This window comes from Williamsia sp. CHRR-6, assembly GCF_018474015.1.
Taxonomy (GTDB): domain Bacteria; phylum Actinomycetota; class Actinomycetes; order Mycobacteriales; family Mycobacteriaceae; genus Williamsia_A.
In genome coordinates this window covers 572,882-630,552 of record NZ_JAHCSG010000002.1, presented here as the reverse complement: position 1 = coordinate 630,552, position 57,671 = coordinate 572,882, and the positions used below count along the sequence as shown (strand labels likewise).

Genomic DNA, 57,671 nt, shown 5'->3' with positions numbered 1-57,671 from the left:
CCACGGCCGCGAGCTGGCGCACCACGTCGATGGCGTCGGCCGCACGGACCGCTGCCGAATCGGGCGGGGCGATCGGGAGCGGGTCGGCCGATCGACCGGCCATCGCGTCGGCCGCCGAGGCGACGAACACCTGACCGTCGGCCACCAGGTGCAGGGTGCACAGCGACAGTGCCGTTCCGCCGTCGGCGAGGTCGATGGCTCGCAACCGCCACTGCCGGCCAGCTCTCGGGTCGAGGCGTACCGCGTACATCTCGTCGGCAGCCCAGCGCAGGACCTGCGACCGCACCACAGATCCGGGATCGAACATCGCTGCGGGCGAGCACGCCGAGTGCGCCCACCGTGGGCGGGCAATCGGCACCGTCGCCTCGTGCACTCTGCGGTGCAGGGGTCCGCGGGCGAGGTCGGCGTTCATCGCCTCGATCGCTGCGGCCGGTATCCGGGTGGGAAACGTCCAGATCAACTGCAACACCACCGACCACCCCAGTCCCCGATCCATGAACCAGTAGGTGAAGTCGGCGGCCTCGAGTCGTCGCATGCGCGAAATCGTAGGCGCCCGAGGCGATACGCACCGGTCCACGCGGCACTGCACGCCCTGCTCGGATGTGCCCTCATGCGGTATACAACCCTGCAAACCGACCCGGACGAGGATGTGATCGTGGACCTGTTGCTGGCGTTCAGCGGAAGCCGCGGCGACGTACAGCCGGGGCTGGTGTTGGGGACAGCGCTGACCCGACGCGGCCACCGGGTGCGCATCGCGGTGCCCCCCAATTTGGTCGAGTTCGCCCGACGTTCCGGCCTACCAGTGCACCCCTGCGGGGTGGACACCTCAACCCTGCTGTCCTCGGATGTCGCTGTGTCACAGGTCAAGTCGTCGAATCCGCGTACCCGGCTCGCAGCGGTGGCAGCCATCGCCTCGGCCGGGGCGATGACCGCCCTGCGCGAGCTGATGGACCTGTCTCACGGTGCCGATGCCATCGTCGGCGGCAGCGTGGGCCAGGAGCGGATGCTGACCGTCGCCGAGGCCCGCGGTATCCCGTACCTGCCGGTGCACCTGTGCCCGATGCGGCCCAACCGCTCTGTGACGTTGCTCTCCGGCATGGGCGTTGCGACCCCACGACCGCTGTATCGGCCGAGCTGGTCGGTGATCGAGCGGGTGCTGTGGTGGAACAGTCGCGCCGCGGAGAACGCTCTGCGTGAGCACCTGGGCTTGTCGGCGGCCCGCTCACCGACCGGTCACCGGATCGACGCGCAACGGGTGGCCGACCGGCCGGTTCCGACCATCGGCGCATACGACCCAGCCCTGTTTCCCGGCCTCGACACCGAATGGGGCCGGCGCCGGCCACTGACCGGGTTCCTGACCCCCGATGCCACCCTGCGTGCGCGGTTGGGCGATGCCGGCGACGACACCGCACTCGAGGACTGGCTGTCCGACGGCGATGCACCGCTGTACGTGGGCTTCGGCAGCATGACCCTGCCCGACCCGGACGCGATGGCCACCGCGGTGCTGCGTACCGCTGCGGCCCTGGGCGTGCGGCTGCTGGTGGCCGCGGGCTGGTCGGGCTTTCTCTCCGATGTCTCCGACGACGACACGGTGATCGTGCGACCCACCGTCGACCACGCCCGGGTGCTGCCGCGTTGCCTGGCCGCCATCCACCACGGTGGGGCGGGTTCCACCGCCGCAACGGTGCGGGCCGGACTACCCACCTTCGCCTACTGGATGGGCGCCGACCAACCGATCTGGGCGCAGGCTCTACGGTCCGCCGGTATCGGGTCCGGGGCGCCGGCGGCGTCGGCGGACCCGACCCGGCTGACCGCCCAGATCCGCACACTGGTCGATGCCGCCACCCGTGATCGGGCCGCATCCGTCGCACGATCGATGGTCGACGAGGCCCAGGCCGCAGCCCGCGCGGTGGCCGTGATCGAGGCCACGATGACCGGCGCACAAGGGAACTGACACTGCCAGTGACCACGGGCGGCCGCCATCACCGAAGTCGGCCGCAGATCCACACCTCACCTACGATTCACCCACACAGTCTCGCCGAGACCGAGGAGCCATGGAATCCAAGTGCCTGTCGGTGGTCATACCGACCTACAACGAAGAAGAGATCGTCGGAGAATGCCTCGGACGGCTCCTGACCCAACTCGACCACATCCGCGAGATCGTGGTGGTGGACAACAACTCCACCGATTCAACCGTCGCCATCGTGACCGGCCTGGCCCGTCAGCACCCCGAGATCCGGGTGATCACCGAGACCGAACAGGGACTGGTGTTCGCACGCAATGCCGGGATGAACGCCGCTACAGGCGATTTCGTTGCACGTATCGATTCCGACTCGCTGGTGCCACCCCACTGGGCGCAGACGATCGTCGAGTTCTTCCTTGCCGACACCGAACAACGCTGGGCGGCACTGTGCGGGCGGGGTGAGGCCTACGGCCTGCCCTATGGCGACGGCATCACACGCCTCAAGAAGCGCCTGCCGGTCAACCCTTTTCGTTCTGCGGCCACCGAGGACAACCCGACGGTGCGATCGGTGCCGGTGCTCTACGGCTCCAACATGGTGCTGCGCGCCACGACGTGGGCGGCCATCCGAGATCGCGTGAGCATGCGACGCGACGTGTTCGAAGACGTCGACATGGGACTCTGCGTCGGCGAGACCGGCGGCCGCAACGCGTTTCTGCCCCACATCACCGTGGGGGTGTCACCGCGCCGAATGGAGACCGGCATGGTGGGATTCGTCCGCTACATGTCGTTTTTGCCCCGCACCCTGCTGCTGCACCAACGGTTCGGTTACGCCTTCGGGGCCATCACCATCTACCTGCCGTGGATCTCGTTCACCCACGCGCTGCGGCTGATCCTCATCCGCAGCTACGACGCCCAGTCGCAGACCTACTCGGCGCGCAACATCCTGCGGCCCACCGAGGATCGCGTGGTGCCGTGAGGCTCACCGCCGCATGTAGACCCGCAGGGTCAGCGGCGCGAAGACGGCCAGGATCACCGCGGCACTGGCCAGCGACCACAGGATCTCGCCGCTGTAGACCCCGTCGTTGACCATCTGACGCACCGCAGACACCAGGTGCGACACCGGGTTCACCTCGGCGACCGCCGACATCCAGCTGGGCATGGTGGCGGTGGGAACCAGCGCGTTGGACATCATCGTCAGCGGCATCAGGAGCAGCGTCGCGATGGCCTGCACCGAGGACGGCTTGCCCATCAGCACCCCCATCAGCGCGAAAATCCAGCTCATCGCAAAGCCGACCGTGATCACCAGCACGCACGAGATCACAGCGGGCACAACACCACTGACCTTGAAACCCAGCACGATCCCCACACCCATCGTCACCGAGGTGGCCACCGCGTAGCGCAGCACATCAGAGATGAGCGAGCCCGCCAGCGGAGCGATCCGAGCGATCGGCAACGACGTGAAGCGGTCGAACACCCCCTTGTTGACGTCCTCACACAGTTGCACACCGGTGGTCACCGATGCGGTGAGCGCCACCTGGACGAGGACGCCGGGAACCAGCAGCGGCAGATAGTTGCTGACACTGCCCGCGATGGCCCCGCCCAGCAGAGAAGAGAACAAGACCACCGCCACGATCGGCAAGATGATCACGTCGAACAAGCTGTGCGGACTGTGTTTGAGCTTCACCATCCCACGCCCGGCCATCGTGAACGATTGCGCGACGGCGCGACCGATGGTGATCCGGCGGACCACCGGGAACTCGACCCGCTCGGGCAGCGCATGGCGGCCCCGCGAGACTGTGTGGGTGACAACGGAATCGGAGGTGACAACGCTCATGCGGCATGCTCCTGACGGATGGCGCCGGCCGCCATCGATGTGCGTCCGGTCTGATCGGTGATGGCGAAGAAGACATCGTCGAGGGTGGGCTTGGCAACGGCGACCGAGGTGGTGACGATGCCGTGGTCGGCCAACGCCACCAGCATCGGGCCCACAGCTGCGGTGTCGGTGAGGGCGACGTTCACGATTCCGTCGACACCGACAGTCACGGTTCCGGGACTGAGATGGCCGAGAATCCTTCCGGCCATCACCGCATCGGCCACCCCGACGGTCACCTCGAGCGTCGAGGTGCCCACCGCATCCTTCAGACTGTCCGCGGTCCCCTCAGCGACCAGTCGACCGTGGTCGATCACCGCGATGCGATCGGCGAGTTGATCAGCCTCCTCGAGGTATTGCGTGGTGAGCAAAACGGTGGTGCCTTCGGCTACGAGGGTTCGCACCGTGCTCCACATCTGTTGGCGGGTGCGGGGATCGAGCCCGGTGGTCGGCTCGTCGAGGAACAGCAGCGGCGGCGCGGCGATCATGCTGGCCGCGAGATCGAGGCGTCGACGCATGCCGCCGGAGAAAGTCTTGATCTGCCGGTCCGCCACGTCGGCAAGAGCGAACGACTCGAGCAGGTCGTCGGCGCGGGCCCGCGATTGCCTGCGCGACAGGCCGATCAGACGCGAGAACAGCATGAGATTCTCAGCTGCGGTCATGTCCTCGTCCACCGACGCGTACTGCCCGGTGAGGCCGATCAGCGATCGGACCGCCACCGCGTCTGCGACGACGTCGAATCCGAACACACTGGCATGGCCCGACGTCGGCGCCACGAGGGTCGCGAGCATGCGCACCGTGGTGGTCTTGCCCGCGCCGTTGGGACCCAAGACCGCGAACACCGTGCCCGCGGATACGTCGAGGTCGACCCCGTCGACGGCGGTGAAGTCCCCGTATCGTTTCGTCAGCATGCGCGTCGATATCGCGAGCTGGTTCCCGTACGCCATCCGTTCAACCCTTCGGGTGCTCCTGCAGCGCGAAACCACCGCCGCAGCAGAGATTGAGTGAGACCAACCGCTTCGTCGAGGGGTCTGCGTGAAAACGCCTGGTGTCCTCGAGATTCGACGACTCGGCGTGCCGACAGTATGCCCCAACGACGTACCGCCGATCGCCACAGCCGACGCACGGAAGGAAAAACCACCGGGTCGGCGGTTCCGGGCGGCGGGGTGTTCACCACATCCCGAAGTGGCTGAAACCGCAATCAAGCTGCGAAGTAACGCGCTAGAAATAGTCACGGAACGTGATTGCTACAAGAATGATTTGAGTCATAAAGACACTGGTTAACGGGGTCAAAACGGCATCTTGAGTTTCGCGCTGGGATCAACGCAGCCACCCTGAGCTGCGTGGGGAGATTTCAGAAACACTCTCGCAACGTCGCGATCACATTGTTTTACAGGCACTCTAGTGATGTGGAACACGTCGATCTGTCGTAACTTTCTCCCAGTCATTACTTATGGTGAAGACTCGCAACGAGCCCGATGACGATCCGACCCGAAGATGCGTCGGCCATCAGGATCGCCACCACCAGAACTCTTTTCGGGGGTCATCGAATGCTGTTCACCGAACTTGCCGACTACCCACTTCCTTCCGGTCATGTCACCGAATGGATGCCGGTCGCACGTCCCGAAGCCTTTGTCTCCGATAACCGTCGGATCACGGCTCCACACGAGCACTATCTCGACGGAAACGCTTCGTGGCTCGGTGGGGTGTTACGTATCGGACTACGGCTGGACGAGAGCGCCCTGCGTGGCGCGCTCACCGACTGGGCGGTTCGTCACGAGGTCCTACGGACGACGGTGCGTCGAACCCATGGGCTCGTCGAACGCCGTACGGCCGACGCCGACGCCGTCAGCTGGGCACCGTCGGAGACCTCGATCATGGTGGATACCAGAGGGATTCACCAACAACTCGTGAGCACGTTCGACTCGGTGCTCAACCCGCACGTGTGGCCGCACTGTCGCGTGGTGACCATCGCGGGCTCTGTGGAGCCCGGCGATGAACACTTCACCTTGGTCTTCGCAGCCGACCACTCCGTGATGGACGCCTACTCGCTGCTCACCACCATCGCCGAGCTCGAGCACCTCTACCGCTGTCGATTCACCGGCATCGACCACGGCCTGGCACCGGCGGGCAGCCACATCGATCTCAGTGATCTCGACCGGGCAGCATCGGACTCCGTCGACGCCGAGCATCGGGCCGTACATCGCTGGGCCGAGTTCTTCGACCGCTGCGGCGGCGACTTTCCCGCCTTCCCACTGCCCACCGGCAGTCCCACTCAGGCCACAGCAGAACATCAGAGCGGGTTGGGCTTTCAGATGATCGGCCCCGATCAGGTCGCCCAGATCGCGACCGCGTGTCGACAACTCGGACACTCGATGCAGACCGGGATCGTTGCCGCCATGGCGATCGCCTCGGCTCGGATGACCGGCGCTGATCACCTTCGGTTCGCGATGCCCATGCACACCCGGGATCAACCCGATCTCGCGTTGTCGATGGGATGGTTCATCGGTATCGCACCGATCGAGGTGGACCTGCGTGACATCGACATCTCAACCCCCGCAGGCCATGCTGCCGCGATGTCAGCGGCGGCCGCGAGTATCCATGCGAGCAAGGATCTACGCGAGATCCACGTTCTGCGTATCGCAGAACATCTCGGCGGCACATATCGGCCGAGGTTCGTGATGTCCTATCTGGACTGCCGCTTCACCCCAGGTATGGCCGACTGGAGCGAGTGGCGCGCGCAAACGCTGCGCAGCCACGCGACCTCCGACGACGAGGTCTACTTCTGGATCGGCCGAGACGCGACCGGGTTGACTCTGTCGGCCCGCTTCCCCAGCAATCATGTCGCCACCAGCGCCGTGCACGACTTCATACGCCAGGTGATCGCCGTACTGCACGAGTTCGCCACGGTGGCAACACCCGCCGTCGGCGACGTCGACATGGCTGCGATCCAGGGAGCGGTGCGGTGAGGATCGAAGCGTTGGCGGTCTGGGATCTCCTGCCGGGCAGGCTGATCGAGCTTCGGCCCACCGCGGCTGCCGCTGCTGCGGCAGCAGTGGCAGTAGCCGACGACGAGCCGGGATCGGTCCTGCAGGAAAACCATCTCCGCTCGTCGGCGGCCGCGGCGGCCGAAGGCCGCGTGCACACCGCCTACCTGGGAGCCTTCACGATCGTCGACGGAGCGGTCGATGCCGCGGCCATGTGCCGGGCGCTGGCCCGGTTCGTCGACCGGCACGGCGGCCTGCGCACCCGGTTCACCGTGGACGGGGCTCGTATCGTCCGGCATCGGATACCCGGTGACGCAGTCGCTTTCGAGGCCCACGGGATCGGGACGGTCGACCACGACGCCGAGATCGTTCTCGACGCGACCGGTTGGCGCGGAACGCACCAAGAGTTCTTCACCAACCTCTACAGCGCACAGGCTAATGCTCTGCGGTGGCCTGGATTCGCGTTCGGGTTCGTCGACCACGGTGACCAGTTCACGATGTTCCTCGGGATCGATCATGCGATCAGCGATGGGGTCTCACAGACGTTCGCACTCAACGAGATCCACGAGTTCTATCTGGCCGAGAGTCAGGGACTGCCGCTGTCGCCCTACACCGCTCACCCGACCGACAGCTTCATCGACTACGCCCGTATCGAACGGGCTGAGACCGCTACGCTCTCGACCAGCTCACCCGATGTCGCCGAGCTGATCGAGATCTACCTGGCCAACGGCGGCGGGATGCCACGCTTTGCGCTCGACCTCGGACTGGCCCCGGGCGAGACCGCTCCGTGGTTCGGCGTTCGCCAACGGTTGCTCGACGACGCCGAGGCCAATGCCTTCGAATCACTCGTCACCGCAGCGGGATTCAAGGTTCCCAGCGCGTTGTACGCACTGTTGGCCACTCTCGACCGCGAGATCGCCGGGCGCAGAAGCTACTTCGGCATCAACGTCGTCAGCAGCCGCTCGACCGGGAACTTCATGCTCTCGCAAGGGTGGTTCTGTCACTTCGCCACGGTCGCGTTCGAGATCGGCGAGACGGCCACCTTCCTGGAGTGTCTGTCGCACGCCCACCAGGGATACCGGCGAGCCCGGCGGCTGGCGTCGGTCTCACCGGAGCTGATCTTCGCCGGCCTGCTCGAGGCCGGGGTCGCGCCGAGTGAGATCTTCCGGTCCCCGAACATGGTGTCCTACATAGATTTCCGCCAGTTCCCGGCCAACGGTAGCCCCGCCTACGACAACGGGATGCAGTTCACCGGCGAAGGCCGCACCAGCAACGCATCGCTGTGGGTCACCCGCGAGAGCGACGGGCTCTACGCGGGTTCGCAGACGCCCGACACCCCGGTCGCCAACAGTGTGATCGCACGCTACTTCACGCGCATGGTCGCGGTGTTGCGCGACATCGTCGACACCGGTGACCACCGCATCACCGACGTCGACTTCGACACGATCGCCGAGATCAGCTTCACCGGCACAGCGCGTGGACACCAGGCTCAGCCATGCACGTGACCACCATCGATCGATGGTCGCCCGCGCCGGGTGCCCTCGTGGTCTGTGAACTCGACCCATCGGGGGCCGCACCCGTCGAGTCGGCGATCCCACCGTCGTTCAACCAGCAGTTCCATCTCGCGGCCGCCTCGGCACCGGGTGCGCCCCACACGTGGCTGGCCGCCTCCTTCGACGTCACCGGTGGCGTCGATCGCAAAGCCCTCGAAGCCGCATACGCCGCGCTCGTACGGCGCCATCCCACCCTGCACAGCTCGTTCGAGCCACACGCGGGCCAGGTGGCTCGTCGCACGTTGCGCGATCCAGACCAATTCACCTACCGCACAGTAGATGTCGACTACTTCCACGACACCGACGAGCTCCGTGACACGCTGTGGACGACTCTCGACGAGCGCTGCGATCCCTTCGGGACACCGAGTTACGTGGTGGCCGCGATCGATCGGCCCGAGCGTTCGACGATCATCTGCGGGTTCGACCACATCCACGTCGACGCCTACTCGATCGCGATCGTGGTGGCCGACATGACCGCCCTGTACGCCGGATTCCGTGCTGAACCCGGCAGCTATGCAGGCGCCGACCTACCCCCCACCGGCAGCTTCCTGGAGTTCTGCGCCGAGCAGCACGACGAGACGCGTGCGGCCGATCCGAACTGTCCCACGCTGGGTCGCTGGGTCGAGTTCTTCACCGAGCGGCACAACATCCCACCGACCTTTCCCCTCGACCTCGGGGTCGGTCCGTCGGAGCGACACCCACAGGCGGTACTGCTTGACACTCTTGTGGATGCCGACGCCCTGGCGTCGGTGGAAACACACTGTCGCGCATCGGGTGCCAGTGTGTTCGCCGGCGTGCTGTCCGCCATGGCCCACGCCGTGCACGACCAGGGCGGGCCGCGCCGGGTGTCGATGCTGTTCCCGATGCACACCCGCCGATCGCGCCGCCACGCCGACGCCCTGGGGTGGTTCACCACCAACGCGCCGATGGTGATCGACCTCGAGCCCACTCTGGTCGAGACGATGCACATCGTGGGCCCGGCGCTGCGCGATGCGATATCCCTCGGCGAGGTGAACCTCGGCCGGGTGGTCGAGGCCATCGGCGGATTGAACCTGCAACGCAACGACATCTTCATGGTCAGCTACGTCGACTATCGGCGCCTGCCCGGCAGTGACGAACAGGCCGCCACGAATGCGACCCACGTCTCCAACGTCACCACCGCCGACGACGCGCAGTTCTGGGTGTCACGGACCGACAGTGGCTTGGCCTTGCGTGTCCGATACCCGGACAACCCGGTCGCCTCGGCCACCATCGCGGGGTATGTGACGGCGGTGCGGGCGCGGCTGCTCGACCTGATCGGACGCTGATCAGCTGCACCGACGGCACGAGGCGCCGATCATGCGTCCCGCGGGTGTGTCGCGTCCCACTGGCGCACTAGTGTTGGCAAGCACCCGCACCTGCAACGACTCGGAGCCCCGCCGTGACCGTCCCCACCGATCCCCACCCCGGCTTCGCCGCCTTCGCCCATCCCGAGCGGCTGGTGAGCACGGAGTGGCTGAGCGCCAACATCGGGACCCCGGGACTCAAGATCGTCGAGTCCGACGAGGACGTCTTGCTCTACGACATCGGCCACATCCCGCAGGCCCAGAAGATCGACTGGCACCTGCACCTCAACGATCCGGTCACCCGGGACTACATCGACGGTGCTGCTTTCGCCGAGTTGATGCGCAGCAAAGGCATCTCACGCGAGGACACGATCGTCGTCTACGGCGACAAGAACAATTGGTGGGCCGCGTACGCGATGTGGGTGTTCACCCTCTTCGGCCACGCCGACGTGCGACTGCTCGACGGCGGCCGCCAGGCATGGTTCGCCGAGGACCGCGAGACCAGCTTCGACGTACCCGCGTTCGCGCGCTCGGACTATCCGGTGGTCGAACGCGACGACACCCTCATCCGCGCGTTCGCCGACGAGGTCCGCACGGCGATCGGTACGCAGCCGTTGGTGGATGTGCGCTCGCCGCAAGAGTATTCGGGTGAGCGCACGCACATGCCCGAGTACCCGCAGGAGGGTGCGTTGCGCGGCGGACACATCCCCACCGCGTTGTCGATCCCGTGGGCGAAGGCCGCTGCCCCCGACGGGCGCTTTCGCAGCCGGGCCGAGCTGGATGCCATCTACGCCGACCTCGACCCCGCCACTCCCACCATCGCCTACTGCCGTATCGGCGAACGTTCGGCCCACACCTGGTTCGTGCTCACCCACCTGCTGGGGTTCTCGCATGTGCGCAACTACGACGGCTCCTGGACCGAGTGGGGCAACACGGTCCGCGCACCGATCGCGGTGGGCGACGAGCCCGGCGCGCTGTGACGCTGCCACCGCCGCTCGCCGAGATCGTCGACGACTTCGCCGCCCTGTCGGAATCCGACCGGGTGCAGCTGCTGCTGGAGTTCTCCGCCGACCTGCCCGACCTACCGGAGTCCATGCAGACCGAGGCGATGGAACCGGTGCCCGAATGCCAGTCGCCGGTGTTCCTCTCGGTCGATGCACATGATCCGTCGGCGGTCCGACTGTTCTTCAGCGCGCCGCGCGAGGCACCTACCACACGAGGGTTTGCCTCGATCCTGCACCAGGGTCTCGACGGCGCCGCCGCGGCCGACATCGCCGCTGTGCCCGACGACTTCTACACCGCACTGGGACTGGAGTCGGTGGTGAGCCCGTTGCGGCTGCGCGGCATGGCCGGGATGTTGGCCCGGATCAAAGGCCGGCTGCCGCAGCCGGGCGCCGACGCGACCCCCGGTCGCTGACCCCTCCGGCACGCCGATGAAGTTCATCCAGATGATGGATCAACCGGTCGAGCCGGGCGGGTTGGTGGAGTGGGTGCCGTCGTCGGCGGGCGGTTTCGCCGAGTGGATCACTGATCCCCGACCCACCTCGCACAACCACGAGATGCATCTGCGCTCAGCGCTGGAGTATCGCTGGCGCACCCGCCGCGAAGGCGGCCGCGAATCGTGGTTGGGGCTGGCGATCGAGTTCGACGAACCGATGTCGGTGCCGGCCATCCGATCGGCGCTGACCGGTTGGATCGACCGCCACGAGGTGCTGCGTAGTCACGTCATCGTCAAACACTCCGGGCTGCAACGACTGAGCACCCCGCCGGGCACCGTGCACCTGAAGATGGCGCGGATCGGTTGGTACTCCGAGGCGGCGCCGCTGCTCGATCAGCTCGCAGGCGCCTTCGACCGGGCCACCGCACCCATCCAGTGGCCGGCGTACCTGTTCGCCACCGTTGCCCGCGAACGGTCCTTCACCCTGCTCTTCGCCGGCGATCACTCGTTGCTCGATGGATACTCCCTGATTCTGGGGCAGTACGAGCTGGTGGAGCTGTACCGTGCCGCGCGGGCCCGGATCGATCCGGCCCTGCCCCCCACCGGCAGCTACGTTGACTTCAGCGCCCAGGAACGGTTGCGCGCCGATGCCGCCGACACCGATCACCCGGCCGTGCAGTCATGGCGAGAGTTCCTGTCCAACAACGACTATCGCCTCCCAACGTTCTCGCTGTCCGATGATTCACCGACGGTGCCCACGCCGATGACACCGATGCCTTCGGTGCCCGCACAGACCGATCCCGACGGTCCGGCGCAGTCGTCGGTCAACATGGCCCTGCTCGACGACGCCGACGCCGACCGGTTCACCGTCACGTGCACCGAGGCAGGCGGCAACCTGTTCGCCGGGGTGCTGGCCGCGCTCGCGCTCACCTACCATGAGCTGGGAGGTGGCGAGTTCTGTTGTCTGACAACCCGTCACACCAGACGCGAAGCGGTCTGGCTGGGCGCGCTGGGATGGTTTGTCGGCAATGCGCCGGTCACGATCGCGGTGTCGGACAACGACAGCTTCCCCGACCTGGTGCTGCGAGCCACCGGCGAGATGCGGCGCACCAAGGTCGCCGCGGACCTGCCGGTGCTGCGGGTCGCCGAGGTCCTCGGCGCCTACAGCGACCCCAAGTTCGTGGTGTCGTTCATCGATGCACGCACCACGCCCAACGCCGCCGACGCCGACGCCGGGGGCGCCCGGGTGCTACGCAGCCACAGCTATTCCGACGACGAGGTGTTCATCTGGGTCAACCGGGTCTCCTCGGGGTTGCGACTGTCCGCGCGCTTCCCCGCGCAGGGTGGGCTGCATACCCAGGTGGCCGATTTCCTGCCCGCGTTCGCCCAGACGCTGCGAAGAATCCTCGACCAGCGACCACCCCAACCGATCAATCGCTCGGTGGGTTAGGGTGCTCTGCGACAGCTTCCCGACGAGCAGTAGCCACCAGCGACCCAGTAGTGGCGCGCACACCGCAACAGGAGAACAAGTGCCCAGTCATGCCAGCCCGGTGATCAGCAAGGTTCTCGTGGCCAACCGAGGTGAGATCGCCGTCCGAGTGATCCGTGCCGCCCGGGACGCAGGCCTGAGCAGCGTGGCCGTCTACGCCGAACCCGATGCCGGCGCGCAGTTCGTCAAGCTCGCCGACGAGGCGTTCGCCCTCGGTGGTCAGACCTCGGCCGAGTCGTACCTGGTGTTCGACAAGATCCTCGACGCGGCCGCCAAGTCCGGTGCCGACGCCATCCACCCCGGATACGGGTTCCTGTCGGAGAACGCCGACTTCGCCCAGGCCGTCATCGACGCGGGCATCACCTGGATCGGCCCCTCGCCGCAGTCCATCCGCGATCTCGGCGACAAGGTCACCGCGCGCCACATCGCGCTCAAAGCCGATGCGCCGATGGCCCCGGGAACCAAGGACCCGGTCGCCGGCGCCGACGAGGTGATCGCCTTCGCCCAGGAACACGGTGTCCCGGTGGCGATCAAGGCCGCCTTCGGTGGCGGTGGCCGTGGCATGAAGGTCGCTTACACCATCGAGGAGATCCCCGAGCTGTTCGACTCCGCCACCCGCGAGGCCATCTCGGCCTTCGGCCGCGGCGAGTGCTTCGTGGAGCGCTACCTGGACAAGGCGCGCCACGTCGAGGCCCAGGTCATCGCCGACCAGCACGGCAACGTCGTCGTCGCAGGCACCCGCGACTGCTCCCTGCAGCGCCGCTTCCAGAAGCTGGTGGAGGAGGCGCCCGCACCGTTCCTCACGCCCGAGCAGCGCGAGAAGATCCATTCCTCGGCCAAGGCCATCTGCCGGGAGGCCGGCTACTACGGCGCGGGCACCGTGGAGTTCCTCGTCGGCTCCGACGGCCTCGTGTCGTTCCTCGAGGTGAACACCCGCCTGCAGGTCGAACACCCCGTCACCGAGGAGACCGCAGGCATCGACCTGGTCCGCCAGCAGTTCCGCATCGCCGCCGGTCTGCCGCTGGAGATCACCGAGGACCCCACCCCGCGGGGACATTCGTTCGAGTTCCGGATCAACGGCGAGGACGCCGGGCGCGGCTTCCTGCCCGCACCCGGCCCCATCACCGTCTACAAGGAACCCACCGGCCCTGGCGTGCGGGTCGACTCGGGTGTGGTGGCCGGCGACGTCATCGGCGGGCAGTTCGACTCGATGCTGGCCAAGCTGATCGTCACCGGCGAAACCCGCGAGCAGGCGCTGGAGCGCTCGCGGCGGGCGCTGGCCGAATTCGAGGTCGAAGGCCTGGCCACCGTGCTGCCCTTCCACCGCCACATCGTGTCCAACCCGGCCTTCGTCGGCGACGGCAACGGGTTCGACATCTACACCAAATGGATCGAGACCGACTGGGACAACCCGATCGAGCCATACACCGGCGGTGGGTCCATCGACGACGACGAATCGACTCCCCGACAGACCGTGGTCGTCGAGGTCGGGGGCCGACGGGTCGAGGTGTCGCTGCCCGGTGACCTGGCGTTGTCCGGTGGCGGCAACGGCGGCGGCGCCGGCGCTGTGCGCAAGAAGCCCAAGGCCCGTACCCGCGCCAAGGGCGGCGGTGTCGCGGTGTCCGGTGACGCGATCGCGGCCCCCATGCAGGGCACCGTGGTCAAGGTCGCGGTCGAAGAGGGACAGACCGTGTCCGCCGGCGACCTGGTCGTGGTGCTCGAGGCCATGAAGATGGAGAACCCGGTGACCGCCCACAAGGACGGCACCGTCACCGGCCTGACGGTCGAGCCCGGTACCCCGGTCACCCAGGGCACCGTCTTGCTCGAGATCAAGTAGCCCTCAGGTCCGTCGTGGACCCCATCGAGATCAACGCCGGAGCCTGGTATCTGCGTGCACTGCGCGCCGATGACCGGGTGTCCGACGTGCCCGCGTTGGCGACCATGGCGTTGGGCGCCTCGCCCGTTGAGGTCATCGACGCTGCCGCCGCAGGCTGGGCGCACGAGCGGCGCTTCACGTGGGCGGCCTGCCAGCCGACGACGGGTGAACTGTTCGCGCTGATCACCGTCGTCGCATCCAACGATCCCCCGGCATCGGCGCAACTCCTGGTCTTCACCCGTCCTGATGTGGCCGACTCCGGCGCGGCCGCCCACGCGGGTGCCGCGGCAGTTGTCCGTTTCGCGCGGTCCGCGTTGGAACTGCCGATGCCCGAATTCACCGATGTGGACTTCGACACACGCCTCTGGAATTCGTCCCACCGCGACTGAGATGGGCCACAACAATTCCGATCTGCGCGTAGGAAATGTCCGAATTCATTGCCCGGCAACGGATAACAATTGGTGAACGATGTCGCCCTGAACTGCCATCACTGGCATTCCGGACCTCCGCGCGTGTGGTGATGACCTACGATCAGATGTCTGATGAGCGCGGGGAAGGTTCCGTGCCGCAATTGCCAGAGAGGCTTTTCATTTTGAGGATCCGGCTTCACACCCGCCGCGCCGTCATCGCCGCCAGCAGCATCGCGGCCATCGCATCCATCGCACTCGTGCCCACAACCGTAGCCACTGCGGCGCCGGCACTGCCGAGTGTCGGCGTGAAGTCCAGCGACGGTTCGTCGTTGGAGAGCGTGTCCGCGGTCAGCGGTCAGGAACTGAACATCACTGTGCGTTCGGCGGCGATGGACAAGGTCATCCCGCTGACCGTGCTGCTGCCGGCCGACCGCAGCAAACCGCGGCCCACCCTCTACCTGCTCAACGGAGCCGGTGGAGGCGAGGACTCGGCCACCTGGCAGCGCAACACCGACATCGTGTCGTTCTTCGCCAAGAAGAACGTCAACGTCGTGGTCCCCAACTCCGGTGCCTGGACTTACTACACCGACTGGATCAAGGACGACAAGGTCCTCGGCAAGGTGAAGTGGTCGACCTTCCTGGGCAAAGAACTGCCCGAGATCATCGACAAGGCCCTGGGCGCTTCCGGCAGCAACGCGATCGCGGGCATCTCGTCGTCGGCCACCTCTGTGTTCAACCTGGCCATGGACAACCCTGGGCGCTTCAAGGCCGTCGGCTCTTACAGCGGATGCGTCGCCTCGTCGGCCTTCGACGGGCAGACCTACATCAAGCTGGTCGTCAACGGACGTGGCGGCGCCGACCCCACCAACATGTGGGGCCCGTATGACGGTCCGCTGTGGAAGGCCAATGACGCGATCGTGTCCGCGGCCAAGCTGCGCGGGCTGAGCATCTATGTGTCCAACGGAAGCGGGCTCCCCGGACCGTATGACTCCCCCGACAAGGTCCGCTTCGGCACCACCTTCGGCGAGCAGATCCTGCTGGGCGGGCCCATCGAAGCCGCCACCAACTTCTGCGCACATCGACTACAGAGCCGACTGGCCGAGTTGAAGATCCCGGCGAAGTTCCACTTCCCGCCGGTGGGCACCCACTCCTGGAACTACTGGGAGGACGAGCTGCACCTGTCCTGGCCGCAAATGGGACGCGCGATCGGCGCCTGACCTCACCACCTACGACACGGCCCACCGAGATCCTCGGTGGGCCGTGTCGTTGTCTGGGACCGATCGACTGGGACCGATGGTCTGAGTCGGGATCGATCAGTCGGCCAGCAGCCCCTTGGCCACGTGGGTCACCTGGATCTCGTTGCTGCCGGCGTAGATCATCAACGACTTGGCGTCACGCGCCAGCTGCTCCACCCGATACTCGGCCATGTAGCCGTTACCTCCGAAGAGCTGCACTGCCTCCATCGCCACCTCGGTCGCCGCACGCGATGAGTACAGCTTCATCGCCGAGGCCTCGGCCAGGCTCATCTGCTTGCCGGCGCGGCTGCGTTCCACCGCGCTGAACACCATGTTCTGCACGTTGAGGCGGGCCACCTCCATCTCGGCGAGTTTGAGCTGGATGAGCTGGAACTGAGCGATGTTCTTGCCCCACAGGGTGCGCTTCTTGGCGTAGTCGACGCTCAGCCGCAGACATTCGTTGATGATGCCCAGCGACAGCGCCGCGATGCCCACCCGCTCGGCCACGAAACCTGCTTTGGCCCCGGCACTTCCGCGCTTGTCGTCACCGAGGTCTTCGGTCTCGCCCAGCAGCCGGTCGGCACTCACCCGCACATTGTCGAAGAACAGCTCACCGGTGGGCGAGGACATCATGCCCATCTTCTTGAACGGCTTGCCCTGGGTCAGCCCGTCCATCCCCTTGTCGAGGACGAAGGTGAGCACCTTTCGGTCGCGTGGAGGGGTGCCGTCCTGCTCGTCGAGTTTGGCGAACAGCACGATGGTGTCGGCGTAGGGACCGTTGGTGATGAAGGTCTTGTTGCCGTTGAGGATGTAGTCACTGCCGTCGCGGCGCACCGAGGTCTTCATCCCGCCGAAGGCGTCCGATCCGGAGTCGGGTTCGGTGATGGCCCACGACCCCACCTTCTCCATGGTCACCAGCTCGGGCAGCCACCGCTTCTTCTGCGCCAGCGTGCCTTTGGCCCGGATGGTGGCAGCAGTCAGTCCCAGGCTGACACCGAGTGAAGCGACGAGCCCCAGGCTCACCCCAGCCAGTTCGGTGTTGAGCAGCAGCATGGCCGAGTCGGCAAAACTCGACGATTCACTGCGCCCCGCGCGTTCGGCTCCTTCGGCCTCGGCCGCCAGCTCCTTCTCCAGGGCATCGCGCTGCATGTCGGCAATCCCAAAGGCGGCGAACATCTTCCGGATGATGTCGTAGGGCGGCAGCGCTCCGCTCTCCAACTCGTCGATGTGCGGGCGCACCTCCTTGTCGATAAACCCGCGTATGGCATCGCGCACCATCAGGTCTTCTTCGGACCACTCGAACATGACTCTCCTCCACCGGCGTCGGCTGTGCCCAAAACTGAACTCTGTTTCAGGTTCGAACTCAGAGTGCCACTCGAGGATGGCGTTGTCCAGGTCACCACCCCTGCGGCCGTAGGGTGAAGACCTGTCTGGTACTACTCGGTACCACCTCGTGTTACGCTCGCCCTACCGATCCAGACCCCCTTCGACAAGGAGCCTCACCCATGACTGCTCGCACTCGAATCGCCGCCACCGCCGCCGCCGCTGGCTGCACCGTGGCCGCGGTCGTCGGACTCATCGCGCCGACCACTGCCACCGCCGAAACCGGAGGACCCGGAACGTATCTCGGTGGATGCAACGTGCTGTGGACCAACCCGAACGACCCCTCCCCGTTCGCCCGCGGCTACGGATCTGTGCATTTCTACCAGGCCGAACCAGGTGCAGTGCGCTCCCTTTTCACCGGCAATCCACAGACCACCACCGGCTACCAGCTGCACCCGAAGGTCGCAGGCGTCAACAAAGCCGACGGCGTGCTTGCGGAGACGTATTACGGCGGGTTCGACGTCACCGGGCAATCTGCCGAGATCGAGATGAGCCCCAACGTTTTCACGCAGGCCGGCACCATCGAGATGACCTTCACCCTGCGCGCTGAGGGATTCACCAGGACCGTCACCAGCTGCACGACCTCGATCGTGGTGCGGTAGCCCCCACCACCGCCCTCGGGGGGTCGTGGATCATGGAGGCATGACCTCGACCGCGGCCGCCGACGTGCTCGCCCGGTTCAGTGCGTCGACTCGCGATTGGTTCACCGGAGCGTTCCCCGACGCCACCGCCGCGCAGGTCGGCGCCTGGGAATCGATCTCGGCCGGCGCGAACACGCTGGTGGTGGCGCCGACCGGTTCGGGCAAGACCCTCTCGGCGTTCCTGTGGGCGCTCGACCGCCTGGCCCGCGAGCGTGCCGCCGACGACACATCCACCGCACCTGCCCCGACACCCGCGGGGCGAGGCCGCCGGGCACCGGCAGCACCCGCACGCGGCACCTCGGTCCTCTACATCTCGCCACTCAAGGCGCTTGCCGTCGATGTCGAACGCAACCTGCGCGCGCCGCTGGCCGGGCTGATGCGCTCGGCGGCGGCATTGGGTGAACCCGTCCCCGACATCACCGTCGGGGTGCGGTCCGGCGACACACCACCGGCCATCCGACGTCAGTTGCTCAAGACTCCACCCGACATCTTGATCACCACCCCGGAGTCACTGTTCCTGATGCTCACCTCCTCGGCGCGCGACACCCTGACCGACGTGCACACCGTCATCGTCGACGAGGTGCATGCGGTGGCCACCACCAAACGTGGCACCCACCTGGCGCTGTCGTTGGAACGGCTCGACAACCTGTTGTCGAGCCCGGCGCAGCGAATCGGGTTGTCGGCCACCGTTCGTCCCGCCGAGCGGGTGGCGCAGTTCCTGGCCGGATCGGCGCCGTGCACCGTGGTGGCGCCGCCCGCGGCGAAGACCTTCGAGTTGTCGGTCGACGTGCCGGTGCCCGACATGGCCAACATCCCCGCCCCCGAGGGCGTCGGAGAGTTCGACGACGAGACCGCACCGACGGCGGGATCGCTGTGGCCGTTCGTGGAGAACGGGATCGTCGACCTGGTCGAAGCCAACCGATCGACCATCGTCTTCACCAACTCGCGGCGCCTGTCCGAGCGACTCACCGCACGACTGAACGAGATCCACGCCCAGCGCCACGGAATCGACCTCGACGACCAGGCGAACCCGGCCGTTCCCGGCGGCGCGCCGGCGTATGTGATGGGCAGTGGCGCCAGCGCCGGCGCACACCCACTACTGGCCCGAGCCCACCACGGGTCGGTCAGCAAGGAACAACGCGCGCTCATCGAGGACGACCTCAAGGCTGGGCGCCTCAAGTGCGTGGTGGCCACCAGCTCGTTGGAGCTCGGGATCGACATGGGAGCAGTCGATCTGGTGATCCAGGTGGAGACTCCCCCATCGGTGGCCAGCGGTCTGCAACGCATCGGCCGCGCCGGGCACCAGGTGGGTGAGATCAGCCGGGGGGTGGTTTTCCCCAAGCACCGCACCGACCTGATCCACTCGACGGTGGCGGTGTCGCGGATGCGCGCCGGGTTGATCGAGGAGATCACTGTTCCGGCCAACCCACTCGACATCCTGGCCCAACACACGGTGGCGGCCGCGGCGGTGGACACCCTCGACGTGGAGGACTGGTTTGCCACCGTCCGCCGCGCGAAACCGTATGCGACACTGCCACGCTCGGCGTACGAGGCGACGCTGGATCTACTGTCGGGCCGCTATCCCTCCGACGAGTTCGCCGAGTTGCGTCCGCGCGTGGTGTGGGATCGCGACGCAGGCACCATCACCGGGCGTCCTGGTGCGCAGCGACTGGCCGTCACCAGTGGCGGTTCCATCCCCGACCGTGGCCTGTTCGGCGTGTTCATGGTCGGCGAGAAGGGAACGCGGGTCGGCGAACTGGACGAGGAGATGGTCTACGAGTCACGCGTCGGCGACATCTTCGCCCTGGGCGCGTCGAGCTGGCGGATCGAGGAGATCACCCACGACCGGGTGCTGGTGTCACCGGCGTTCGGATCGCCTGGGCGCCTGCCGTTCTGGATCGGCGACTCGGTGGGCCGCCCCAGTGAACTCGGCGCTGCCATCGGTGCGTTCGTCGGCGAGCTGGGTGCGGCGTTGCCCACCGGCACCGAGCCCACCGGCGCCGACCCCGGCGACGTCGTCATCCCCGTCGACCTCGACGCCCGGATGAACGAACTGGGCCTGACCACCTATGCGCGCGACAACCTGCTGACCCTGATCGCCGAACAACGCAGCGCCACCGGCCATCTGCCCACCGACAAGACCCTGGTCATCGAACGGTTCCGCGACGAACTGGGCGACTGGCGCGTGGTGCTGCACTCCCCCTACGGACTGCGGGTACACGCACCGTGGGCCGGAGCCATCAGTGCACGCCTACGGGATCGTCTCGGTCTGGAGGGGGTGGTGACCGCCGCTGACGACGGCATCATCGTGCGGCTCCCCGACACCGAGAACGATCCGCCCGGTGCCGCGCTGTTCACCGTCGACGCCGATGAGGTCGAACAGATCATCACCGACGAACTGGGCGGATCAGCGTTGTTCGCCAGCCGGTTTCGTGAATGCGCGGCCCGCGCGCTGCTGTTGCCACGCCGCAATCCCGGTCGCCGGGCTCCGCTGTGGCAGCAACGGCAACGCAGCGCATCGCTGCTGGCGGTCGCGGCCAAGTTCCCGCAGTTCCCGATCATCCTCGAGACGCTGCGCGAGTGTCTGCAGGACGTCTACGACCTGCCCTCGCTGATCAATCTGTTGCGCGAGATCGACACTCGTCGGATTCGCATCGTGGAGATCGAGACCACGGCCCCGTCACCGATGGCCGCATCGTTGCTGTTCGGCTACGCCGGGGCGTTCATGTACGCCGACGACGCGCCGCTGGCCGAACGACGAGCCGCCGCACTGTCGTTGGACACCGCCCTGTTGGCGCAGTTGCTGGGTCGGGTCGATCTGCGGGAACTGCTCGATCCCGCGGTCATCGCCGACGTGGAGGCCAAGTTGCAGCGCACGCATCCGGAGCGTCGCGCGCGCGACGCCGAGGGCATCGCCGATCTGCTGCGCTGGCTGGGGCCGCTGACCGAACCTGAGATCGCCGACCGATTCACCGCGAGCGATACTGATGACGCTGTGGCGCAGACGGATTCGACGCGTGCGGTCATCGCCGAGCATCTGGCACACCTACAGGTCACCAACCGCGTGATCGCGATACATCATGCGGGTGCGCTGCGATGGGCGGCCATCGAGGACACCGCCCGGCTGCGTGACGCCCTCGGCGTCCCCACCCCGATGGGCGTTCCCGCGGTGTTCACCGAGCCTGTCGCCGACCCGCTCGGTGACATCATCAACCGCTACACCCGCACCCACGGGCCGTTCACCGTGGCCCAAGCCGCCGAGTCGCTCGGCGTCGGTGTGGCCGTGGTCCGCGACACCCTGATGCGGCTGGCCCGCGAGCGCCGGGTCATCGAGGGTGACTTTCGGCCCGAACCGGCCGGCTCAGGTGCCCAGGCAGAGCAATGGTGCAACACCGAGGTGCTGGCCACGCTCCGGCGGGGATCGCTCGCAGCCTCTCGCGCCGAGATCGCTCCAGTGTCCACCGACGCCTTCGCCCGATTCCTGTTGACCTGGAACCACATCGGCGTGCAACCCAAGGCCGCCCTGCGGGGCGTGGACGGGGTGGCAGCCGCGATCGATCAGCTGGCCGGGGTGCCGGCCCCCGCGTCGGCCTGGGAATCGCTGATCCTGCCCAGCCGCGTTCGCGACTACCAGCCGGGGATGCTCGACGAGTTGCTGGCCGCAGGCGAGGTGGTGTGGGCCGGGCACGGTCGGCTGGGCACCGCCGATGGGTGGATCAGCCTGCATCCCAGCGACCTGGCACCCTTCACACTGCCCGAATCCACCGAGATCGATCTCACCGATCTCCACCGACGCCTCATCGAGCAGCTCGGTGGCGGAGGGGCGTTCCAGTTCCGCCAGCTCGCATCGGCCCTCGCCCCCACCGCCGATTCCGGCGCCTCGGACGGTGCGTCGACCGGTGCGCCGGTCGTGGGGGACGCCGACATCGAGCGAGCACTGTGGGACCTGGTGTGGGCAGGCCACATCGGCAACGACACGTTCGGACCGGTTCGGGCGCTGCTCAACCCGCGACCGTCGAGCACCGGCCCGCGCGGCACCCCCGCGCACCGTAGCCGCGGACGTGCCCCGCGCCTGCGCGCGCACCGGTTGTCCACCAGCTACCTCACCACCAACCAACTGGCGCTGCGTCAGACCCCGCCGACAGTCGGCGGACGATGGTGTGCGCTGGATCGTCGCATCGACGACCCCACCGTGGCCACCCACGCCCTGTGTGAACAGCTCCTCGAACGCTACGGGGTGGTGACCAAGGGCTCGGTGGTCAACGAAGGCGTCGACGGGGGGTTCTCGCGAATCTACAAGGCACTGAGCACCTTCGAGGACAGCGGCAAGGTGCGACGCGGCTACTATGTCGACGGCTTGGGTGGGGCACAGTTCGCCGCCACCGGCACGGTGGACCGGCTCCGCGAGCACGCCTCCGATCCCACCACCGAGGACTCGTCGACCGAGGTGTCCCCCGTCGGGGTGGTGTTGGCGGCCACAGACCCGGCCAATCCCTACGGTGCGGCACTGGGTTGGCCCGAATCCGACGGCCACCGCCCGGGCCGCAAGCCCGGAGCGCTGGTGGTGTTGGTGGACGGGCGCCTGTCGATGTTCGTCGAACGGGGCGGCAAAACCGTCCTCACCTGGGCAGCCGACGCCGACGATCTGGCGGCCGCCGCCACCGCATTGGCCGAGGCGGTGCGCTCGGGTCGGGTGAGCCGACTGCAGATCGAGAAGGTGGACGCCGAACCCGTATTCGGCACCGACCTCGCCCGTGCTCTGACCGAATCCGGGTTCACCGCCACTCCGCGTGGCATCCGGATGCGTCACGCGGTGCGCTGATGCCCGAGGGAGACACCGTCTACCAGGCTGCGGCCCGCGTGCGCGCAGCGTTCGCCGGAAAACCGCTCGCCTACAGCCAGTTCCGCGTACCGCGCTACGCCACGGTCGACCTGGTGGGGCGCACCGTGGAATCGGTCCGCTCGATCGGCAAACATCACCTGATCGACGTGGGTGACGACTGGGCCATCCACACCCATCTCAAGATGGAGGGCGCGTGGGTGGTGCACCCCATCGGGACCCGCTGGCGCAAGCCGGCGTTCACCGCCCGCATCGTGTTGCGCACCGACACCCACGAGGCGGTGGGCTTCGACATGGGCATCTGCGAGATGTTGCGTCACCCCGATGAGGCGCTGGCCTATCTGGGTCCGGACTTGCTGTCACCGGACTTCGACCGAGATCTCGCCGTGGCCAACCTCGCTCGCGACCCGAGCCGACCGATCGGGCTGGCCCTACTCGATCAACACCTGATGGCCGGGGTGGGCAACGTGTACCGCTGCGAGTCGTGTTTCCTGCGCGGTGTCGACCCGCACACCCCGGTGGGCGAGGTGGATCTCGACGCCATCGTGGACCTGTGCCAGCGGATGTTGCTGGCCAATCGTGATCGCACCCGATCGACCACCGGCAATCCCACATTCGCGCAACGCTATTGGGTGTACGGACGTGGCGGGCGGCCCTGTCGCCGCTGTCGCACCCCCATCACCCGCGAGTTCCTCGGCGAAGACGCCGCCCGAGCCCGGGGCTCCGAGGATCGCGTGCTCTACCGCTGCCGCCGGTGTCAGACCTGACCCGTGTCGAGGCCTCGACACGGGTTGGTTTCCGGGGCAGCACTATTCGGGAATGGGGACCGGCTCGAGAATCTGCGGACGCGACTCCGGTGCGGCCGCCCGCAACGCATCGGCCGAATCATCGTCTGGCTGGCGCTGACTGGCCACCTCCGCCTCGACCCGCGCGGTGTAGGTGGCGATCTCGGCCTCCACCTGCTGTGCCGACCACCCGAGCACCGACGCCATCAGCTCGGCCACCTCTCGGGCGCAGTCCACACCCCGGTGCGGATATTCGATGGAGATCCGCGTGCGCCGTGAGAGCACATCCTCCAGATGCAGCGCGGCCTCGTGGGCGGCGGCGTAGACCACCTCCACCCGCAGATACTGCGGAGCCGCGGCCAGCGGCTGCAACAGGCCGGGGTCATCGTCGGCCAGAGCCAACACGTCGTCGATCAACGATCCGAACCTGTTGAGCAATCGTCGAATCCGGTACGGGTGCAACCCGAATCGCTGCCCGAGGTGATCGCACTGGTTCACCAGGGCGTAGTAGCCGTCGGCGCCGATCAGCGGCACCTGGGCGGTGATCGAGTCGGCCACCCGCGTGGGGATGTAGTCGGCACATGCGTCCACCGCATCGGCAGCCATCACCCGGTAGGTCGTGTACTTGCCACCGGCGATCGACACCAGTCCCGGCGCGGGCACGGCGACGGCGTGTTCACGGGACAGCTTGGACGTCTCATCGCTCTCACCGGCCAGCAGCGGACGCAGCCCGGCGTACACGCCCTCGATGTCGTCGTGGGTCAGCGGTGTCACCAGCACGTCGTTGACCCGGGTGAGGATGTAGTCGATGTCGGCGCGGGTCGCGGCGGGGTGGGCGAGATCGAGGTTCCAGTCGGTGTCGGTGGTCCCGATGATCCAATGGGTCTCCCACGGGATGACGAACAGCACCGAGGTGGGCGTGCGCAGGATGATCGCGGTCTCGCTGACGATCCGGTCGCGAGGCACCACGATGTGCACGCCCTTGGACGCCCGAACGCGAAACCGTCCGCGCTCCTTGGACAACGCCTGCACCTCGTCGGTCCACACACCGGCCGCGTTGATCACGCAATGCGACCGGATGGCGATCTCGGCGCCGGTCTCGGTGTCACGCACCCGCACCCCGGCCACCCGATCGGCCTCCTTGACGAAGGAGATCACCTGGGTGGAGGTTCGGACCACGGCGCCGTAATGGGCTGCGGTGCGAGCCACGGTCAAGCTGTGGCGAGCGTCGTCAACCACGGTGTCGTGATAGCGGATGCCGCCGGTGAGCGCCGAACGCTTCAACGACGGCGCCGCCCGCAACGCACCGGATCGGGTGACATGACGTTGCCCAGGAACACTTCTCGATCCGCCCAGCGAGTCGTAGAGGAACAACCCGGCCGCCACGTAAGGCCGTTCGAAGAAGCGGTGGGTCAACGGATAGAGGAACGGCAGCGGCTTGACCAGATGCGGGGCCAACACTCGCAGCGACAACTCACGTTCGCGTAGCGCCTCGCGCACCAGGCCGAACTCGAGCTGCTCGAGGTATCGCAGTCCGCCGTGGAACATCTTCGACGATCGACTCGAGGTGCCCGAGGCGATGTCACGTGCCTCGACCAGCGCCACGCGCAAGCCCCGGGTGGCCGCGTCGAGGGCAGCCCCGGCTCCCACCACGCCACCCCCGATGACCACGACATCGAACTGCTCGTCGCGTAGACGCTGCCAGGCGTTGTCGCGGTAGCCGGGTCCCAGGTCAGCGCGACGGTCGGGATCGAATTCCTGGTTCCGATCGCCCTCACCCGGACGAGGCACCTCACGCAGTGGCTGCACGGGTCGCCGGGTCGGCGTCGCGCCGCCTGCTGTCGATGGGGCCTGATCACCAGTGGTCATCGTGGGTCACTTCCTCGCGTCGCATACCTCGCCCACGTTACCCGCGGGTAGCGACGCGATCAGGCAACACCGACGGGTTCATCACGAAGCTGCGTGGGCGACCACCGCGGCCAACCGAGCCACCGCGACATCGAGGGTCGACTCGTCGAGGGTCGCGAAGCTCAGACGCATGCAGTCCGCGGCGTCCATCGACACCGCGAACGCCGAACCGGGAACGTAGGCAACCCCGCCCGCCACTGCTTCGCCCAGCAGCGCGGTGGTGTTCACCCCGGGGACGCGCACCCAGCAGAACATGCCGCCCTGCGGTGCGGCGAACAGTGCGCGCTCGCCCAGATGTGTTGTCAAAGAATCGATCAGGGCGCCGCAGCGACGACTGTAGGCGTCGACCAGCTGGGCCAGGTGCGCGGTCCACCACACCTCGTCAGACATCAGCTCGCCCACCACGGCATGCGCGAGGGTCGAACCGCACAGGTCCACCGACTGTCGATAGCGCTCCACGGCATCGATCACCTCCGGCGGGCCGGACACCCAGCCGACCCGCAACGCCGGCGCGAGCACCTTGGACGCACTGCCCAGACTCAGTACCCGGTCGCTCAGGACGTGTAGCGGCGTCGGCTCGACGCCGGCAAACCTCACTCGGCCATAGGGGTTGTCGTCGACGATCCAGAAACCGTATCGGTCTGCCAACGCGGCCAATCGAACCCGCCTGGCTTCGTCGAGACACACCGCTGCCGGGTTGTGGAACGAACTCACCGTGTGGACCAGGCGCGGTCGCGCTCCGTCGGCCAGGCGTTGGGCCAACAGGTCGGTGTCGAGTCCGGTCGCGGTGATGGGCAGCGCCTCGACGCGGGCTCGCACCCCGGCGAAGACCTGCAGTGCACCGATGTAGGCCGGGTCGTCGACGAACACCAGGTCTGCTGGGTCCAGCAGGGCGTGGGCCAGCAGGAACAGCGCCTGCTGGGAGCCATGGGTGAGCAGGACCTGGTGCGCGGACGACAGCCCGTCCGCAGCCGCGATCGCCTCACGCGCCGACCGCGTCCCGGCACTGGGGCCGTACTGCATGCTGGCCGGGTCGGCCAGCCGGTGGTCGATGGCGGCGGCGATCCGTTGGGTGGGGATCAACTCGGTGGCCGGTAACCCGCCGGCCAGGCTCAGCACTCCCCGACGTTCGGTCAGCGACAACAACTCTCGGATTGCCGACCCGGGGACGGCACGCAGCTCGGCGGAGGCGAACGAATCGCCGATGACGGTGGACATCGCAGTGACCTCGATGAGACGGGGTGATCAGCGATGTGTGTGGTCGCCAGATGGACGGGTCGTACCCAGCTCCGAGATTAAGGCCTGGTCCCACTAAATGAAAGTGAGATCCCAGATATTGGACGCGATCAGTCCAGGTCGTCGTGGCGGATCAGTTGGCGCGCCGCCTCGGTCACCGACCCCGACAGCGACGGGTACACCGAGAACGTCTGCGCCAGGTCGTTGACGGGCAGCTTGTTCTGTACGGCCAGCGCGATGGGCAGGATCAGCTCGGAGGCGTTGGGCGCCACCACCACCCCACCGATCACCACGCCGGTGGCCGGACGGCAGAAGATCTTGACGAAACCCCGGCGCAGGCCGCTCATCTTGGCCCGCGGGTTGGTCGCCAACGGCAACATGACTGTGCGGGCGGGATATTCACCGTCGTCGATCGCCTGCTGACTGACCCCAACCGTGGCGATCTCGGGCCGGGTGAAGATCGCCGAGGCCACCGTCTTGAGCTTGATCGGTGAGACACCCTCGCCCAGCGCGTGATACATCGCGATTCGGCCCTGCATGGCGGCCACCGACGCCAGCGGGAGCAGTCCGGTGCAGTCACCGGCCGCATACACACCGGGAGCGGGCGTCCGTGAGACGCGGTCGACGTTGATGTACCCGCCGCGGTCGGTTTCGAGGCCGACCTTGTCCAGACCGAGAGATGTCGTGTTGGGTACCGATCCCACCGTCATCAACACGTGCGAGCCGGCGACCACGGCCCCATCGGCCAGGGTTACCTCCACGCCGCCGTCGGTGCGCGAAACCGCCTCGGCACGAGCATGTTTGATCAGGGTCACACCACGCTCGGCCAGCACCTCCTCCAGCACCAGAGCGGCATCCTCGTCTTCGCCGGGCAGCACCCGATCGCGGCTGGAGACCAACGTCACCTGCACACCCAGCTCGGTGTAGGCGTGTACGAACTCGGCGCCGGTCACGCCCGAACCCACGACGACCAGGTGCTCGGGGAGCGTTTCAAGGTCGTAGAGCTGTCGCCAGGTGAGAATGCGTTCGCCGTCGGGTTGGGCGCTGGGCAGCACGCGGGGCGATGCGCCGGTCGCGATCAGGACCACGTCGGCGTCGAAGTGTTGCTCGGCGGACTCGTCGTCGGCATCCACGGGACGTGCGATCACGCGATGGGTGGACATGCCCGGCGCCGGGTCGGCCAGGCGGCCGTATCCGGCCACCAGTCGCACACCTTCGCTGGCCAACCGGGATCGGATGTCCGCCGACTGCGCGTGCGCCAGGTCGCGCACGCGCTGATGGATCTGCGGTAGCTCGACTTTGGCGTCGTGGTAGTCGAGGTCGATGCCCAGATCCGCCGCCCGCCGTACCTCGGTGCGAATACCGCTGGAGGCTATGAACGTCTTCGAGGGAACACAGTCCCACAGCACACACGCACCGCCGATGCCGTCGGAGTCCACCACGGTCACGTCCGCGCCGTACGCCGCAGCGACGAGGGCGGCCTCATAGCCCGCCGGTCCCCCGCCGATGATCACGATCCTGGTCATCTGCTGACATCACTCCCGAAATCGGCTGCCCTCGGCCTGCGCCCTGGCCTCCAAAACTAGTCCATCACCTCGCACGCCTGCGCAGCCGCGGCGTTTCGGCCGTGCGGCCTTTCGCACTCGCACACGACCCTCTAGGCTTTCGCCGTGCCGATCTACGCCGCCTACGGTTCCAACATGCATCCCGAACAGATGCTGGAACGGGCCCCCCATTCACCCATGGCGGGCACCGGTTGGCTGCGCGGCTGGCGTCTCACCTTCGGCGGTGGCGACATCGGGTGGGAGGGCGCCCTGGCCACCGTCACCGAAGATCGCACCGATCCCGACGCCCGGGTGTTCGTCGTCCTCTACGACGTGACCCCCGAGGATGAGGCGGTACTCGACAGCTGGGAAGGGTCCGAGCTGGGCATCCACCGCAAGATCAGGGCCCGGGTGGACACCGCCGACGGACCGGTGCTGGCGTGGCTGTACGTCCTCGACGCGTTCGAGGGCGGCCTGCCCTCGGCGCGCTATCTCGGGGTGATGGCCGAGGCCGCCGAGATAGCCGGCGCCCCGGCCGATTATGTACACGCGCTGCGCCTACGCGACGCACGCAATGTCGGTCCGGGCCCCGACGACGGCGTTGCCGACTAGCGGCGTTCCCGCTCCACTTTTTGACACGCGCCGACCCATTTCGCTCCTCTTGTTCACTCGCGCTCCTCACATACCTGGAGCGCGAGTCACAACGCGGGGCGCGAACTGACTTTTCATCGCGGTCAGTAGCCCTGTGACCGCAGATATCTCGCGATCGTGGCAGTCGACTCGGCGTAGCGGGGGCTCTCCACCATCGCCGCATAGGGCAACACCACGTACCGCTTGTTCACCACGGCCGCAGTTCGCGACATCAGTGGATGCTGTTCCAGCAGAGCCTTCTTCGTCTGCACCGCGTTGGCGGGGCCGGTGCCGTAGTCGACGATGACGATGACCTGGGGATCGCGTTGGGCCGCGGCCTCCCAGGAGACGGTGGTCCATGAATCGTTCAGGTCGTCGAAGATGTTGCTACCGCCGGCGTCAGCGATGATCTGGTCCGGGGTGGCGGTGCGACCGGCGGTGAACGGCGCTGGATCGGCACTGTCGAAGACGAACACCCGAGCCGGCGCAGCACCCTCAGGCTGAGCTTTTGCGCTCTCAGACAGAGTCTTTCGGAAGGATGCCACCAGCGCAGCAGCCCGGTCGGGGACCCGGAAGATGGCTCCGAGATTGGTGATGTCGGCGACCAGGGCGTCGAATGGCCGCATGATCCCGCGCCGCGTACCCCCACCAGGTTGGCGACACGCCTCGGTCAACTGATACGGCTGCGCACCGATTGAACGCACCCAATCCGGTGTCACCCCGGTGGACTCCCGGAATCCGTAGTTCCAGCCGGCGAACACGAAGTCCGGTCGGGCCGCGGCGATCACCTCGCGGGTGAAGCTGGTGCCCAACGTTCGGGTGGCCGCGAAATCGCCGCGCCAGGGCGAGGATGCGATGTCGCGGACCCCGCCATCGTAGGTGGTGTATCCGATCAGCTTGTCGCGCAACCCGAGAGCGAACATCATCTCGGTGATCCCGGTGTCGTTGGTGACCACCCGAGACGGCACCCGGTCGCTGGTGAACTGGAGGCCGCAGTTGCTCACCTGCACCGGCGGCACCGACCCCGACGACGGGGCGGCGGACTTCACGTCGGCGCCACACCCGGTGAGCAGCAGCAACCCGATCGCGCTCAGCGCGTGGGCAATCCGGAATCGAACCATCAGATGAGTCCTCCTGTCGAGATGTTCACACCGGCAGCCGCCGTTCCGTCGGCACGCGCACCGGCGTCGAAGATGACCTGGGGAACCCCCGAGACCGGATGATCGAGGACATGGCAGCCGATCCCGAAGTACTCGGTGATCACGGTGGCGCGCAGAACCTCTCGCGGCGAGCCTGCCGCCACCACCCGACCCAGCGAGAGCAGATACAACCGATCACAATACTGCGCAGCAAGATTCAGGTCGTGCAGTGCGCAGATCACTGTCACACCCGAGGTGCGCACGGCGTCGAGTACGCCGTACTGATGGGCCACGTCGAGATGGTTGGTCGGTTCGTCGAGCACCAGCACCTGTGGCTTCTGCGCCAGCGCCCGGGCGATCAGGGCGCGCTGCCGCTCACCACCGGACACTGTCGACAGCGGCCGGTCAGCGAGGTGGGTCACTCCCGCGACGTCCATCGCGGCGCGGCAGATCGCCCGTTGCCGTGCATCAGGGCGACGCAGCATCTGTCCGTGCGGGAGTCGACCGAGCGCCACCACCTCAGCGACGGTGAAGTCGACCTGTGCGGCCCCGTCCTGGGTGAGTGCAGCCACCCGACGAGCGTTGTCGCGCAAACTGATCGCCGCGATGTCGGTTCCGTCGACCCGCACCTGCCCCGATGTCGGGTCCAGCGCTCGATACAGGCACCGCAGGGCAGTCGACTTGCCACTGCCGTTGGGTCCGATGAGTCCGACGATCTCGCCCGCGGACGCACTCAGACAGATGTGCTCGACGATCGCCCGCTGGGCTCGATGGACGGTGACGTCCTCGTACTCGACCCCGCTCATCGGGGGACCAACCGACTGCGGTTGCGCATCATGACAACGAACACCGGAACGCCGACGGCAGCGGTGATCGCGCCCAGCGGAAGCTCTTTGGGTGCTGCGACGGTGCGGGCGACCAGGTCGGCCGACACCAGGAACACCGCACCGATCACCGGTGTGACCGTCAACAGCCGCCGGTGATCTGACCCGACCAGCAACCGCCCGATGTGCGGAACCACCAGGCCGACGAATCCAATTGCGCCACAACTCGACACGATCACCCCGGTGATCAGGGCCGAGACGGTGAACAACAGCACCCGGAAGCGGCCGGCGTCGATGCCCAGCGAGGCCGCGGTCTCATCGCCCAGGGACAACGCATCCAGCCGGGCCGGCATCACAGCCAGGATCGCGCCGCCGAACGCACACACCGCGCTGGTCACCACGAGAGTCTGCCAGCCGGCGGCAGACAGGCTTCCCAGCAACCAGAACATGACGCTGCGCGCGGCATCGCCCGCCGGAGCCAAGAACACCAACACCGTTGTGACGGCTGAGAACCCGTACCCCAGTGACGTCCCGATGAGCACCAGCCCAGTCGGCAACAACCCTTCGGGGGTGCGCGCGGCGAGGAACACCAACGCCGTTGCCACCAGCGCCCCGAGGAAGGCGGCAGCCGGCAACGCGATCATGCCCAGCGTGCCCAGCACCCCGAACAACACCACCGTGCTCGCCCCCACCGAGGCACCCGAGGAGATCCCCAGCACGTAAGGATCGGCGAGTGCGTTGCGCACCATCGCCTGCACCACCACACCCACCACGCTGAGCCCGGCCCCGACCACCACGGCAGTGAGCACGCGTGGCAACCGGGAGTCGACGACGATGTGGAATTCGGCGGCATCGGCCGCGGCGATGGTGCCGCCGGTCAGCTGCGCCCACAGGTACCCCAGCGCGTCGGACACCGGGATGGAGACCGATCCGAACACCACCCCGGCCAGGCAGACGACCAGCAGCAGCGGGATCGCCACCGCCAGCACTCGCGCGGGTGGGCGAAAGACGGCGCGAGAACCCGACGGTGGTGTCGCGTCCAGCGTCTGCTGTGACATCTCGGTGGCCACCGATCTCACCTGCCATCCTGTTTCTCGCTCGATGGCAGCAACAGATGCAGGGCAGGACACGGCAGCGCCCGACGCCGCATCAGCCATGTCCCTCGAGGCCGACGAGCGACCGCACCAAGCCGATGCGGCCGCGCTGGCAGGTCTTCGGACTCAAGGGCTCGATCCGCGTGACACGCGAATCACCTACTGTGCGGCCGCTTCCCAGGAGTCATCCCCAGTGCTGATGGCCGCGTTCGTTCCCTCTCACCGCTGCGGGGCAGTCCCGGATTCCCACCGGGTTCCCTCTTGCGATCCGACCCCCCGTACGGGCAGCCAGAAACCAACGCTGGGCGGAGCCTAACACTGACCGGCGGCCAGAGTTCTCGCTCCACTTTGTGACTCGCGCTCCGGGTATCTCCGGGGCGAACGAGAAAAAGTGGAGCGCGAACAGAATGTTCGACACATGTGGAGCGAGGACCTCAGGTGAGATCGGCGAAGACCACACCGGCCAGCGTGCGGACACCGATGGCCAGGGCGCGCTCGTCGATGTCGAAGTTGGGTTGATGCAGGTCCACCTTCGGGCTCACCCCGTCCCACACGCCAAGCCGACCCATCGCGCCGGGTACATGTTCGAGGTACCACGAGAAGTCCTCGCCACCACCGGACTGCGGGGTGTCGGCCAGTGCGTCGGGTGAGATGGCCTCGACGCTCGCGCGCATGGTCGCGGTGGCGTCGGGGTCGTTGACCACCGGCGGCACACCACGCTCGTAGTGCAGGTCGTAGGTGATGCCCAGCGGGGACAGCAGACCGGCCACCGCCTCGATCACCAACGGCTCCAACAACTCCCACGTGTCGTGATCGCCCGTGCGCACTGTTCCTCGCAGTCGACCCTCCTGCGGGATGGCGTTGGGTGCGTTGCCTGCGTGCGCCGAACCCCACACCATCACGGTGCCGGTGCGCGGATCGACCCGACGTGACAGCACCGCGGGCAGCCCCGTGATGACCGTCCCCATGGCGTGCACCAGATCGGAGGTGAGGTGGGGCCGGGAGGTGTGACCACCGGGCGAATGCAGGTACAGGTCGACGTGATCGGCGGCCGAGGTGATGGCCCCGGTGCGCAGACCCACCCGCCCCACCGCCAGCTTGGGATCGCAGTGCAGGGCGTAGAACCTCGAGATTCCCTGGGTGACCCCGGCGTCGACGGCGTCGCGCGCGCCGCCAGGCATCACCTCCTCGGCGGCCTGGAACACCAGGCGTACACCGGTCGGCAGATCTCCGGCGCTCGCCAGCAACTCGGCCACCGAGACGAGGATGGCGGTGTGTGCGTCGTGGCCACAGGAATGTGACACCCCATCGACGGAGGACGCGAACGGTAGACCGGTGCGCTCGGCGATGGGCAGGGCGTCCATGTCGGCGCGCAGCGCGATGCGCGGGCCGGCCGGTCCCAGATCGCACACCACCCCGGTCCCCAGCGGCAGCCGCTGCGGCGACAGCCCAGCCGCGGTCAGACGTTCGAGCACCAGATCTGTGGTCCGGTACTCCTGCCGCGACAGTTCGGGGTGCGCGTGCAGGTCGCGACGCAACGCGATCATCTGGTCGCCATGATCAGCCAACCACCGATCGATGTGGGCGGCGCGGCGAGCCGTGTCGGTCATGCCGTGGGATGCGGGACCGCAAGATCGGCGAGCACAGACCGGCGTAGTCCCTTCTTGATGGTGGCCAGGTTGGCTCCGGCGAACTGCGTGCGGGCGGCGGCCACGTCGCGCGCGCACACCATCAGGTCGGCCTGGGACACCGCCTCCTCCACGATGCCCGCAGCGGCACACTCGGCCCCGCCGTAACGACGACCGGTGGTCGCCGCCTCGGTCAGCGTGGCGTCGGGCAGCCGAGCCGCCAGCAGCGCCATCATGCCGAGCGGAATGGGAATACCCATCACCACCTCGGGCAGCGACCAGAATCCTCGGTCGTCGCGCATGATGCGGTGGTCAGCGCACAGCGGCAGCATCGCGCCGGCACCGAACGCATGCCCGTTCACCGCGGCGACGGTCGGCACCGGCAACGACAGCACGCGGGCGAACACCGCGTGCACGCTGTCGATGTAGGGGCCCACCGTCTCGGCTGAGGTGATGGAGGCGACGTCAAGGCCGTTGGAGAAGAACTTCCCGGTCGCGGTGATGACCAGCGCCCCGCTGGGGTCGGCTTCCACCGTCGCCAACAGGTCGTTGACCTCGGCGATCCAGGCGGTGGAGAACCTGTTCTCGGGGTTGTCGGGATCGAGTTCGACACCCTCGGCGCCGAGGTAGAGCTCCCAGGTGGACTCGATGCGGGTCAGGTACGGCATCGGCCCAGCGTATCGGGTCGCGTCCCGCGCGCAGTCACCTTGCCGACTCACCTCGCCGAGCGGTACGCGGTGTACGTGGTTCCCGAATCCGTGCCCGACTCCGATTCGTCGTGGCTGGTCGAGCAATTCCTGCGGAACCGACGCGCTCGGGTGCACACCGGAGTCAAGACGCATCGGCTCGCCTGGCCAGTTCAGTTGAACCACTGGTGTTTCCGACGGACATCGGTGTCTCACAACAGCACAGTCCGCCGCCCAGCCGAGCCGACTAGGCTCACCGACATGAGCACCGCCGAACCCAGCGTCGACCCCACCGTCGATCCCACCGCGGCCGCAGCAGCGGCCGCCGCGTTCATCGCCGAGGCCACCGCCACCCCCCGCCACGACATAGCCGTGGTGTTGGGGTCGGGGTGGGCGCCGGCGGCATCTGCGTTTGGCACCGCCGAGTCGAGCGTGCCGATGGCCGACATCCCCGGGTTCACCGCGCCCAGCGCGGCCGGGCACACCGGTCAGGTGCAGTCAGTGAACATCGGTGGTCGTCGAGTGTTGCTGCTGCTGGGTCGAACCCACGCCTACGAGGGCAACCCGTTGGCGCGGGTGGTGCACGCAGTACGCACCGCCGCGGCCACCGGGGTACACACCGTGGTGTTGACCAACGCCGCCGGCGGGCTGCGCGAGGACATGTCGGTGGGGCAGCCGGTGCTGATCAGTGACCATCTGAACCTCACCGCCCGCTCCCCGCTGGAGGGTGCGCAGTTCGTTGATCTGGTGGACGCGTACTCCGCCCGTCTGCGCGCCATCGCCCACGAGGTGCGCGACGATCTGGCCGAGGGCGTGTACGCCGGGCTGCCCGGCCCGCACTACGAGACACCGGCCGAGATCGGCATGCTGCGCACCCTGGGTGCCGACCTGGTGGGCATGTCGACGGTGCACGAGACGATCGCGGCTCGGGCAGCGGGTCTGCAGGTGCTGGGGCTGTCGCTGGTGACCAATCTGGCCGCGGGGATCACCGGCGAACACCTGGACCACACCGAGGTCCTCGCCGCCGGAGCGGATGCCGCCGCCGACCTGGGCGCGCTGCTCGCGGCGATCGTGGCGAAACTGTAAACCGTGAAACCGCAACGTCTTCGATTCGGCACCGCCGGCATCCGCGGACCGGTACGCGAGGGTGTGGACGCCATGAACGTCGACACCGTCGCCCGGGTGACCGCGGCGTTGGCCCACTGGCTGGTCGATCACGGCCACACCGGTGCGAGCGTGGTGGTGGGCCGCGACGCCCGCCACGGCTCGGCACAGTTCTTCGACACCACCGTCGCGGTGTTGCAGCGCAGGGGTTTCGACGTGATTGCGTTGCCGGGCGTGGTGCCCACCCCGGTGCTGGCGTTCACCACTCGAGCGCTGTCGGCCGCAGCGGGGGTGATGATCACCGCGTCACACAACCCACCCGCCGACAACGGCTACAAGGTGTATCTCGGGGGTGGCGTGATCGATGCGGGTGCACAGATCGTGCCGCCGGTGGACGCCGAGATCGAGGCGTGGATCGACCGGATCGATTCACTCCCAACGGACCTCACCCGCGCTACAACGACCGACGAGCGCGCCGACACCGCGGTGGATGCCTACCTGGCACGACTGAGTGCGCGGTTCGGACATCGGCCATCGCAGTTACGCATCGCGCTGACCCCGATGCACGGGGTGGGTGGAGAGGTGGCTGTGCGCGCCCTACGGGCGGCCGGGTTCACCGACATCCACACGGTGACCGAGCAATTCGATCCCGACCCCGACTTTCCCACCGTCTCGTTTCCCAACCCCGAGGAGCCGGGCGCGGCCGATCTACTGCTGGCCCTTGCCGACCGGGTGGATGCCGACCTGGCCATCGCGTTGGATCCTGACGCCGACCGGTGCGCCATCGGCACGAGAATCGACGGCGCATGGCGAATGCTGACCGGCGACGAGACCGGCGCGCTACTGGGTGCGGCCGCGCTGGCCGGTGGCAACCGGTCCGAGAACCACAGCGCCGCAACCCCGCTGGTGGCCACCACCATCGTCTCGGGCAGCATCCTGGGCGCCATCGCCACCGCAGCGGGCGCGCAGTACCGACGCACCCTCACCGGCTTCAAGTGGCTGGTGCGAGCGGGAGACGATCTCGTCTACGCCTACGAGGAAGCCATCGGTCACTGTGTGGACCCGACAGCGGTGCGCGACAAGGACGGGATCAGTGCGGCGGTGGCATGCGCACGGATCGCCGATGACCGCAGCCGCGTCGGCGAGCAGCTCTGCGATGCCCTCGATGCGCTGTTCGTCGCCCATGGCGTGCACCGCACCGCGCAGCTGTCGGTACGGACCCACGACGTCGGGGAGGTGACCGGCCTGATGTCGCGGCTGCGCGAGGCCCCACCGGCGTCGCTGGCCGGATTCGAGGCGACGCTGACCGATCATGCTCGTCGAGATGACGAGCTGGCCACCGACGCAGTGGAGTTCACCGGTTCGAACGAGCATATGGCGGTACGGATCATCGTGCGGCCGTCGGGGACCGAACCGAAGGTGAAGTTCTACCTCGAGGTCGCCTGCCACCCGAGCGCCGATCTCGCCACCGCCACGGCGACAGCCGACGCCGCGATGACAGAACTGCGTTCGGCCGCCGCGGCACTGACGCAGCCGTGACGAACGCGTTGCCGACCGGCGAACGCCCTGCGGTGGTCGATGTGCGATCGATCAGCGTGGTCCGGTCCGGGCGACATCTGTTGCACGACATCGATCTTCGGCGACGCGCCGGTGCGCATTGGGCGCTGTTGAGTCACCGCCTGGGTCGGGTGGACAGGCGTGACCTACGCACGCACACCGGCCATGTCGATCCCCGGCATCCGGCATCGGCTTGATCAGCCGTTGAGCCCCGCATGAGGTGGTGTTGACCGGCCTGACGAGCCGGCCACCGGCTTGGATCTCGCCGCCCGCAAGCAACTGCTGCACGGTCTGGATGGTCTAGATGGTCTGGATGGTCTGGATGGTCTAGATGGTCTAGGTGCCGAGATACCGACGGTGGCAAGCATTCTGGTGACTCATCACCTCGAAGACCGACCGGCCTCCACCACTCATGTCGTGCTGCTGCGCGACGGGGGCGTGGTGGCACAGGGTCCGATGGCGAACGCACTGACCTCGGCGACGATCAGTGAGTGTGTCGACCATCCGGTGGTGGTGCGTCGTATCTCGGGGCGCCGGTCGGCGACCTCGCCGGGGGGATGACAGGGTCGGCGACCTCGCCGGGGGCACCGTGAGCGGTGGAAAAGATTCGGGCAAACACTTGTCAGCCAACAAGCAACTATGTAACGTGGTGCCTGTCACATCGAAGTGATGCTCGGCCCCCGGCCACCGCACCAGATCACACGGTCGGATGCCTCATCTCGGCGTCACTTCACCGTTTCCGCACTCGTGAACATGCCGTTTTCCCGTGTGCATTCGACAGATCGGGTCCGCCCGCTCGGCCAAAGGAGCCAATAGATGAGCACCACCAGCACCATTGACATCACCACCGGCGAGGAACTGGCCGAGGGTGTCCGCCTGTTCATCGAGCACGAAGTTCGCCCCGTCGAGGAGAAGTACTCCGACGTCATCTCCGCGACCGGCGACATCCCTGCCGAGGACAAGCAGCGCGAGCTGCTCGCCATCCGCCGCAAGAGCGCCGATGCGGGGTTCTACACCATGGCCACGCCCGAGGAGTTCGGCGGCGGCGGAATCGGTGCCGAGCCGATGGTCCACTGCCACAAGGCCGTCGGCAAGTCTGGCCTCATCCTCGCCTCGGGTGTGTTCTGCGGCGTCGAAGGCCCCAGCCCGGCCATGTTCTCCATGAACGAGGCCCAGCGAGCGCAGTACCTCGACCCCGTCATGCGCGCCGAGAAGCAGGCATGTTTCGGTCTGACCGAGCCGGGCGCCGGTTCTGACGCATCCAACATCAAGACCCGCGCGGTGCGCGACGGTGACGACTGGATCATCAACGGCTCCAAGCAGTTCATCACCAACGGGCAGTACGCCGACTTCTGCATGGTGGTCGCTGTCACCGACGCGACCAAGGGCTCACACGGTGGCATCACCCTGTTCCTGGTCGACATGGACACCCCCGGCGTCAGCGTGGGTGGCGTGCACCAGACCCTCGGCGAGCATCGTCCTGCGGATCTGTTCTTCGACGATGTGCGCGTACCGAATTCGGCGATCCTGGGCAAGGAGGGCTTCGCCTTCGGCCCTGCCCTCAAGGGCATCAACTTCACCCGCCTCAACGTCGGAGCCGGCTCGATCGGCAAGTCCGAGTACCTCATCGACCGCATGCTGTCCTACGCCAAGGAGCGGCACGCATTCGGCACCCCGATCGGCAAGAACCAGTTCGTGCAGGGCCACATCGTCGATTCGATCATCGAGACCGAAGCCGCCTGGCAACTGACCCTGGCTGCGGCCCGCTCGGTGGACGCCCTCGACGGCAAGGAGCGCATCCTGGCCGCCAGCGCCAAGATCACCGGCACCGAACTGCTCTCCCGGGTGGCCGATCGCGCCATCCAGGTACACGGCGGCATGGGCGTCACCACCGCCGTCGGCGTCGAGCGCTTCTACCGCGACGCTCGCGCCGGCCGCCTGTACGAGGGCACCAGCGAGTTGCTGCGCGCCAACATCGCTCGCTGGGTTGGCCTGTGAGCCACACCCACATCACCCACAGAATCTGACATCCCATGGCACCCCTACACGTTCGGGAGGTTCAACGATGAACGCCCTACACCGGTCCCCCAATCAGATGGAGACGGTGGCGGCAGCAATCGCCGCCTACCCGGACCGAACCGCCTTTGTCGACCTCGACGGCGAGCTCACGTTCGCCCAGGCAGGTCAGCTGGTCTCCGGTATCGCCCACACCCTCGCCGCACACGGCGTGGGCCCGGGCGACGCGGTGGCCATCCTGTCCCGGAACCGAGCCGCCGCATGGTTGTCCGGGCTCGCGGCACAGTTCCTCGGGGCTCGTACCACTCCCCTGCTGTTCGCCGCGTCGGAGTCCGATCACCTCTACATCTGCGATGACGCTGAGATCGCAACTCTCATAGTCGATTCCGACGCTTTCGCCGAGCGCGCAACGGTCTTGTCCGAACAGGTTCCCAGCATCACCAAGGTCTTCAGCCTGGGGCCCAGCGACCAGTTCGAGGACATTCTGGCGCTCGCTCGAGTGGCACCGATGTCGCGGCTGATCCCCGCCGTGACAGACCCTGAGGCGATCCAGACGGTGCTGTACACCGGCGGCACGACCGGGCGTCCCAAAGGCGTGATGCTGCCCCAGCGGGCGTGGACCGCGGTGCTGCAGGCGTCGCTGATGGACGGCGAGATCGCTCCCGCAGCGCACGGGCTGGTGGCGGCTCCCATCTCACACGCCGCCGGCAACGCGATTGCGCCGACCCTGGCTCGGGGCGGGATGTCGGTGCTGCACGAGGGATTCGACGCCCACCGCTTCCTGCGCGCCATCGAGGAGCACCGCATCAGCTACACCTTCGGTGTGCCGACGATGCTCTATTCGCTGCTGCGCCTGCCCGAGATCGACACCACCGACATCTCCAGCCTGGACAACTTCATCTACGGTGCAGCGTTGATGTCTCCGGCGTCGCTGCGGGCGTGTATGCAGCAGGTGGGCCCCATCTTCTCCCAGGGGTACGGCCAGACCGAGTCGTTGGGTCTTGGGACACGTCTTCGCAAGGAAGATCACGATCCCGACCGTCCTGAACTGCTGGCCTCGGCGGGTCGTCCTCACTTCCTGATCGATCTGGCCATCCAGGATGAGACTGGATCAACCCTTCCCGCAGGCGAAGTGGGCGAGATCTGCCTCCGGGGTCCATCGGTGATGTCGGGGTACTGGAAGAATCCCGAACTGACCGCGCTGACCCTGCGCGATGGGTGGTTGCACACCGGCGACGTCGGGGTGCAGTCGCCCGACGGGACGGTCACGATCGTCGACCGCCTCAAGGACATGATCATCTCCGGCGGGTTCAACGTCTACCCGCGCGAAGTGGAGATCGCCATCGAGGCGCACACCGGTGTCGCCAACGCTGCGGTCATCGGGGTCCCGGACGAGAAGTGGGGCGAGGCAGTCAAAGCCGTGATCACACTCAAGCCAGGACAACTGGTCACTGCAGCCGAGATCCAGGAGCTGGTGCGCCGCCAGAAGGGCCCGATCAACACACCCAAGCTGGTCGAGTTCGTCGATCAGATGCCGGTGACCGCCACCGGGAAGCTGGACAAACGCGCTCTGCGCAGCAGGCATCGGGAACCAGCCGAGGCGAAAGGATAAGCGCATCATGGCAACTGAGACAACACCCGGTACCGGCGGACCGCTGTCCGGCCTGCGTGTCATCGAGATCGGCAGCATCGGTCCTGGTCCGCATGCGGCGATGATCCTGTCCGACCTCGGCGCCGACGTGGTCCGTGTGACCCGAGTCGGGTACCGCCCGTCCCCGGACCCCATGCAGCGGGGACGCCGATGGGTGGAGCTCGACCTGCAGTCGGCCGACGGTGTGGCCGCCGTGCGCGAGCTGATACGCGTGGCCGACGTCCTCATCGAGGGATTCCGTCCCGGGGTGATGGAACGGTTGGGCCTAGGTCCCGACGAGGTGTCCGCAGACAACCCCGGCTTGGTCTACGCCCGGATGACCGGGTGGGGTCAGTCGGGTCCGATGGCCGATCGCGCCGGGCACGACATCAACTACATCGCCCTAGCCGGCGCACTCGACGCCATCACCCCGCCCGGTGAACAACCGCGGCCACCGGCAAATCTGGTGGGCGACTTCGGCGGCGGCTCACTGTTCTTGGTCGTGGGCGTGCTGTCGGCGCTGCTGGAACGAGTGATCTCCGGCCGCGGGCAGGTGGTCGACGCCGCGATGCTCGACGGCAGCGGCATCCTGCTGCAGATGCAGTGGACGGCCAAGGCGTCGCCGGCGGTGGGCCCGCTGCTCGACGCCATCAGCCAGGGCCGCACACCGTACTACCGCACCTACCGGTGCTCCGACGGCCGCTATCTGTCGGTGGGGGCCATCGAGCCGAAGTTCTACCGCGAGTTCGTGATCGGGCTCGGTCTCGACCCTGCCGAGCTGCCCGAGCAGAACGATCACACCCACTGGGCCGAACTGACCGAGCGGTTCGCCGGCATCGTGGCCACCCGCACCATGAACGAGTGGGAGCAGGCCTTCGCCGGCGTAGATGCCTGCGTCGCACCTGTTCTCACCCTGGAGGAGTCGGCGCGCCACCCTCAGCAGTCGCAGCGTGATGCGGTGATCACCGTCGACGGTGTGGCACAAGCCGCTCCGGCACCACGGTTCTCGCGATCGCAGCCCTCGGTTCCCAGTGCCGACGCCCCGTCGGCATCGACGCCTGCTGATGTGGTGGCGCAGTGGTCGGCCACCGACCGAGCACCCCTGCGTTCGACGGCCACGGTGGGTTGAGATGAGCGCCCACCCGATCAGTGAAGAGCGGACGGGTATGCGTGCGAACTACACTCGCATGATGCCTGACCGCACCGCGCGCGCCACCCCTGCCCCGACGCGGCGGGGGCGTAGCGGCGGTGATCGTCGGTCCCAGGCCGACCGCTCGGCGGAGTCCCGGGAGAAGATCATCTCCGCAGCAATCGATCTCGTGGGAACCAACGGGTACAACCGCACCACGCTGGTGGAGATCGGGCAGCGGGCCGGGCTCAGCCGCGGCCTCGTCACCTTCCACTTCGGCTCCAAAGAGCAGTGCATGGTGGAGGTGATCGCCGCCATCCGAGAACGGGTCACAGCGCAGATGGCGTCAGGCGGACCGCACGCACGCGGACTCGCCGCGATCGACGACCTGATCGAGCAGTATTTCCTGCCCGATCGGCTGGCCGGCCTGGACGGGCCCAACTACGCCCGGGCCATGTTCGTGCTCCAGGTGGAGGCGTTCACATCCTCCCCCGGTCTGCGCTCGGCCGTGGCGCAGAACAACACCCTCATCCGCGAGATGGTCATCAGCTGGATCGACCAGGCGGTGGCCGACGGCGAGATCGAGCCGACCGACCGGGCTGCCGATCTCGCCGTGATCGTGGAGGGAACGCTGCGCGGGGTGGCGCTGCAACACCTCACCGACGACGGCCTCGATCTGCGGCACATCGCCGACGTGACCAAACAACTTGTGCGCGGCTATCTCTCGGGTCATCTCGGTTCCTGAGCCGCACCGACCGGTGGCAGAGCCGGTGGTCACAGTTCGGCCAACTTACTTGCTTGCCACTCAACAAGCTAATAGCGTGACGGGAGTCACTGGACTCGTTCTCCTCGACCCGGGCCCGGCACCCCGATCCCATCCTGTCCTGACACACCCGAATCCCCGACAACCAACCGGAGGCCCCGATGTCGACGACGCCATCTTCTGATCTGATCCTCACCGAGCGCCGCGGCGCAGACGAGAGCATCCTGCTGATCACCATCAACCGTGAACAGCGGCGCAACTCCTTCGACGGCGCGACCGCACACGCGCTCGAGGCGGCTCTCGACGCCTACGAAGACGATTCCACCCTGCGCGTCGCGGTGATCACCGGGGCCGGACCCACCTTCTCCGCAGGCCAGGACCTCAAGGCCGCCGCAGTCGGCGACTATGGGTCCACCGAGAGGCGCGGTGGCTTCGGGATCATGGCCCAGCCGCCCACCAAGCCGATCATCGCCGCCGTCGAGGGCGACGCCTTGGCCGGCGGTTTCGAGCTGTGCCTGGCCTGCGATCTGATCGTGGCCACCGAGGCCACGCGGATGGGACTGCCCGAAGCGGCGCGCGGTCTGATCGCGGTCGGCGGCGGCCTGTTCCGGCTTCCCAAGCGCATCCCCCACAACGTGGCCGTCGAGCTTGCCCTGACCGGAAAGCCGCAGCCCGCCAGCGAGTTCCACCGACTGGGGCTGGTCAGCCGGATCACGCCGGTCGGTGGGGCGGTGGACGCCGCACTCGAGCTGGCCGGCGACATCGCCGCCGCCGGACCGCTGTCGGTCATCGCCAGCAAGCAGATCCTCGCCCACGCCCACGAGTGGACCGACGAACAGGGCTGGGCCGAGCAGATGGTCTACGCCAAACCCGTCATGGATTCCGAGGATCTCAAGGAAGGCCTCGCCGCGTTCGCCCAGAAGCGGGCGCCCCAGTGGAAGGGACGCTGACACCGGCTCTGCCCCAATTCATCTCCATATCTCTGATCGCTTCGACCATCGCTTGCCCCACCTGACAAAGGAGTCACCATGTCCACCGAGAACATCCTCGACCTCACCGGCCACACCGCGCTGATCACCGGCGCCGGCCAGGGCGTCGGACGCGCCATCGCCCTACAGTTCGCCGCCAACGGCGCGTCGGTGGTGGTCAACGACTTCGACGCCGAACGCGCCAAGAACGTCGTCGAAGAGCTGCGGGCCGCCGGCGCGAACGCCACCACCGCCGTGGGTGACGTGGGTGACTTCGAGGGATTCGGTGCCGCGATCGCCGCCGCCGCAGACGAGCTGGGTCCCATCGACATCCTGGTGAACAACGCAGGCAACCGTGGTGCCGAGGCGCCCAACAGTGCACCCAAGCCGTTCTGGGAACAGGACCCCTCCGACTGGAACCCCTACCTCAACGTCAACCTGCACGGCGTGCTCAACGCCAGCCGACATGTGTTCCCGCACATGATCTCCAAGAAGTACGGCCGACTGATCACCGTCGTCTCCGACGCCGGCCGGGTCGGGGAGATCAACGGCATGGAGTCGTACTCTGCGGCCAAGGCCGGGGCCGCCGGGTTCACCCGATCGATGGCGCGTCTCGGCGGACGATTCGGCATCACCGCCAACGCGGTTGCCCTCGGAGCGACCCGCACCCCGGCCACCGAAGCAGCCATGGGCAACGAGGATTTCGCCAAGAAGGTGCTCTCCAGCTACGTGGTGCGTCGGTTCGGTGAGCCCGAAGACGCCGCCAACATGGTGCTTTTCCTGGCGTCGGGAGCGTCGAGCTGGATCACCGGTCAGACCATCCCGGTCAACGGCGGCTACTCCTTCACGCTCTGAGCACAGGCGAGGAACTGACGATGACTCTCACATCCGCGCAACCAGAGCTGTACTCGGTCGACGATTCCGGGACGCCCGTTCTCAAGGGTCTCACCGACCCAGACGGCAACGTGTTCTTCCCTTTTCAGCAGTACGGGTCCGAGGCAACTGGCGCCTACGGCGATCAACTGACCGCCATCGATCTGGCCGGTACCGGAACGGTCACCGCCCGCGCCGAGGTCCATCATCACCCGTCGGCCGACATCCCGACCCCGTTCACCGTGGCGGCCATCGAACTCGACGAAGGCCCACTCATCCGTGGTGTGCTCGCTGACGGGGTCACCGCCTCGGTCGGCGATCGCGTCCAGGCGATCACCGTGGTGGTGGACCGCGGCGAAGTTCGCGCCGCAGAGCTGCGCTTCGCACTCGCATCCAAGGAGCAACCATGACTGTCACCCTGGCTCGACAACGTCCGGTGTATGTCGCCGGTGTGGGCTGGCACCCATACCAGAAGCCCAGCGCCACACCCTATGTCCAACTGGGGCTGACTGCGGTGCGCCAAGCGTTGACCGACGCCGGTCTCACCTGGCCCGCCGTAGAGAGCGCCTACACCGGCACCTCGATGCTCGGGATGGCGGCATCGCGCCCGATGCTCAAACACCTCGGCGTCACCGGGATTCCGATGACCCAGGTGGAAAACGCCTCCGCCTCAGGCTCGTCGGCCTTCCGTCTGGCCTGCCTGGATGTCGCATCAGGCTACAGCGACGTCTCCCTGGCGTTGGGCGTGGACAAGCCGGCACCCATCCCACCCGCGGGTACTCGGTCGGGGGTGCCCGACCTCTCCGGGTCCTACGTCGCGCCGGTCACTCACTTCGCCCTGCTCGCCGACGAGTACATGAACACCTACGGCGCCACCGCCGAACAGGTCGCGGGGGTGGCGGTGAAGAACTATTCCAACGCGGCACTGAACCCGAACGCTCAGCGGCCCAAGGCTTACGGCTTGGCCGATGTCCTGGGCGGACCGGTGATCTCCGGGGTGTTCACCCGGCTGCAGTGCTGCCCTGTCGGCGAGGGCGCGGCTGCGGTGCTGGTGGTGTCCGACGACGGTATCGACGCGTTGGGGATCGATCGATCCCGCTGCGTTCGCGTGCTGGCCTCGGTGCAGCGCAGCGAGGAGCTGTACGGCGCGAAGAGCTTTGACGCCGAGTTGACCCGCACCACCACCGAGATTGCCTACGAGCAGGCGGGCATCACACCCGCCGACCTCGACCTGGTGGAGTTACACGACGCGTTCACCATCGAGGAACTGCAGTACGTCGAGGCCATGGGGCTGGTCGGCGAGGGTGAGGCGGCCGCTGCACTCGAGCGTGGTCACTTCGCGCGCGGTGGCACGGTGGCGGTGAACACCTCGGGTGGGCTGTTGGGTTCCGGTCACCCGATCGGACCCACCGGGGTCGGCCAGATCGGCGAGATCACCACCCAGATCCGTGGAGAGGCCGGTGCCCGTCAACACGCCGGGGCACGAACCGGTTTGGCTCACATGGTGGGCCTGGGCGCGGTGTGCGTCACCCACGTGTTGCAGGGCCAGTGAGCCCAGCCGGACCCCTGGCGAGACGGCTCTGGTGACTCAGCGGGGTCCGAACTGTCTGTCACCGGCATCGCCGAGTCCGGGCACGATGTAGGCGTCGTCGTTGAGGTGATCGTCGACGGCGGCGGTCACCAGGCGTACGGGGTGTCCGGAGTCACGCAACGCCTGCACCCCGTCGGGGGCGGCGACAACGCAGACGGCGGTGATGTCGGTGGCGCCATGGGCCACCAGCAACTCGATGGTGTGCAGCATGGATCCGCCGGTGGCCAGCATCGGGTCGAGCACGAACACCGTTGTGCCAGTGAGGTCGTCGGGTAGGGATTCCAGGTACGGGACGGGCTGATGGGTCTGTTCGTCGCGGGCGATGCCAACGAAACCGACGTGGGCTTCGGGGACCATGGCGTGGGCTTGATCGACCATCCCGAGTCCGGCCCGCAGCACCGGCACCAGCAGCGGCGGATTGGCCAGGGACACACCGATTGTCGGGGCCACCGGGGTGGTGATCGGCCGCTCCTGCACGGGCGCGTCACGTAGGGCTTCGTAGATGAGCATCTGGGTGAGGTCGGCCAGGGCCGCACGGAACGAGGCGTTGTCGCTGCGTTCGTCGCGCAGGGTGGTCAGCCGGGTACGCGCCAACGGGTGTTCGACGACGGTGACATCCATGGGCAAACCCTACATCTGGGCCGACGAATACCTCCTGGTACACATCCGACCGCTGCATCACCCGGATGCAATGTCGACCCGCGAGATCTGGCGCACCGTCACGATCAGCGCAGGAATGGCCAACACCCCGGAGACCACGAACAGCCACCGCGCATCGAAGAACGCGACGACGACGAAACTGAACCCGTACCCCAGGATGGTGACGCAACTGTCGATCGCCACATCGGTACCTTCCACGCGTCCCAGGTGAGAGTTCGGCACCAGGCTCATGTAGAGCGTGGTGACCGAGATGTTGTAGTAGGAATTGGCCACCGCGCTGATCGCGACTCCAGCCAACAGCCAGATGACATTCGGCGAGATTCCCATGGTCACCTGCGCGATCACCAGAGCGAGGATGGAGGCGGAGAAGACCGCGCCGTAGTGGCTCGGCTTCAAGGTGACGGTGGCCACCGCCGCGCTCAGCGTGGCAACGATACCGTTGAAGGCCATCACATATCCCAGCGATGCGGGCGGCTGATCCAGAGAATCTGCGATCAGAAAGATGAGCCCGAAACTGGTGCACGCGACGAGGAAACCGACACCGTAACTTGCGTACAGCAGCGCTCGGATCTGATGGTTCTTCCAGATGAACCGCAAGCCCTCCAACAGGTCGTCCACCACCGAGGTCCGGACCCTGGGCACAGCGTCATCCGACGTGATCGGACGCTCCGAGTCCTCGGGGAGCACCAGCTTGTTGGCCGACATCTTGCTTCTTACCTTGGTCAGCAGCAGCGCGGAGACCAGAAAGGTCACGCCATCGATGAGAAAGGCGACCGGCGCGTGAAGGTAGGTGAGCACCAATGATCCAGCCGATGCGCCTACCGCTTGGAGTACCCAACTGCTGGTCTCCATCAGTCCATTGGCGCGCGGGAGTCGCGACGCCTCGACCAGCGTGGGCACTGCCGCGAATGCCGAGGTGGAGAAGAAGACGCCGAGACAAGTGCCCGTGGTCAGGAGAATCATCGCGGGGATCGGTGCATCCATGCCCGCGCAGACGGCGAGTCCGATTCCGACGAATGCCCGCAGCACATCAGCCGTCACGAGGACGGTGAAGCGGTCGAACCGATCCGCCACGATACCGGCGAATCCGCCGAGCACCAGACCGGGGACCGTGGCCAGGAGAACGACAGCGAAACGCTGAAGCGGGGCACCGTCGGTTGCCTCGAACAACCACACCGCCACCGCGATCACCCGGAACGCGTCGCCGAAACCCGAACATACGAACGCCGCATAGAAGTATGCGAACGGTCGCCCCAGTCTGAACACAATTCCGCGCCTTCACACCTGGCCTCTGGAACGAGCAGATCGGCGGGTGGTCACGCACCTGTGCGCAACCCACCCGCCGATCCGAGGTTTCTCAGTTGGTCAGTGGCACATCACTTCTGGTAGCCGATGTTCTCGACCTGTGCGGTGTAGAACTGGCCAGCACCGACATTGGCCAATCCCTTCTTCACCGCGAGCTGCGTGGGGCCGTTGTACAAGGGGACGATGGAGTAGGTGCCGATAAGCTCTCGCTCCAGCTTGTTGCCCTCGGCGATCTGCTTGGCCGGATCGGCGATGTTGCCCACCGCCTTGATCTTCGCGTCGAACTCCTTGGTGCCGGCTCCCGACTTGTTCAGCGTCGAATCCGAGCAGTACACCTGGCAGAAGTACGCGTAGCCGAACGGATCACTCGCCGAGAACCCGGAGAACAACACGTCGAAAGACTTCTTGCTCATGACATCCGAGAAATCCGAAGGGCCGGTCTTCGGCACGATGTTGATCTTCACGCCGATGGCCCGCTGCATCGACTGGAAGGCCTGCAGGACAGCAGCGATGGTCTGCGAGTCACTGAAGTTCGGCATGCTCAGCTCCAGCTTCTTGCCGTCCTTCTCGCGGATGCCGTCTGAGCCGCGCTTCCACCCGGCTTCGTCGAGGGTTTTGTTGGCCTCACCGGTGTTGAAATCGATGACCCCCTTGACGTTGTCCTCGTATCCGGGCTGGAAGGGATAGAGGTTGAATGACCCCGGCAACTCCTCGGTGTAGTTCAGCCCCTGGAAGCGGACACGTGCGATGGTCGAACGATCGGTGGCATCGAGGATCGCCTTACGCACCGCCACGTCTTTGAGCACCGGCGATTCGGTGTTCAGGGTCAGCAGCGCGATCGAGGGCGTGGACGACTTGCGGATGTCGATGTTCGTCATGCCCTGCACCTTGGCCAGGTTCTCCTTGGAGGAGACGCCCACGGCGTCGATCTCGCCGGCCTTGAAGGCGTTGATCTCGGCCTGATCCTGCAACACGCGGTAGATCCGCTCATCGAGCTTGCCCTTGTTGCCCCACCATTTGGGGTTGCGCTCGAAGACGATGGTGCCGCCCTTGGAGTCGTAGCTCTTGATCTGGTACGGGCCGGCACCGAGCTCGTTGTGCGGGGTGTCGACGTAGCCCTTGTTGTAGAAGTCCGGACTTGCCGCCTTCGGGTGCAGCACGAAGTTGAACAGACCGTCCGGCCAGGCATAGACACCGTCGAAGGTGACGATGGCCTGCTTGGCGTCCTTGCCCTGCACCACCGAGACGATGCGGGAGTAGCCGTCGGTCGAACTGGCCGAGTAGGCCTCGTTCTTGCCGTTGTTGGTCTCCCAGGTGGTTTTGAACGCCGTCCAGTCGATCGGGGTGCCGTCGTTGAAGGTGGCCTTGGGGTTGATGGTGTAGGTCAGCACCGTCTTGCCGTCGACCAACGACTTGTCGTAACCGGTCAGATAGTCAGCGTCGACCTCAGTCTTGCCATCCGGGGCGAAGTTGATCAGTACCGGGTTGTACCAACGCCACACATTCGAGGTGTACAGCGTGCCATCAGCCTGGAACGGGTTGAACTGGGGCGAGATCTCCGGCAGCGCAGTGGTGTACTTGCCGCCGTCTTGGATGTTGTCGCGCGGTTGGGCGTTGATCTGCGGCGGCAATCCACCGAGGGAGAGGTTGGTCTCCTTCTTGCCAGAATCGTTGTTGTCGCCGCCGCAGGCGCTGAGCACCATCGTGGCCGCGACGGCGACGGCACCGACTGCCATCCATCGCTGCTTGTTCCATCGGGTGGTGGTTGACATACGACCTCCTTCAAGGTCTTTCGAACGCGGCGTCGAGGAGACGTCGGTTGGGGTGGCTGCGGCGCGGTGGGGGCCCATCACGTCGTCTCGGTTGCCGCCGAGTGGATCTCGACGAAGTGGCAGGCGGCGACGTGATCGGGTGCGATCACGGCGTCGGTGGGGATCTCGGTGTTGCACCGCTGCTGCTGGTCTGTATCCAGCGTCTTGCGCAACGGACAACGGTTGTGGAAGCTGCACCCGCTGATCTCGTCGGTGGGGCTGGGCAGGTCACCCTCAAGCACCACCCGGTCACGCGTCCGCTCGAGCTCCGGATCGGGAATGGGGATGGCCGACAACAGTGCTCGCGTGTACGGGTGCTGCGGATCGGTGAACACCGAGTCGGTGTCACCGACCTCCACGAACCGGCCGAGATACATCACCGCCACACGGTCGGCCAGATGTCGCACCACCGAGAGATCGTGGGCCACGAAGAGATACGAGACACCGATCTTGCGCTTGAGCTCGTCGAGCAGGTTGATGACCGACGCCTGAATGGACACATCCAATGCCGACACCGGCTCGTCGAGCACCACCAGCTTGGGGTTGATGGCCAGCGCGCGGGCGATACCGATGCGCTGGCGCTGCCCGCCGGAGAACGCAGCCGGGAACCGTGGGGCGTGCGCAGGGTCGAGGCCGACCAGCTCCATCAGCTCACGAACTCGCCCACGCATCTTCTCGCCGGAGTACCCGAAGGCGCGCAACGGCTCAGAGATGATGTCCTGCACCGTCATCCGCGGGTTCAACGACCCCATCGGGTCCTGGAAGACGATCTGCACCCGCTTGCGCGCCTCGCGGATCTGCTTGCGGCTCAGCGTGTTCAGTTGCTGGCCGTCCAGAATCACCGTGCCGTCGGTGGTGGGCTCCATGGCCAACACCTCCAGCAGGGTGGTGGTCTTGCCCGATCCCGACTCCCCCACGATGGCCAGCGTCTCACCGGCCTTCAGGTCGAAGGAAATGTCGTTGACCGCATACACCGTGCCCACCCGCTGTTTGAGCAGCCCGCTGAGGATGGGGAACGTCTTGGTCAGACCTTGCACATCCAAGACGGTCTCGCGGGCCGCCCGATCCGAGGCGACCACCGGGTCGGGCAACGTCGCCGGCGGAAAGATGTCGGAGCCGTCCAGTTGCCCGTCGCCGGCGATCTCGCCGGACCGGAAGCAGGCGGCGAGATGCTCCGGACCACCGGCGACCGGAGCGAGTTGCGGTTCAGCGGAACGGCATTCGTCGATCGCGGCCGGGCACCGCGGGTGGAACGGGCACGCCACCGGCAGGTCGATCAGAATCAACGGATTACCGACGATGGGCGCCAACGCGGTCACCCGTTCCTGGTCCACCCGAGGGATCGCACTGAGCAAACCGACGGTGTACGGCATGCGCGGTGACCGATAGAGCTCGTGGGCGTCCGCCCGCTCCACCGCACGTCCGGCGTACATCACCACCACGTCGTCGGCCGCGCCGGCCACCACCCCGAGGTCGTGGGTGATCAACATCAGCCCGGCCCCGGTCTCGCGGCGCAGCGTGGCCAACAGGTCCATCACCTGGGCCTGAATTGTCACGTCCAGGGCGGTGGTCGGCTCGTCGGCGATGATGAGCTTGGGGTCGTTGGCGATCGCGATCGCGATGACCACGCGCTGCCGCATACCGCCAGACAGCTCGTGGGGAAACGCCTTGGCTCGCGCGGCCGGGTTGGGGATGCCGACCAGCTCCAGCAGCTCAAGCACTCGGGCGGCGGTCGCCTTCTTGCTGATGGATCGATGCGCCTGCAGCGCCTCGATGATCTGGTACTCCACCGTGTAGACCGGCGTGAGCGCGGAGAGCGGATCCTGGAAGATCATCGCGATCTCCGACCCGCGGATAGCGGTCATTTGTTTGTCGGTGCGCCCCAACAACTCCTGGCCGTCGAACACCACCGATCCCGACACCTCCGCGGTGTCGGGGAGCAGCCCCATCACCGCCAGTGACGTCACCGACTTACCCGACCCGGACTCACCGACGATGGCCGTACAAGCCCCGGGGGCGAGGTCGAAGCTGATCCCGCGCACCGCATCCACCCGACCGGCCTCGGAATCGAACGACACGTGCAGATCCTGCACCGAAAGCAATGGCGTGGCGCTCATGACTTGTCCCCCTTGGCGATCGACACCCTTGCGGGGGTCTTCACCCGCTTCTTGCGCCGGACTCCCCTACCCGAGGACGTGGGATCGAAGGCGTCCCGCAATCCGTCGCCGACCAGCGACAACGACATGGTCAGCAGAGTCAACACCAACGCCGGGTAGTAGAACAGCCACGGCGACGATGTGACCGATGCAGTGCCCTGGGCCAACAACGATCCCAGTGAGACATCGGGTATCCGCACACCGAAACCGATGAACGACAACGACGTCTCAGCGATGATCGTCGAGACCACGCCGTAGACGATGTTCACGATGATCAGCGACGACATGTTGGGCACGATGTGGCGCACCGCGATGCGCAACGGTCCCAAGCCCATGTATTTGGCGGCCCGCACGAAGTCCGATGCCGCCACCGACTGCGCCAGCGACCAGGTGATGCGCGCCTGAAATGGCCACCCGAAGATGATGAGCACCACGATCAGCGCCTTCCAGTCACCACCGAAACGCTTGCCCACCAGGCCCAGGATGAGCAGCGACGGGACCACCAGCATGAAGTTGATGACCAGCAGGCTGATCCGCTCGGTCAGACCGCCCAGGTACGCCGCGATGGTTCCGACCAGCGTCGAGATGATCGTGGTGCCGATGGTGACCAGGAAGGCGATGACCATCGAGCGCTGCAGACCGTGAACAATCGACGCGTAGAGGTCGATCCCGCCGTCGTTGGTACCCAGGATGTGATCGCCGGTACCGGGTGAGACACCCAGTGCGGCAAAGTCGTTCGTCTTGTAGTCCCAGCTGGTGAGGAACCCGCCGAACAGTGCGAACAGCAGGATGACAGCGAAAATGACCAACCCGGCCACCGCGGTCTTGTTGCGGAGGAACCGGCGGAAAGTGACCGCTGCACTCGACGCGCTGGCCGTCGATGCGGCGAGGTCGCCGACCGGACCGGGGGCGGCGCTGGTGGCCAGATCGCCTGGGGCGTCGTATTTCTCAGACATCAACTCACCCGGATTCGTGGATCGAGGTACACCAGCAGGAAGTCGGCCAGGATCGCCCCGACCGCGGTCAGCGCGGCACCGAAGGCGGCGGTGGCCACCACGCCGTGCACGTCGTTCTTGCTGATGGTCTGGATGAAATAGCTGCCCATCCCGTTCCACGCGAAGATCGACTCGGTCAACACGGCGCCGGTGAAGGCGGCGGGCACCGAGAAGGCCACGCTGGTGGCGGTGGGGATCAGCGCCGTGCGCAGGGCGTGCTTACGCACCGCCTGCGACTGGGTGAGGCCCTTGGCACGCGCCATCCGCACGTAATCGGTGCTCAGGGTGTCCAGCAGCAGCGACCGTTGCAGGATCTGGGTGCCCGCGTAGCCGGTGACGATCAGCACCAGTGAAGGCAACGTGAGGTGTTGGATCTTGTCCACTGCGGTGTCGAAGAATCCGGAGACCCCGAGGCTCGACGATCCCGTCACGAAGAACACGGTGCTGCCGACCTGCTTGTTCAGGGCGATCGCACCCAGCACCGCCAGCGTGGCGGCCACCGGCACCGGCAGCACATAGGTGAGGTTGGCGACCAACTGCAACACCCGGTCGCTGACGCTGTACTGGCGAACCGCGGCGTACACACCGAGGGAGACGCCGACGATGAACAGGATGACGGTGGCGCCGATGACCAACTGGAAGCTGTTCCAGGCGCGAAAGCTGATCTGGTCGTTGACCGACTCACCGACCGGGGACTTGCCCCAGTCCCAGTGCAGCGCGATGTCGCTGATCCAGCGCCACCACCGGGTGAAGATGCTGACCTTGTCGTTGAGGTTGTACCGATCGAGGTTGGCGCTGATGGTCGCCTCGGGCAAGGGCGGTCTGCGCTCCTGATAGTTCGACCGTGGACTCAGAAATGCGCTGGCCAAGAAGTAGGTCACGTTGGTGGCCACGAAGATCATCGCGAGCCATCCAGCCGTTCTGCGCAGGAGATATTTGATCACGCCGGCGGCGAGCTCCTTGTCATGTCGATCGCTCGGGGGTCGAGGTGTCGACCCACCGAGATTCTGCCCTCGGATGAGAGTGCCTCGTTGAACTATGCACGAACGATTGTTTCTTACCGGTTACTTCCCAAGAACGCCACGTACATCCTCGGTGCGATCGCAACCCTGGCCGCCGTTTTGTCTCTTTTGCCTGCTTCTCATCGAAGAGTTCACCGGCCCGACGGAACCGTATGGGCGTGCGCAGCGTCCTAGGAACATGAGCGAAACGACACCGACGTCGGTGGCACCCGACGATCTGCATGCGGTGGCCGCCCGGCTGCAGACCGCGATGGCCGACCTGAGGGCCGTGACGATTCGACAGTCCGATGCCGTGGCCACCCCCGGCGTCGCGGCGACGCTGGGCATCATCGGCGCCGACGTGGTCGCCGACCTGTACGCCACCGGGTGCCGACAGACCCAGGCGATGGATGAGCTGGCCGTCCGCCTGGCCACGGCGGGACTGGCGGTGCGAGCGGCGTCGATCGACTACGCCGACACCGATCACGACACTGCATCCACGCTGCGGATGACCGGTGCCGCCGTGCTGCCCACCGGGCCGGGGGCAAGGGCATGACCGTCGTCGACCTGCTGGCCCAACCGATCAGGACACTGCTGGACTCGGTGGGCGACGGATCCGGACGCCATCACGACGCCGTCGACACCCTGAATCGCTCCACCTCCGAGATGCAGCGCCTGGCCCGGCAACTCGACTCGGCCACCGCGGACACGGCTCGGGCCTGGCGCGGGGACGCCGCTGACGCCGCCACCGCACACCTGCAACGGCAACGCCGTCACCTCGACCACCTGGCCGATGACAACCGCAGGATCGCCACCGGGGTCGAGCAAGCGCACGCAGCCGTCGCCGACGCCGCCCGCGAACTGCGAACGATCCTGGACTCCTTTGTCGGGGTGGCAGATTCGATGGGACCGGCTCTCTACACGCCACCGGGCCTGGCTGCGATCGTCCCGGTGGCCGTCACCCACGCCCGTCGCGCCCTAGAGGTGGTGACGCGGACCCGGACCCGACTGGCCGAGATCTCGGCCGGTCTGAACAAGGTCGGACGACGGCCGGCCCCGGCTGCGGCAGCACCTCGCTCGCGTTCGGTGGCCCGCCCGTCAGCGGCCGCCAGCGCGGTGTCGGCCCCGGCGACCGCAATCGGCAATTGGGCCGCGTCGGTCCGCCCCGCCGGCCTCGACTCACCCGCAGCCACCATCTCTGCCGCCGCCCACACCCCCGGCGGCACCAGCGTGGACGGTCAGGTGCCGATCACGTTGCCCGACGGGTCGGTGGCGTACGCGCCCAACCAGCGGGCAGCCACCGCCGTGCAGGCGGCCCTGAGCCAGCGCGGCGTGCCCTACGTCTGGGGCGGGACGACACCAGGACAGGGCCTCGACTGCAGTGGCCTCACCCAGTACGCCTACCGCCAGGCCGGTGTCGAACTGCCGCGCCTGGCCCAAGACCAGGACACCGCAGGTTTCCGAGTGGATGCATCCGAGCTGATGCCCGGCGACCTCGCCGTCTGGTCTGGACACGTGGCGATGTTCATCGGCAACGGGCAGATGGTCGAAGCCGGTGATCCCGTGCAAGTCTCGCCGCTGCGCACGACCAACCTGGACCAGGAGTTCGAGGGCTTCTACCGGCCTCGATGACGACAAGTCAGACACCCCGGTCAGGTGAAGGAGGCCACTGGCCCCATGCGCGACGCGACTGGCTAGGCTCTGGACCCATGGCCGGAGACATCGTCGCGATCGAGCTCGGATTGACCGACGGCAACGCATTCACCCTGTGGGCACCGCGCTGGCGCGAGGGCGACGACGAGTGGGAGGCCTTCCTCGGTCTCGACGAGGACCTGTACGGGTTCGCCTCGGTCGCCGACCTGGTCGCCTTCATCCGGACCAACGACGACAACGATCTCGTAGAACACCCTGCCTGGGACACCGTCAAGGGACTGCAGGCCGAAGAGCTGATCCCCGCCGAGCGCAACTCCTATGACCTGATCGGCGTGCCCGAGCTGGCCGCCGAGGACCCCACCCCTGAGGTGATCGCCGAACTCGAGGACGCCCTCGAGATCGTCCGCATCATCGGCGAGGTGTGCGAGCTGACCACAGTCACCAAGTTCTTCAACGGCAACCCGATCCTGGGGGCGGTGACCACCGGCACGCGCAACTTCGTCGGCAAAGACGGCCTGGAGTTCTGGGGCAAGATCGGCCGTCTCATCGACAAGCACTGGGACGACGTGGTCGACGCGATCGACGAGGTGATCACCGCCCCCGACGTCGACTCCGCGGCCGTTGCCGTGGCCGAGGCCGAACTCGAAGCCGCCGCCAGCGCCGAGGACGAGGACGAACCCGCCGACGACGACATCGAGGTGGTCGAGTCCGAGTCCGAGTCCGACACCGACGACTCAGACGACGACGACACCGACGAGGTGGACGAGGACGACTTCTGGGGCGCCATCGGCATCGACCCGGTCCGCATCGTCACCGACGGCGCCGAGTACTTCACTCTGCGGTGCTACCTCGGCGACGACCCGGTGTTCCTGGGTAAGGACGGCAAGATCTTCGTGTTCACCTCCGAACGCGCACTCACCCGCTACCTCGCCGACAACGACGACCACGAGCTGGCCGAGGTGAGCACCTACACCGAGGTGCGCGACGCCGCCAACGACGGCTCTCTGGAGGTCGCGGTGTACGACGAAAACGTCTACATCCTCACCGGGATCGCCGACGACATCGCCGACGGGCCGCGGCGGATGGATCGCCGCCAGCTGGAACTGGCGGTCGAACTGCTCACCGACGCAGCCGATTTCGCCGACGACGACTCCGTCACCGAGGCGTTGGGCTCGACCACGCCGCTGGGCTGGTTCGTCAGCTACGCCATCAACCCCGACCCCAAACGACTCGCCCCCAGCGGACCCTTCGACAACGAATCCGAGGCGTGGCGCGCGCTGGTGCACGAGCTCGAGGACCGGCTGGTCACCCAGTGACGCCGCCCCGGCGACATCACCCGATCAGGACCGCGTAACCGGGCTTGATCACCTCGTCGATCAGCCGCAGCCGCTCGTCGAAGTGGATGAACGCCGACTTCATGGCGTTGACGGTGAACCGTTCGAAATCAGCCCAGCCGTAACCGAACTGGTCGTGCAGGGTGATGAACTCCTTGCTCATCGAGGTATCGCTCATCAACCGGTTGTCGGTGTTGACCGTCACCCGGAACCGCAGTCGCGCGAACACGTTGAACGGATGCTCGGCCATCGAGGCCACCGCCCCGGTCTGCACGTTGGAGCTCGGGCACAGCTCTAGCGGGATGCGCTTGTCGCGGACGTAGTTCGCCACCGCACCCAGCGTGGCGCCGGTGACCGACGCCGCGGCCAGGTCGGTGCCCTCGGGCAGGGTGATGTCGTCGATGACTCGCACCCCGTGGCCCAGCCGATCGGCACCGCAGAAGCTGATGGCCTCGTGGATGGACGGCAACCCGAACGCCTCGCCGGCGTGAATGGTGAAGGGCGCGTTGTTGGCTCGCATGTACTCGAAAGCGTCGAGGTGGCGACTGGGCGGGTACCCGGCCTCGGCGCCGGCGATGTCGAAGCCCACCACGCCACGGTCCCGAAACCGCACCGCCAGTTCGGCGATCTCACGCGAGCGC

Annotated in this window: 47 protein-coding genes, 1 pseudogene and 1 riboswitch (2 of these 49 running past the window's edge); of the genes and pseudogenes, 29 read left to right on the top strand and 19 right to left on the bottom strand. The window is 66.9% G+C overall.

Annotated elements, in window-relative coordinates; genetic code table 11:
- Positions 1-535: the beginning of a hypothetical protein gene (locus tag KIK15_RS08825; protein WP_214243789.1), read on the bottom strand. Its footprint begins 821 nt before the window's first position; 535 of the gene's 1,356 nt are visible here — the first part of the coding sequence; the start codon lies at positions 533-535; the stop codon falls past the left edge of the window.
- A 75-nt stretch (positions 536-610) separates the two neighbouring features.
- Here KIK15_RS08825 and KIK15_RS08820 point away from each other — a divergent pair, with 75 nt between their 5' ends.
- Positions 611-1,954, top strand: coding sequence for a glycosyltransferase (locus tag KIK15_RS08820; protein ID WP_250324303.1), 1,344 nt, complete (start codon positions 611-613; stop codon positions 1,952-1,954).
- A gap of 100 nt (positions 1,955-2,054) precedes the next feature.
- Positions 2,055-2,939, top strand: a complete 885-nt coding sequence (locus KIK15_RS08815) for a glycosyltransferase family 2 protein (RefSeq protein WP_214243788.1) — start codon at positions 2,055-2,057, stop codon at positions 2,937-2,939.
- Positions 2,940-2,942: 3 nt separating this feature from the next.
- Here KIK15_RS08815 and KIK15_RS08810 read toward each other — a convergent pair whose 3' ends face one another.
- Both KIK15_RS08810 and KIK15_RS08805 read right to left on the bottom strand, forming a co-directional pair.
- Positions 2,943-3,797, bottom strand: a complete 855-nt coding sequence (locus KIK15_RS08810) for an ABC transporter permease (RefSeq protein WP_250324302.1) — start codon at positions 3,795-3,797, stop codon at positions 2,943-2,945.
- Positions 3,794-4,780: an ATP-binding cassette domain-containing protein gene (locus KIK15_RS08805; RefSeq protein ID WP_214243787.1), complete on the bottom strand. Its 987-nt coding sequence runs from the start codon at positions 4,778-4,780 to the stop codon at positions 3,794-3,796. The genes KIK15_RS08810 and KIK15_RS08805 overlap by 4 nt, the downstream gene beginning before the upstream one ends.
- Positions 4,781-5,311: 531 nt before the next feature.
- Between KIK15_RS08805 and KIK15_RS08800 the strand changes: the two genes are divergently transcribed.
- From KIK15_RS08800 to KIK15_RS08760, 9 genes are all read left to right on the top strand, one after another.
- A complete protein-coding gene (locus KIK15_RS08800) occupies positions 5,312-6,802 on the top strand; it encodes a condensation domain-containing protein (protein ID WP_214243786.1) in 1,491 nt (496 codons plus the stop codon).
- Positions 6,799-8,325: a condensation domain-containing protein gene (locus KIK15_RS08795; RefSeq protein ID WP_214243785.1), complete on the top strand. Its 1,527-nt coding sequence runs from the start codon at positions 6,799-6,801 to the stop codon at positions 8,323-8,325. Before KIK15_RS08800 ends, KIK15_RS08795 begins: the two co-directional genes overlap by 4 nt.
- On the top strand, positions 8,316-9,680 hold the full coding sequence (locus KIK15_RS08790; protein WP_250324300.1) for a condensation domain-containing protein: 1,365 nt from the start codon (positions 8,316-8,318) through the stop codon (positions 9,678-9,680). Before KIK15_RS08795 ends, KIK15_RS08790 begins: the two co-directional genes overlap by 10 nt.
- A 113-nt stretch (positions 9,681-9,793) precedes the next feature.
- Positions 9,794-10,678 (top strand): sulfurtransferase, encoded by an 885-nt coding sequence (locus tag KIK15_RS08785; RefSeq protein ID WP_214243783.1) that lies wholly within the window; start codon positions 9,794-9,796, stop codon positions 10,676-10,678.
- Positions 10,675-11,115 carry a SufE family protein gene (locus KIK15_RS08780; protein WP_214243782.1) on the top strand — a complete coding sequence of 147 codons (441 nt, stop codon included), beginning with the start codon at positions 10,675-10,677 and terminating at the stop codon, positions 11,113-11,115. The genes KIK15_RS08785 and KIK15_RS08780 overlap by 4 nt, the downstream gene beginning before the upstream one ends.
- Before the next feature lie 16 nt (positions 11,116-11,131).
- Positions 11,132-12,586 carry a condensation domain-containing protein gene (locus KIK15_RS08775; RefSeq protein WP_214243781.1) on the top strand — a complete coding sequence of 485 codons (1,455 nt, stop codon included), beginning with the start codon at positions 11,132-11,134 and terminating at the stop codon, positions 12,584-12,586.
- A 79-nt stretch (positions 12,587-12,665) separates the two neighbouring features.
- Positions 12,666-14,462 carry an acetyl/propionyl/methylcrotonyl-CoA carboxylase subunit alpha gene (locus tag KIK15_RS08770; RefSeq protein WP_214243780.1) on the top strand — a complete coding sequence of 599 codons (1,797 nt, stop codon included), beginning with the start codon at positions 12,666-12,668 and terminating at the stop codon, positions 14,460-14,462.
- Positions 14,463-14,476: 14 nt separating this feature from the next.
- Entirely contained in the window at positions 14,477-14,890 is a 414-nt protein-coding gene (locus KIK15_RS08765; protein ID WP_214243779.1) for a hypothetical protein, read from the top strand.
- 203 nt (positions 14,891-15,093) lie between these two features.
- Positions 15,094-16,128, top strand: coding sequence for an alpha/beta hydrolase family protein (locus KIK15_RS08760; protein WP_250324299.1), 1,035 nt, complete (start codon positions 15,094-15,096; stop codon positions 16,126-16,128).
- 96 nt (positions 16,129-16,224) lie between these two features.
- Here KIK15_RS08760 and KIK15_RS08755 read toward each other — a convergent pair whose 3' ends face one another.
- Positions 16,225-17,451 carry an acyl-CoA dehydrogenase family protein gene (locus tag KIK15_RS08755; RefSeq protein WP_214243778.1) on the bottom strand — a complete coding sequence of 409 codons (1,227 nt, stop codon included), beginning with the start codon at positions 17,449-17,451 and terminating at the stop codon, positions 16,225-16,227.
- Positions 17,452-17,651: 200 nt separating this feature from the next.
- On the opposite strand from KIK15_RS08755, the gene KIK15_RS08750 reads away from it, so the two are divergent.
- Genes KIK15_RS08750 through KIK15_RS08740 form a run of 3 tightly spaced genes read left to right on the top strand, consistent with a single transcriptional unit; the run spans position 17,652 to position 23,777 of the window.
- On the top strand, positions 17,652-18,131 hold the full coding sequence (locus KIK15_RS08750; protein WP_214243777.1) for a hypothetical protein: 480 nt from the start codon (positions 17,652-17,654) through the stop codon (positions 18,129-18,131).
- Positions 18,132-18,171: 40 nt separating this feature from the next.
- Positions 18,172-22,992 carry an ATP-dependent helicase gene (locus tag KIK15_RS08745; RefSeq protein ID WP_214243776.1) on the top strand — a complete coding sequence of 1,607 codons (4,821 nt, stop codon included), beginning with the start codon at positions 18,172-18,174 and terminating at the stop codon, positions 22,990-22,992.
- On the top strand, positions 22,992-23,777 hold the full coding sequence (locus KIK15_RS08740) for a DNA-formamidopyrimidine glycosylase family protein (protein WP_214243775.1): 786 nt from the start codon (positions 22,992-22,994) through the stop codon (positions 23,775-23,777). The genes KIK15_RS08745 and KIK15_RS08740 overlap by 1 nt, the downstream gene beginning before the upstream one ends.
- A 42-nt stretch (positions 23,778-23,819) precedes the next feature.
- Here KIK15_RS08740 and glpD read toward each other — a convergent pair whose 3' ends face one another.
- The 3 genes from glpD to KIK15_RS08725 form a co-directional block, all read right to left on the bottom strand.
- On the bottom strand, positions 23,820-25,664 hold the full coding sequence (gene glpD / locus KIK15_RS08735) for a glycerol-3-phosphate dehydrogenase (protein WP_214243774.1): 1,845 nt from the start codon (positions 25,662-25,664) through the stop codon (positions 23,820-23,822).
- Between the two features lie 81 nt (positions 25,665-25,745).
- Entirely contained in the window at positions 25,746-26,921 is a 1,176-nt protein-coding gene (locus KIK15_RS08730) for a PLP-dependent aminotransferase family protein (protein ID WP_214243773.1), read from the bottom strand.
- Positions 26,922-27,049: 128 nt separating this feature from the next.
- Positions 27,050-28,465, bottom strand: coding sequence for an NAD(P)H-quinone dehydrogenase (locus tag KIK15_RS08725; RefSeq protein ID WP_214243772.1), 1,416 nt, complete (start codon positions 28,463-28,465; stop codon positions 27,050-27,052).
- A 144-nt stretch (positions 28,466-28,609) separates the two neighbouring features.
- Between KIK15_RS08725 and KIK15_RS08720 the strand changes: the two genes are divergently transcribed.
- Positions 28,610-29,095, top strand: coding sequence for a gamma-glutamylcyclotransferase (locus KIK15_RS08720; protein WP_214243771.1), 486 nt, complete (start codon positions 28,610-28,612; stop codon positions 29,093-29,095).
- A 122-nt stretch (positions 29,096-29,217) separates the two neighbouring features.
- Here KIK15_RS08720 and KIK15_RS08715 read toward each other — a convergent pair whose 3' ends face one another.
- From KIK15_RS08715 to KIK15_RS08695, 5 genes are all read right to left on the bottom strand, one after another.
- Positions 29,218-30,234, bottom strand: a complete 1,017-nt coding sequence (locus KIK15_RS08715) for an ABC transporter substrate-binding protein (protein WP_214243770.1) — start codon at positions 30,232-30,234, stop codon at positions 29,218-29,220.
- Positions 30,234-31,058: an ABC transporter ATP-binding protein gene (locus KIK15_RS08710; RefSeq protein ID WP_214243769.1), complete on the bottom strand. Its 825-nt coding sequence runs from the start codon at positions 31,056-31,058 to the stop codon at positions 30,234-30,236. Before KIK15_RS08710 ends, KIK15_RS08715 begins: the two co-directional genes overlap by 1 nt.
- Entirely contained in the window at positions 31,055-32,065 is a 1,011-nt protein-coding gene (locus KIK15_RS08705; protein WP_374222838.1) for a FecCD family ABC transporter permease, read from the bottom strand. Before KIK15_RS08705 ends, KIK15_RS08710 begins: the two co-directional genes overlap by 4 nt.
- Before the next feature lie 198 nt (positions 32,066-32,263).
- A riboswitch (cobalamin riboswitch) is annotated at positions 32,264-32,485 on the bottom strand.
- 119 nt (positions 32,486-32,604) lie between these two features.
- Positions 32,605-33,780, bottom strand: coding sequence for an amidohydrolase (locus KIK15_RS08700; RefSeq protein ID WP_214243768.1), 1,176 nt, complete (start codon positions 33,778-33,780; stop codon positions 32,605-32,607).
- A complete protein-coding gene (locus KIK15_RS08695; RefSeq protein WP_214243767.1) occupies positions 33,777-34,466 on the bottom strand; it encodes an enoyl-CoA hydratase/isomerase family protein in 690 nt (229 codons plus the stop codon). Before KIK15_RS08695 ends, KIK15_RS08700 begins: the two co-directional genes overlap by 4 nt.
- Before the next feature lie 279 nt (positions 34,467-34,745).
- Between KIK15_RS08695 and KIK15_RS08690 the strand changes: the two genes are divergently transcribed.
- The 11 genes and pseudogenes from KIK15_RS08690 to KIK15_RS08640 all read left to right on the top strand — a co-directional run bounded on the left by KIK15_RS08690 (position 34,746) and on the right by KIK15_RS08640 (position 46,076).
- Positions 34,746-35,570 (top strand): purine-nucleoside phosphorylase, encoded by an 825-nt coding sequence (locus KIK15_RS08690; RefSeq protein ID WP_214243766.1) that lies wholly within the window; start codon positions 34,746-34,748, stop codon positions 35,568-35,570.
- A gap of 3 nt (positions 35,571-35,573) precedes the next feature.
- A complete protein-coding gene (locus tag KIK15_RS08685) occupies positions 35,574-37,127 on the top strand; it encodes a phospho-sugar mutase (protein WP_307851802.1) in 1,554 nt (517 codons plus the stop codon).
- A gap of 8 nt (positions 37,128-37,135) precedes the next feature.
- Positions 37,136-37,706 (top strand): annotated as a pseudogene (locus KIK15_RS08680) (hypothetical protein).
- A gap of 255 nt (positions 37,707-37,961) precedes the next feature.
- Entirely contained in the window at positions 37,962-39,143 is a 1,182-nt protein-coding gene (locus tag KIK15_RS08675; protein ID WP_214243765.1) for an acyl-CoA dehydrogenase family protein, read from the top strand.
- Positions 39,144-39,210: 67 nt separating this feature from the next.
- Positions 39,211-40,773 (top strand): AMP-binding protein, encoded by a 1,563-nt coding sequence (locus KIK15_RS08670; protein WP_214243764.1) that lies wholly within the window; start codon positions 39,211-39,213, stop codon positions 40,771-40,773.
- Positions 40,774-40,780: 7 nt separating this feature from the next.
- Positions 40,781-41,920 carry a CaiB/BaiF CoA-transferase family protein gene (locus KIK15_RS08665; RefSeq protein WP_214243763.1) on the top strand — a complete coding sequence of 380 codons (1,140 nt, stop codon included), beginning with the start codon at positions 40,781-40,783 and terminating at the stop codon, positions 41,918-41,920.
- Between the two features lie 61 nt (positions 41,921-41,981).
- Positions 41,982-42,665 (top strand): TetR/AcrR family transcriptional regulator, encoded by a 684-nt coding sequence (locus KIK15_RS08660; RefSeq protein WP_214243762.1) that lies wholly within the window; start codon positions 41,982-41,984, stop codon positions 42,663-42,665.
- 179 nt (positions 42,666-42,844) lie between these two features.
- On the top strand, positions 42,845-43,633 hold the full coding sequence (locus KIK15_RS08655; RefSeq protein ID WP_214243761.1) for a crotonase/enoyl-CoA hydratase family protein: 789 nt from the start codon (positions 42,845-42,847) through the stop codon (positions 43,631-43,633).
- A gap of 78 nt (positions 43,634-43,711) precedes the next feature.
- Positions 43,712-44,506, top strand: coding sequence for an SDR family NAD(P)-dependent oxidoreductase (locus tag KIK15_RS08650; RefSeq protein WP_214243760.1), 795 nt, complete (start codon positions 43,712-43,714; stop codon positions 44,504-44,506).
- 20 nt (positions 44,507-44,526) lie between these two features.
- The gene (locus KIK15_RS08645) at positions 44,527-44,934 is read left to right on the top strand and encodes an OB-fold domain-containing protein (protein ID WP_214243759.1); all 408 of its coding nucleotides are present in this window, start codon (positions 44,527-44,529) and stop codon (positions 44,932-44,934) included.
- On the top strand, positions 44,931-46,076 hold the full coding sequence (locus tag KIK15_RS08640; RefSeq protein WP_214243758.1) for a thiolase family protein: 1,146 nt from the start codon (positions 44,931-44,933) through the stop codon (positions 46,074-46,076). Before KIK15_RS08645 ends, KIK15_RS08640 begins: the two co-directional genes overlap by 4 nt.
- A 36-nt stretch (positions 46,077-46,112) precedes the next feature.
- Here KIK15_RS08640 and upp read toward each other — a convergent pair whose 3' ends face one another.
- From upp to KIK15_RS08610, 6 genes are all read right to left on the bottom strand, one after another.
- Positions 46,113-46,736, bottom strand: coding sequence for a uracil phosphoribosyltransferase (upp, locus tag KIK15_RS08635; RefSeq protein ID WP_214243757.1), 624 nt, complete (start codon positions 46,734-46,736; stop codon positions 46,113-46,115).
- 57 nt (positions 46,737-46,793) lie between these two features.
- Entirely contained in the window at positions 46,794-48,041 is a 1,248-nt protein-coding gene (locus KIK15_RS08630; RefSeq protein WP_214243756.1) for an MFS transporter, read from the bottom strand.
- Positions 48,042-48,151: 110 nt separating this feature from the next.
- Positions 48,152-49,852 carry an ABC transporter family substrate-binding protein gene (locus tag KIK15_RS08625; protein ID WP_214243755.1) on the bottom strand — a complete coding sequence of 567 codons (1,701 nt, stop codon included), beginning with the start codon at positions 49,850-49,852 and terminating at the stop codon, positions 48,152-48,154.
- A gap of 77 nt (positions 49,853-49,929) precedes the next feature.
- A complete protein-coding gene (locus KIK15_RS08620; RefSeq protein ID WP_214243754.1) occupies positions 49,930-52,008 on the bottom strand; it encodes an ABC transporter ATP-binding protein in 2,079 nt (692 codons plus the stop codon).
- Entirely contained in the window at positions 52,005-53,003 is a 999-nt protein-coding gene (locus KIK15_RS08615) for an ABC transporter permease (protein ID WP_214243753.1), read from the bottom strand. The genes KIK15_RS08620 and KIK15_RS08615 overlap by 4 nt, the downstream gene beginning before the upstream one ends.
- A complete protein-coding gene (locus KIK15_RS08610; protein ID WP_214243752.1) occupies positions 53,003-53,986 on the bottom strand; it encodes an ABC transporter permease in 984 nt (327 codons plus the stop codon). The genes KIK15_RS08615 and KIK15_RS08610 overlap by 1 nt, the downstream gene beginning before the upstream one ends.
- A 256-nt stretch (positions 53,987-54,242) precedes the next feature.
- On the opposite strand from KIK15_RS08610, the gene KIK15_RS08605 reads away from it, so the two are divergent.
- The 3 genes from KIK15_RS08605 to KIK15_RS08595 all read left to right on the top strand — a co-directional run bounded on the left by KIK15_RS08605 (position 54,243) and on the right by KIK15_RS08595 (position 57,012).
- Positions 54,243-54,599, top strand: a complete 357-nt coding sequence (locus KIK15_RS08605; RefSeq protein WP_214243751.1) for a hypothetical protein — start codon at positions 54,243-54,245, stop codon at positions 54,597-54,599.
- Positions 54,596-55,675 (top strand): C40 family peptidase, encoded by a 1,080-nt coding sequence (locus KIK15_RS08600; protein WP_214243750.1) that lies wholly within the window; start codon positions 54,596-54,598, stop codon positions 55,673-55,675. Before KIK15_RS08605 ends, KIK15_RS08600 begins: the two co-directional genes overlap by 4 nt.
- A gap of 77 nt (positions 55,676-55,752) precedes the next feature.
- A complete protein-coding gene (locus KIK15_RS08595) occupies positions 55,753-57,012 on the top strand; it encodes a primosomal protein (protein WP_214243749.1) in 1,260 nt (419 codons plus the stop codon).
- Between the two features lie 16 nt (positions 57,013-57,028).
- On the opposite strand, the gene KIK15_RS08590 is transcribed toward KIK15_RS08595, so the two are convergent.
- A protein-coding gene (locus tag KIK15_RS08590) for an adenosine deaminase (protein WP_214243748.1) crosses the window boundary here: on the bottom strand, positions 57,029-57,671 show its 3' portion. It continues 530 nt past the right edge of the window; the window shows 643 of its 1,173 coding nt (coding positions 531-1,173); its start codon lies beyond the right edge, outside the window — the gene reads right to left on this strand; its stop codon occupies positions 57,029-57,031.

Excerpts from the sequence above, each read along its gene's own strand:
- KIK15_RS08820 (WP_250324303.1), top strand. The coding sequence starts at position 611 with ATGCGGTATACAACCCTGCAAACCGACCCGGACGAGGATGTGATCGTG.
- KIK15_RS08815 (WP_214243788.1), top strand. The coding sequence starts at position 2,055 with ATGGAATCCAAGTGCCTGTCGGTGGTCATACCGACCTACAACGAAGAA.
- KIK15_RS08810 (WP_250324302.1), bottom strand. The coding sequence starts at position 3,797 with ATGAGCGTTGTCACCTCCGATTCCGTTGTCACCCACACAGTCTCGCGG.
- KIK15_RS08805 (WP_214243787.1), bottom strand. The coding sequence starts at position 4,780 with ATGGCGTACGGGAACCAGCTCGCGATATCGACGCGCATGCTGACGAAA.
- KIK15_RS08800 (WP_214243786.1), top strand. The coding sequence starts at position 5,312 with ATGACGATCCGACCCGAAGATGCGTCGGCCATCAGGATCGCCACCACC.
- KIK15_RS08790 (WP_250324300.1), top strand. The coding sequence starts at position 8,316 with ATGCACGTGACCACCATCGATCGATGGTCGCCCGCGCCGGGTGCCCTC.
- KIK15_RS08775 (WP_214243781.1), top strand. The coding sequence starts at position 11,132 with ATGAAGTTCATCCAGATGATGGATCAACCGGTCGAGCCGGGCGGGTTG.
- KIK15_RS08755 (WP_214243778.1), bottom strand. The coding sequence starts at position 17,451 with ATGTTCGAGTGGTCCGAAGAAGACCTGATGGTGCGCGATGCCATACGC.
- KIK15_RS08750 (WP_214243777.1), top strand. The coding sequence starts at position 17,652 with ATGACTGCTCGCACTCGAATCGCCGCCACCGCCGCCGCCGCTGGCTGC.
- KIK15_RS08745 (WP_214243776.1), top strand. The coding sequence starts at position 18,172 with ATGACCTCGACCGCGGCCGCCGACGTGCTCGCCCGGTTCAGTGCGTCG.
- KIK15_RS08740 (WP_214243775.1), top strand. The coding sequence starts at position 22,992 with ATGCCCGAGGGAGACACCGTCTACCAGGCTGCGGCCCGCGTGCGCGCA.
- glpD (WP_214243774.1), bottom strand. The coding sequence starts at position 25,664 with ATGACCACTGGTGATCAGGCCCCATCGACAGCAGGCGGCGCGACGCCG.
- KIK15_RS08730 (WP_214243773.1), bottom strand. The coding sequence starts at position 26,921 with ATGTCCACCGTCATCGGCGATTCGTTCGCCTCCGCCGAGCTGCGTGCC.
- KIK15_RS08725 (WP_214243772.1), bottom strand. The coding sequence starts at position 28,465 with ATGACCAGGATCGTGATCATCGGCGGGGGACCGGCGGGCTATGAGGCC.
- KIK15_RS08715 (WP_214243770.1), bottom strand. The coding sequence starts at position 30,234 with ATGGTTCGATTCCGGATTGCCCACGCGCTGAGCGCGATCGGGTTGCTG.
- KIK15_RS08710 (WP_214243769.1), bottom strand. The coding sequence starts at position 31,058 with ATGAGCGGGGTCGAGTACGAGGACGTCACCGTCCATCGAGCCCAGCGG.
- KIK15_RS08700 (WP_214243768.1), bottom strand. The coding sequence starts at position 33,780 with ATGACCGACACGGCTCGCCGCGCCGCCCACATCGATCGGTGGTTGGCT.
- KIK15_RS08695 (WP_214243767.1), bottom strand. The coding sequence starts at position 34,466 with ATGCCGTACCTGACCCGCATCGAGTCCACCTGGGAGCTCTACCTCGGC.
- KIK15_RS08690 (WP_214243766.1), top strand. The coding sequence starts at position 34,746 with ATGAGCACCGCCGAACCCAGCGTCGACCCCACCGTCGATCCCACCGCG.
- KIK15_RS08675 (WP_214243765.1), top strand. The coding sequence starts at position 37,962 with ATGAGCACCACCAGCACCATTGACATCACCACCGGCGAGGAACTGGCC.
- KIK15_RS08670 (WP_214243764.1), top strand. The coding sequence starts at position 39,211 with ATGAACGCCCTACACCGGTCCCCCAATCAGATGGAGACGGTGGCGGCA.
- KIK15_RS08665 (WP_214243763.1), top strand. The coding sequence starts at position 40,781 with ATGGCAACTGAGACAACACCCGGTACCGGCGGACCGCTGTCCGGCCTG.
- KIK15_RS08660 (WP_214243762.1), top strand. The coding sequence starts at position 41,982 with ATGCCTGACCGCACCGCGCGCGCCACCCCTGCCCCGACGCGGCGGGGG.
- KIK15_RS08655 (WP_214243761.1), top strand. The coding sequence starts at position 42,845 with ATGTCGACGACGCCATCTTCTGATCTGATCCTCACCGAGCGCCGCGGC.
- KIK15_RS08650 (WP_214243760.1), top strand. The coding sequence starts at position 43,712 with ATGTCCACCGAGAACATCCTCGACCTCACCGGCCACACCGCGCTGATC.
- KIK15_RS08645 (WP_214243759.1), top strand. The coding sequence starts at position 44,527 with ATGACTCTCACATCCGCGCAACCAGAGCTGTACTCGGTCGACGATTCC.
- KIK15_RS08640 (WP_214243758.1), top strand. The coding sequence starts at position 44,931 with ATGACTGTCACCCTGGCTCGACAACGTCCGGTGTATGTCGCCGGTGTG.
- upp (WP_214243757.1), bottom strand. The coding sequence starts at position 46,736 with ATGGATGTCACCGTCGTCGAACACCCGTTGGCGCGTACCCGGCTGACC.
- KIK15_RS08625 (WP_214243755.1), bottom strand. The coding sequence starts at position 49,852 with ATGTCAACCACCACCCGATGGAACAAGCAGCGATGGATGGCAGTCGGT.
- KIK15_RS08620 (WP_214243754.1), bottom strand. The coding sequence starts at position 52,008 with ATGAGCGCCACGCCATTGCTTTCGGTGCAGGATCTGCACGTGTCGTTC.
- KIK15_RS08615 (WP_214243753.1), bottom strand. The coding sequence starts at position 53,003 with ATGTCTGAGAAATACGACGCCCCAGGCGATCTGGCCACCAGCGCCGCC.
- KIK15_RS08605 (WP_214243751.1), top strand. The coding sequence starts at position 54,243 with ATGAGCGAAACGACACCGACGTCGGTGGCACCCGACGATCTGCATGCG.
- KIK15_RS08600 (WP_214243750.1), top strand. The coding sequence starts at position 54,596 with ATGACCGTCGTCGACCTGCTGGCCCAACCGATCAGGACACTGCTGGAC.
- KIK15_RS08595 (WP_214243749.1), top strand. The coding sequence starts at position 55,753 with ATGGCCGGAGACATCGTCGCGATCGAGCTCGGATTGACCGACGGCAAC.